This window comes from Chitinophaga dinghuensis (assembly GCF_003259435.1).
Taxonomy (GTDB): Bacteria; Bacteroidota; Bacteroidia; order Chitinophagales; family Chitinophagaceae; genus Chitinophaga; species Chitinophaga dinghuensis.
Genome location: NZ_QLMA01000012.1, coordinates 18,620 through 76,290, shown reverse-complemented (window position 1 = coordinate 76,290; position 57,671 = coordinate 18,620). Strand labels below are relative to the sequence as shown.

Annotated in this window: 47 protein-coding genes; 30 read left to right on the top strand and 17 right to left on the bottom strand. The window is 45.0% G+C overall.

Annotation, left to right across the window (positions count from 1 at the left end; all coding sequences use genetic code 11):
• Positions 1–20 precede the first annotated feature (20 nt).
• From CLV59_RS27700 to CLV59_RS27670, 7 genes are all read right to left on the bottom strand, one after another.
• Positions 21–458: a nuclear transport factor 2 family protein gene (locus CLV59_RS27700; protein WP_111595359.1), complete on the bottom strand. Its 438-nt coding sequence runs from the start codon at positions 456–458 to the stop codon at positions 21–23.
• A gap of 34 nt (positions 459–492) precedes the next feature.
• Positions 493–1,179, bottom strand: coding sequence for an RloB family protein (locus CLV59_RS27695; RefSeq protein ID WP_111595358.1), 687 nt, complete (start codon positions 1,177–1,179; stop codon positions 493–495).
• Positions 1,172–2,467 (bottom strand): AAA family ATPase, encoded by a 1,296-nt coding sequence (locus CLV59_RS27690; RefSeq protein ID WP_111595357.1) that lies wholly within the window; start codon positions 2,465–2,467, stop codon positions 1,172–1,174. The genes CLV59_RS27695 and CLV59_RS27690 overlap by 8 nt, the downstream gene beginning before the upstream one ends.
• A 124-nt stretch (positions 2,468–2,591) precedes the next feature.
• A complete protein-coding gene (locus tag CLV59_RS27685) occupies positions 2,592–3,575 on the bottom strand; it encodes a helix-turn-helix domain-containing protein (RefSeq protein ID WP_111595356.1) in 984 nt (327 codons plus the stop codon).
• A gap of 176 nt (positions 3,576–3,751) precedes the next feature.
• A complete protein-coding gene (locus CLV59_RS27680) occupies positions 3,752–4,204 on the bottom strand; it encodes an SRPBCC family protein (RefSeq protein ID WP_111595355.1) in 453 nt (150 codons plus the stop codon).
• Positions 4,205–4,286: 82 nt separating this feature from the next.
• Positions 4,287–4,706 carry a pyridoxamine 5'-phosphate oxidase family protein gene (locus CLV59_RS27675; protein WP_111595354.1) on the bottom strand — a complete coding sequence of 140 codons (420 nt, stop codon included), beginning with the start codon at positions 4,704–4,706 and terminating at the stop codon, positions 4,287–4,289.
• A 73-nt stretch (positions 4,707–4,779) separates the two neighbouring features.
• The gene (locus CLV59_RS27670) at positions 4,780–6,021 is read right to left on the bottom strand and encodes an MFS transporter (protein WP_245950972.1); all 1,242 of its coding nucleotides are present in this window, start codon (positions 6,019–6,021) and stop codon (positions 4,780–4,782) included.
• A gap of 447 nt (positions 6,022–6,468) precedes the next feature.
• On the opposite strand from CLV59_RS27670, the gene CLV59_RS27665 reads away from it, so the two are divergent.
• Complete coding sequence (locus CLV59_RS27665; RefSeq protein ID WP_111595353.1) at positions 6,469–8,406, top strand: helix-turn-helix transcriptional regulator; 1,938 nt, start codon at positions 6,469–6,471, stop codon at positions 8,404–8,406.
• Between the two features lie 44 nt (positions 8,407–8,450).
• On the opposite strand, the gene CLV59_RS27660 is transcribed toward CLV59_RS27665, so the two are convergent.
• Both CLV59_RS27660 and CLV59_RS27655 read right to left on the bottom strand, forming a co-directional pair.
• The gene (locus CLV59_RS27660; protein ID WP_111595352.1) at positions 8,451–8,786 is read right to left on the bottom strand and encodes a DUF4870 domain-containing protein; all 336 of its coding nucleotides are present in this window, start codon (positions 8,784–8,786) and stop codon (positions 8,451–8,453) included.
• A 201-nt stretch (positions 8,787–8,987) separates the two neighbouring features.
• Positions 8,988–9,656 (bottom strand): ArsR/SmtB family transcription factor, encoded by a 669-nt coding sequence (locus CLV59_RS27655; RefSeq protein ID WP_111595351.1) that lies wholly within the window; start codon positions 9,654–9,656, stop codon positions 8,988–8,990.
• Between the two features lie 178 nt (positions 9,657–9,834).
• Between CLV59_RS27655 and CLV59_RS27650 the strand changes: the two genes are divergently transcribed.
• The 17 genes from CLV59_RS27650 (at position 9,835) to CLV59_RS27570 (ending at position 33,256) form a co-directional block, all read left to right on the top strand.
• Positions 9,835–10,950 carry a transglutaminase-like domain-containing protein gene (locus CLV59_RS27650; RefSeq protein ID WP_111595350.1) on the top strand — a complete coding sequence of 372 codons (1,116 nt, stop codon included), beginning with the start codon at positions 9,835–9,837 and terminating at the stop codon, positions 10,948–10,950.
• Positions 10,951–11,148: 198 nt separating this feature from the next.
• Positions 11,149–12,600, top strand: coding sequence for a hypothetical protein (locus CLV59_RS27645; RefSeq protein ID WP_111595349.1), 1,452 nt, complete (start codon positions 11,149–11,151; stop codon positions 12,598–12,600).
• 195 nt (positions 12,601–12,795) lie between these two features.
• On the top strand, positions 12,796–13,380 hold the full coding sequence (locus CLV59_RS27640; RefSeq protein WP_170137946.1) for an RNA polymerase sigma factor: 585 nt from the start codon (positions 12,796–12,798) through the stop codon (positions 13,378–13,380).
• A 94-nt stretch (positions 13,381–13,474) separates the two neighbouring features.
• Positions 13,475–14,440, top strand: coding sequence for a FecR family protein (locus tag CLV59_RS27635; RefSeq protein WP_111595347.1), 966 nt, complete (start codon positions 13,475–13,477; stop codon positions 14,438–14,440).
• 213 nt (positions 14,441–14,653) lie between these two features.
• Positions 14,654–18,094: a TonB-dependent receptor domain-containing protein gene (locus tag CLV59_RS27630; RefSeq protein WP_111595393.1), complete on the top strand. Its 3,441-nt coding sequence runs from the start codon at positions 14,654–14,656 to the stop codon at positions 18,092–18,094.
• Between the two features lie 25 nt (positions 18,095–18,119).
• Positions 18,120–19,850, top strand: a complete 1,731-nt coding sequence (locus tag CLV59_RS27625) for a DUF4397 domain-containing protein (RefSeq protein ID WP_111595346.1) — start codon at positions 18,120–18,122, stop codon at positions 19,848–19,850.
• Positions 19,851–19,859: 9 nt separating this feature from the next.
• On the top strand, positions 19,860–21,020 hold the full coding sequence (locus tag CLV59_RS27620) for a hypothetical protein (RefSeq protein WP_146616336.1): 1,161 nt from the start codon (positions 19,860–19,862) through the stop codon (positions 21,018–21,020).
• A gap of 7 nt (positions 21,021–21,027) precedes the next feature.
• Positions 21,028–22,053 carry a fasciclin domain-containing protein gene (locus CLV59_RS27615; RefSeq protein ID WP_170137945.1) on the top strand — a complete coding sequence of 342 codons (1,026 nt, stop codon included), beginning with the start codon at positions 21,028–21,030 and terminating at the stop codon, positions 22,051–22,053.
• 9 nt (positions 22,054–22,062) lie between these two features.
• On the top strand, positions 22,063–23,229 hold the full coding sequence (locus CLV59_RS27610; protein ID WP_111595343.1) for a fasciclin domain-containing protein: 1,167 nt from the start codon (positions 22,063–22,065) through the stop codon (positions 23,227–23,229).
• A gap of 24 nt (positions 23,230–23,253) precedes the next feature.
• Positions 23,254–24,231 (top strand): fasciclin domain-containing protein, encoded by a 978-nt coding sequence (locus tag CLV59_RS27605; RefSeq protein WP_111595342.1) that lies wholly within the window; start codon positions 23,254–23,256, stop codon positions 24,229–24,231.
• An 11-nt stretch (positions 24,232–24,242) separates the two neighbouring features.
• Positions 24,243–27,503 carry a TonB-dependent receptor gene (locus CLV59_RS27600; RefSeq protein ID WP_111595341.1) on the top strand — a complete coding sequence of 1,087 codons (3,261 nt, stop codon included), beginning with the start codon at positions 24,243–24,245 and terminating at the stop codon, positions 27,501–27,503.
• A gap of 15 nt (positions 27,504–27,518) precedes the next feature.
• A complete protein-coding gene (locus CLV59_RS27595; protein ID WP_111595340.1) occupies positions 27,519–29,690 on the top strand; it encodes an IPT/TIG domain-containing protein in 2,172 nt (723 codons plus the stop codon).
• Between the two features lie 128 nt (positions 29,691–29,818).
• Positions 29,819–30,337, top strand: a complete 519-nt coding sequence (locus CLV59_RS27590; RefSeq protein ID WP_170137944.1) for an RNA polymerase sigma factor — start codon at positions 29,819–29,821, stop codon at positions 30,335–30,337.
• Complete coding sequence (locus tag CLV59_RS27585) at positions 30,318–30,575, top strand: hypothetical protein (protein ID WP_111595338.1); 258 nt, start codon at positions 30,318–30,320, stop codon at positions 30,573–30,575. Before CLV59_RS27590 ends, CLV59_RS27585 begins: the two co-directional genes overlap by 20 nt.
• A gap of 2 nt (positions 30,576–30,577) precedes the next feature.
• A complete protein-coding gene (locus CLV59_RS27580; RefSeq protein WP_111595337.1) occupies positions 30,578–31,192 on the top strand; it encodes an ATP-dependent Clp protease proteolytic subunit in 615 nt (204 codons plus the stop codon).
• An 87-nt stretch (positions 31,193–31,279) separates the two neighbouring features.
• Complete coding sequence (locus CLV59_RS27575; protein WP_111595336.1) at positions 31,280–31,714, top strand: PepSY-like domain-containing protein; 435 nt, start codon at positions 31,280–31,282, stop codon at positions 31,712–31,714.
• Positions 31,715–31,909: 195 nt separating this feature from the next.
• The gene (locus CLV59_RS27570) at positions 31,910–33,256 is read left to right on the top strand and encodes a S41 family peptidase (protein ID WP_111595335.1); all 1,347 of its coding nucleotides are present in this window, start codon (positions 31,910–31,912) and stop codon (positions 33,254–33,256) included.
• A 153-nt stretch (positions 33,257–33,409) separates the two neighbouring features.
• Here CLV59_RS27570 and CLV59_RS27565 read toward each other — a convergent pair whose 3' ends face one another.
• Positions 33,410–34,321, bottom strand: coding sequence for a DsbA family protein (locus CLV59_RS27565; protein ID WP_211324040.1), 912 nt, complete (start codon positions 34,319–34,321; stop codon positions 33,410–33,412).
• A 90-nt stretch (positions 34,322–34,411) separates the two neighbouring features.
• Between CLV59_RS27565 and CLV59_RS27560 the strand changes: the two genes are divergently transcribed.
• The 5 genes from CLV59_RS27560 to CLV59_RS27540 all read left to right on the top strand — a co-directional run bounded on the left by CLV59_RS27560 (position 34,412) and on the right by CLV59_RS27540 (position 41,668).
• On the top strand, positions 34,412–34,723 hold the full coding sequence (locus tag CLV59_RS27560) for a winged helix-turn-helix transcriptional regulator (protein ID WP_111595333.1): 312 nt from the start codon (positions 34,412–34,414) through the stop codon (positions 34,721–34,723).
• Positions 34,724–34,937: 214 nt separating this feature from the next.
• The gene (locus tag CLV59_RS27555; protein WP_111595392.1) at positions 34,938–37,487 is read left to right on the top strand and encodes a M1 family aminopeptidase; all 2,550 of its coding nucleotides are present in this window, start codon (positions 34,938–34,940) and stop codon (positions 37,485–37,487) included.
• A gap of 117 nt (positions 37,488–37,604) precedes the next feature.
• Positions 37,605–38,369, top strand: coding sequence for a class I SAM-dependent methyltransferase (locus tag CLV59_RS27550; protein ID WP_111595332.1), 765 nt, complete (start codon positions 37,605–37,607; stop codon positions 38,367–38,369).
• A gap of 127 nt (positions 38,370–38,496) precedes the next feature.
• Positions 38,497–41,217 (top strand): GH116 family glycosyl hydrolase, encoded by a 2,721-nt coding sequence (locus CLV59_RS27545; protein ID WP_111595331.1) that lies wholly within the window; start codon positions 38,497–38,499, stop codon positions 41,215–41,217.
• Positions 41,218–41,242: 25 nt separating this feature from the next.
• The gene (locus CLV59_RS27540) at positions 41,243–41,668 is read left to right on the top strand and encodes a hypothetical protein (protein WP_111595330.1); all 426 of its coding nucleotides are present in this window, start codon (positions 41,243–41,245) and stop codon (positions 41,666–41,668) included.
• A 522-nt stretch (positions 41,669–42,190) separates the two neighbouring features.
• On the opposite strand, the gene CLV59_RS27530 is transcribed toward CLV59_RS27540, so the two are convergent.
• The 5 genes from CLV59_RS27530 to CLV59_RS27510 all read right to left on the bottom strand — a co-directional run bounded on the left by CLV59_RS27530 (position 42,191) and on the right by CLV59_RS27510 (position 47,557).
• Entirely contained in the window at positions 42,191–43,048 is an 858-nt protein-coding gene (locus tag CLV59_RS27530) for a hypothetical protein (RefSeq protein ID WP_111595328.1), read from the bottom strand.
• 14 nt (positions 43,049–43,062) lie between these two features.
• Entirely contained in the window at positions 43,063–45,024 is a 1,962-nt protein-coding gene (locus CLV59_RS27525; RefSeq protein ID WP_111595327.1) for a TonB-dependent receptor, read from the bottom strand.
• Between the two features lie 2 nt (positions 45,025–45,026).
• The gene (locus CLV59_RS27520) at positions 45,027–46,256 is read right to left on the bottom strand and encodes a 6-bladed beta-propeller (RefSeq protein WP_111595326.1); all 1,230 of its coding nucleotides are present in this window, start codon (positions 46,254–46,256) and stop codon (positions 45,027–45,029) included.
• 182 nt (positions 46,257–46,438) lie between these two features.
• Positions 46,439–46,963, bottom strand: coding sequence for a GNAT family N-acetyltransferase (locus CLV59_RS27515; protein WP_111595325.1), 525 nt, complete (start codon positions 46,961–46,963; stop codon positions 46,439–46,441).
• A 9-nt stretch (positions 46,964–46,972) separates the two neighbouring features.
• Positions 46,973–47,557 carry a histidine phosphatase family protein gene (locus CLV59_RS27510; protein WP_111595324.1) on the bottom strand — a complete coding sequence of 195 codons (585 nt, stop codon included), beginning with the start codon at positions 47,555–47,557 and terminating at the stop codon, positions 46,973–46,975.
• A 98-nt stretch (positions 47,558–47,655) separates the two neighbouring features.
• On the opposite strand from CLV59_RS27510, the gene CLV59_RS27505 reads away from it, so the two are divergent.
• Both CLV59_RS27505 and CLV59_RS27500 read left to right on the top strand, forming a co-directional pair.
• Positions 47,656–48,729, top strand: coding sequence for a class I fructose-bisphosphate aldolase (locus CLV59_RS27505; RefSeq protein WP_111595323.1), 1,074 nt, complete (start codon positions 47,656–47,658; stop codon positions 48,727–48,729).
• Positions 48,730–49,275: 546 nt separating this feature from the next.
• A complete protein-coding gene (locus tag CLV59_RS27500) occupies positions 49,276–49,503 on the top strand; it encodes a hypothetical protein (protein ID WP_111595322.1) in 228 nt (75 codons plus the stop codon).
• A gap of 896 nt (positions 49,504–50,399) precedes the next feature.
• Here CLV59_RS27500 and CLV59_RS27490 read toward each other — a convergent pair.
• Both CLV59_RS27490 and proB read right to left on the bottom strand, forming a co-directional pair.
• Positions 50,400–51,650 (bottom strand): glutamate-5-semialdehyde dehydrogenase, encoded by a 1,251-nt coding sequence (locus CLV59_RS27490; RefSeq protein ID WP_111595320.1) that lies wholly within the window; start codon positions 51,648–51,650, stop codon positions 50,400–50,402.
• 11 nt (positions 51,651–51,661) lie between these two features.
• Positions 51,662–52,696: a glutamate 5-kinase gene (gene proB, locus CLV59_RS27485; RefSeq protein WP_111595319.1), complete on the bottom strand. Its 1,035-nt coding sequence runs from the start codon at positions 52,694–52,696 to the stop codon at positions 51,662–51,664.
• An 84-nt stretch (positions 52,697–52,780) separates the two neighbouring features.
• On the opposite strand from proB, the gene CLV59_RS27480 reads away from it, so the two are divergent.
• The 5 genes from CLV59_RS27480 to CLV59_RS27460 all read left to right on the top strand — a co-directional run bounded on the left by CLV59_RS27480 (position 52,781) and on the right by CLV59_RS27460 (position 57,206).
• Complete coding sequence (locus CLV59_RS27480) at positions 52,781–53,467, top strand: response regulator transcription factor (protein ID WP_111595318.1); 687 nt, start codon at positions 52,781–52,783, stop codon at positions 53,465–53,467.
• A 1-nt stretch (position 53,468) separates the two neighbouring features.
• Positions 53,469–54,836 (top strand): HAMP domain-containing sensor histidine kinase, encoded by a 1,368-nt coding sequence (locus CLV59_RS27475; RefSeq protein WP_111595317.1) that lies wholly within the window; start codon positions 53,469–53,471, stop codon positions 54,834–54,836.
• 67 nt (positions 54,837–54,903) lie between these two features.
• Positions 54,904–55,173 (top strand): ArsR/SmtB family transcription factor, encoded by a 270-nt coding sequence (locus CLV59_RS27470; RefSeq protein ID WP_111595316.1) that lies wholly within the window; start codon positions 54,904–54,906, stop codon positions 55,171–55,173.
• Between the two features lie 372 nt (positions 55,174–55,545).
• Positions 55,546–56,292 (top strand): SDR family oxidoreductase, encoded by a 747-nt coding sequence (locus CLV59_RS27465; RefSeq protein ID WP_111595315.1) that lies wholly within the window; start codon positions 55,546–55,548, stop codon positions 56,290–56,292.
• Between the two features lie 164 nt (positions 56,293–56,456).
• Positions 56,457–57,206, top strand: coding sequence for an SDR family oxidoreductase (locus CLV59_RS27460; RefSeq protein ID WP_111595314.1), 750 nt, complete (start codon positions 56,457–56,459; stop codon positions 57,204–57,206).
• The last annotated feature ends 465 nt before the right edge of the window (positions 57,207–57,671 follow it).

The window sequence follows — 57,671 nt, the reverse complement described above, 5'->3', positions numbered from 1 at the left end:
AAATCAATATAGGGTAGTACTTACTGGCCTTGCATTTTCCTGGTGGCCAATGCGGGTAACGCTGTATTTCCACTTTGCTGACTGAAATTGAATGTTTGAGCATTAATTAACCAGGAGCCGTTTATCAATAGGAGATGGGTATGATAGGCGCCTTCTACTGTCCAAACTTCCGTGCTGATGAAGTGATCGGCTTTTCCGTAATATTCGGCGGTGGCTTCGTTTCCGTTTATGCTCACTGAAAAATCAGAAAGCTGATGGTGCGTATTGTCGAAGCCCGGCAGGAAAGCAGCCCATGCATAGGTAATATCATCAGGAGATAGGGTAATTGCGGGATTGCCTGTCATAGATGAGTAGTCCAGTAATACCGTGTTATTCATGGTGGACTTCACCTTTTCCCAGTTTCTTTCATCTGCGCCGGCAAAAAGGGTTTTGATTTGTTGGATGATTTGGGTTTCCATTTGTGTATGTAATTATTTGGGAAATGAAGATAGTTTATCTCCGTAAGTTATTATTCAACTCCATCACCAATTCATAAACTAATGTCACTGGATTTCTTTGATGATAAGGGAGATGCTGCTGGATATCGAATAATTTCTTTGCCCTTTGAATTGCTTTTTTCTGGCAGGCGAGGGCGTCTTTCTCCAGGAGAGTATATATTTTCTGGCAAAAATCGTATTTCTTGCCATCTCTGATATAGTTTATATTGAATTTGTTTCCTAATTCTTCATAATAAAATGTACGTAGTTCCTGGGTTTCTGAATGATTATAATGCAAATAAAACCATAGTTCGAAAGCGTCATTGGAATAAGCTACTTTATATCCATTTTGTATTGCCTTATCAATTGCATTATCAAAATCTGCAAACTCATCTTCCCCTCTTTTAACATCCATATCAAAAACGCACCAAACTTCATCATACTTCTCAGGGAAATTACAAAGCAGTTCTGTCGTTGTTTCCACCAATTTTAACTTTGATTGCCCTTGAAGATTGATGACCTTGACCCTGGCGCCCAACACCGGAAAAGATTTTATGTATAGTTCTTCCGTCTGGCCCTCGCAGGTTATCAGAAATGTCTTGTTCTGTGGAATAGTTTCAATTCTATATTTGCTAGGTTGGGCTTTTCTATTCCATGCTTTATCCTTATCTGTAACCTTAATAGCTCTAGTACTCTTAGGCATTATCCTGATTTATTAAGTTAGAGAAGTCGCCCAAAAACGGGATGGCGCCATACTTACCTTGAATGTAATCTTTTTCAAGAGATGCATTGTTTCTTATCCCTTTTAACTCCACCAATGTGTAAAGATGACTAGCGCCATATTTGTCTTTCTCAACAAAATCAATTTGATCTCTTCTCAATAAGTCGGGTGATAATAGATTCGTATCATGTGTAATGAAAATAATCTGAGCATTTGGGTTCTGCGAAGAATTATATAGCTCAACAATTTTTCTAGTTAACAATGGGTGGAATCTGGCATCAAATTCATCGATAATAAGGGGAAAACCTTCCTTTAAGGAAATATAAATATAGGGACTCAATCCAAACATTTTTTTTGTTCCCTCAGATTCCTGTACTTCAAAGGTGAATTTGGTGATTGCTTCAGGCTCAGATTGTGCATTATATCTGGTTCTACTTGAAACAATGATTTTCCCTTCCTTAAGATCTTTTTTCAGATTGTCATCCATGTGGTCAGGTAATTCCTCATCAACGACCTTGAAAATGTCAATATTTTCAATCCCTACATCCGCCTTATTTAAGAAATTAAGAATAAATTGTTTGACCTCTGTATTTTCTAATGACATTCTTGCCAAATTGAACATCCCTTTGTCAGACAGTCCGCTAACAAATAAAATAGAAGAGATGAACTTCACAATTTTCATGGACAATTTACCAAAACCAAAAGATGCTAATGCTGATAGAAATAGGGAGTTGCTTCTGAAAATTTGGCCTTCAGTATTTCCTTCCATCAATGTGATCGCTTTGTGCCCTTCTTCGAAATGTTTTTGATTGATATTGACGATAGTATCATCCTCTCTGATAAATAAAGGTTGTTCCCGTTTATTAGGCGTAGAAAATAGCCATTCACTTTTTATAGAGATGCCATCTGTTTCAAAGCCATATCTATATCGCACATTTTCCATTCTGAATATAATTTGGAAAAATGAAGGCTTTTGAAGGGTTTCAGTAGAAAGCTGAAATGGCAAAAAAATATTAAGAGAGGTGTTGTCTTTAACTGACGAAGAAATAATACTACAAAAAGCCATCAATGCCTTGATAATATTGCTTTTTCCACTAGCATTCGCGCCATAAACAGCTTTAGCTTTCAATAACTTTACTTCTTCGTTTACAGAAACAACGTTATCAACATCCAGGTCAGGGTTGATTGATTTGATCTTGGCGGCAGTCATTTTCAAAGTCTGGATATCCTTGAATGACCATAGGTTACCAAAGCTAAATTCTTCAATCATATATTCTTATTTGGATTGTTGCAGATTTTATGCAAAAATAAGAATAAGGATTTAAATTGTTGATATTTTATAATATAGATTTGTAGCGAATTATAAATTAATATATTTTATATTTATACGCTTCCTATCGCCATCTCCCTGGTGTAACCCCATACCTCTTCTTAAACGCCTTATTGAAATGCTGTACTGAGGAGTACCCTGTCAGCAGTGCAATATCAGCGATGCTTTTCTCTTTGGCTGTCAGTTCTCTTACAGCCATTTCTAAGCGACTTTCCGCCAGATAGCCGAAAACAGTGTTACCAAACATCTCCTTAAATCCGTTTTTTAACTTAAACAGGTTGATTCCTGCGATACGAGACAGTTCCGTTAATGAAGGAGGTGTGTCCATGTGCTCCAGCAGATATTCCCGGGCAAAGACAATCCTTTCTTTATCATAATCTGTTTTGATAATCTTATCGCAATCAGTGCGACTCCTTTGATATGCATCGGCCTGTAGTACCAGTAGTTCCAGGCACTTGGAGTAAAGGTACATCTGACGGATACCGCCATTATATGGGCAACTTCGTATATGCTCAATTGTTTGGGCCATATTGCCATCGATGTAAAGATTCTCAGTGGAGAAGGCACAGGAGTTGCCGGTATTCATCTGAGCGCCGAAGTGTTGCAGCGATTCATTAGAATCCTTTATCAGTTCATGGAACTTGTCTACCCTGTATTGTATCATGAATATTATCAGCCGGGTATCGTGACTTTTAATCAGGCCACTGCTTTGAGGGGCGTAGAATATGTTGTGTTGATAGTTTCCTAGTACAAATTCTTTCCCATACACGTCTACGTCATTGCCTACTTCGCCGCGGAGAATGAAGCATTGTGTTACCAGGTCCAGATCTGCTCTCCACTGAAAATGCATGTCCTTCTTGAAATTCCATTCAGAGTAGCCGATCCGTATACCATCGAACCAACAGTTCTGAGACTGTAACTCCATTTCCGGCGTAACAAAACTGATATTCTTCTCTGTAAAACCTGGAGAGTTGTAGCCATCTTTAACATAGCTGTTGGCAAATAAGGATTCCAGTTTATCCGTGTCCGTGAATACCTTTTCGTTCATAAAAGCATTTGATAGGGATGTGAAAATACTTGTTTGCCGGCTTCCAGAAAGGAATACGGCAAAGTTTATCCCTATGGTATAAAAAGTAATCCCTTACGTATAAAAGAGGCGGACTCCTCTTGCCTGGCTGTGGGAGCGCGGGTAAGCAAGAGGGTTGGCTGTCTCCCTACAATATCCTATAACGGTAAACGCTCCTCAAGTGTGTTCAGCATATTTGTCCATCCCGCTTTGGTACGGTCCGCATATTCTGCCCATTTGATATCCATATCATGGGTGAGTGTCAGCAGGCATCCCGCATCATTGGGTTGTATATCGAGACTCACCATACTGTCATCTCCGGAATCAATATCTACGCCCCAGCTAAATACCAGTCGCGTAGGACGGTCTATCTCCAGGTAGGTGCCCACATGGTCTAATTCCTGATCGCCTCTTTTTACTTTGTAACTAAACTTACCACCGGGATATAGGTCGTTGTTGAGATGGATAATTTCTTCCTCCCGTACAGATGGACCGAACATCCATTTGTCGAGTTTCCAGATATCTGTCCAGGCATCAAATACTTCCTCTGCGGAATGATGGAATTGCTTTTCCACCTGGATGGAACATGTGTTTTCAGCTTCTTCCTGCATATATAGTGATTTAGGGTTTTATCGATATGACGAAGGTAGCGCCGGTAAAAGGGTTCTGCAAATTTTATTAATGTTCTGTCGGCTAGAAATATTCTTCTTTAATCACATGATGGATAAAATCGGAAAACCTTATCCAGTTTGGTTTTATACAGAAATGTACGAGTCCGTCCATTGTTTTTATTCTGTCTCTGCCATCAGGGAATGCAGTAAAATAGGTTTCCAGTAGATGATGATCTTGTTTATCGGATAGTAGTCTGGCGTTGCCTTCCAGCTGCAAGGTCTGCTCGTTTTCCCAGCCAATTACCACCGCTGTGGCAGGATGGAGCAGGAGGTTTTTATATTTCCTGGACGCACGCACGGTATCAAAAATAATTTCCAGTTCCGGTGTCACAGCAATGCCTACCAATGCAGACTCCGGACGATTTTCTTCATTGACAGAGGCTACCACTGCATAAGGATGTCTGGCAATAAAGCTGTATAAGAAATCCGTGTTTATCATCATGATATGCCTATGTGTTTTTAAGAACACGCATCAATTTCTGCACCAATAAGGCTATCTGGTGAGATAGAAACTACTATTTCTTCATGGTTTCTTTCATTCTGATCCATACGAGCATGCCGGAAAGGAAAGTGACAAATCCTGCGATGTGCACAGCCCAGATGAGTCCGAGGTAATGGGCGACTATCCCCGCCATTAATGCGCCTACAGCATAGCCTATATCTCTCCAGAAGCGATAAACGCCGAGCCCGGAGGCTCTCCAGGAAGGGTGGGTGGCATCGCTGACGGCAGCCAGCAGGGCTGGATATACCATGGCGGTACCCACGCCCAGGAATACGGAACCAACCAACCCAGATGTAAGTGGGGAGAAGAATTCCAATCCGATGACGATATGTCCCAGTACCTGGACAAACATTCCCCATACGATTAATGGCTTTCTTCCTACACGGTCGGCCAATGGTCCTGTAATAATCTGGCCAACTCCCCATACCACCGGATAAATGGCTTTGATCCAACCTACGCCTTCCAGTCCTACACCCATGGTAATAAACAGTAATGGGAAAACGCCCCAGGACATCCCATCATTCAGGTTATTGATCAGGCCTGCCTGAGAAATAGAGAAGAGGTCTTTATTCCTGAAAGATGTTTCTTTGAAAACCCATAGCAGATTAGGCCTATGCATTTTCTCTCCGGAGCTGGTGGCTGTCACCAAAGCAGATTCCAATTGTGCATGCCTGCGGGTATCTTGGATGACCAGGACAGATAGTATTAAACCGGCGACGGTATAAAATATCCCGATATAAAATGGCTGTGGTCTCAGTCCATATGCTGCCGCCAGATAGCCTGTCAGTAAAGCGGTAAGTCCTACGGCGCCGTAACCTGCAGCTTCATTGATTCCCATGGCGAAGCCACGCTTCCTGGGACCTACCAGGTCTATTTTCATGTTAACGGTCATCGACCAGGTAAGGCCCTGGCTGACCCCTAACAGCATATTGGCGGCTATTATCCAGTTCCAGCCGGGGCCCCAGGCCAGGAGGAAAGGGACAGGTAACCCAATGATCCAACCTAATATCAGTACGCGTTTACGGGTGTATTTGTCTGCCAGTATGCCGGAAACCAGATTGGTGAAGGCTTTCACCACCCCAAAGGCAATAATGAAAGAGAATATAACGATGTCTGACCCTATCTTGAATTCCTCCGTACCTACCAGCGGCACCACTGTTCTCTCCAATCCGACCATACCGCCTACCAGCATATTGACCAGTACGAGCAAAGAGAATTGCTTCCAGTTTTCTTTCAGTCCTAACTTTATTTCCACGCTTTACCTTTTAAATGAGTGTATGTGCCGGCATAATTCCTGCAAAATTAAAGAATAAAAACTATTCAATAAAATTATTGAATAGATATGAGAGGGGAGTTGGGAGATGAAGGTTGCACTGCTTAGATATAGTACCCACTGTTGGGAGTAGTTGGTTGGGTATCCTCAAAAAAAAAGAGGCCGCTTCCTTTTGAAGCGACCTCTCTAAGGGCATAATAATTATTGGGAATAACGAAACAAGGAACAAAAGGCCGTAGACGATTGGTTAAGTTCAGTCCACGGATGTTCGGTTTTTCAATTGATTACTTTACGATCCTTTCTGTAGATGAACTCTGATGCAAAAATATATGCTCATGGCGGATTTCATCGGTTTTGGGCCTCTACAAGGTGACTACACTACATCAATTTTTGCATCTACAAAACATCTACAAATACTATTTTTGCCGAATGAACCGTATCCAAAAAAGCCTGGTATTATTATTATGTACCATGTCTGGCTTGTTGTATAAAACCGATGTAGTTGCCCAAACAGTAGTGGACTCACTGAAGAAAGTGTTGGCCCAGCCTACACTCACGCCCGAAGAGCAGGTGTTAACCCGGTTAAAATTGAGTCGCGCCCTCTCCAGTACCGACCGGAAAAGCGCATTGACCAATGCGCAGGTGGCCTTATCGATGAGCAGGTCGCTGAAAGACAGTAAGTATGCCGCACAATCGCATTCTTCTCTCGTATCTGTGATGTATGGACAGGAAGATATAAAAGGCGTGGGGCTACAACTGGATAGCGCTTTTCTGTTGGCCGAGCAATCCGGCGACCCACTCACCCTGGAAAACGTCTGGTATCGTAAAGGCTGGATGGAAAGCAGAGTAGGCAAGCCACATGAAGCCGTGAAAAGCTTCCAGCAGGCGCTCAAATATGGGGAGAAGCAGCCGCCGAACAGTTTTACGACCAGCATATATTATAATCTTTCTGCTATCTATGCCGATTGGGATGATCTGGAAAACCAATCGAGATACGCGTTCGCCTGCCTGGCGGCGGCCAAACAATTCCCCGATCCGGATGATATCTGCAATGCTTACCAGGCGGTAGCTACCAGTTACGAACATCGGTTTGGCAAGGATAACAATGCCCGGCAGTTACTGGATTCTTCCCTGTATTATAACCGCCTGGCAATTCAATTTTACCAGCAGAACAAGGACAGAATTAGCTTTTCCAGTGCGCTGGGAGTAATTGCACTCAATACCGCCAACCTATACGCAGAATTTTTCCCACGTAATTTCAGGGATTCCGCCCAGCATTACCTGAGAATCGCCCAGGAAATTGGGATTGCTACCCATCAGCAGGAAGTGATTGCCAGCAGCTACGGCATGCAGAGCAGCTTTGAACTGATGGATGGTCATTACGATGCCGCCGCAGGATTATTACTAACGGGATTGCATATACTACAGGAATCGCCGGCGCCGGACAACAACTTAATGGCGCACTTCATGAGTAACCTCTCCGAAGTGGCAGAGAAGAAAGGCGATCTGGTGAGTGCATTGAATTTTGAAAGAGAACATAGTAAGTATTTTGCCGCCGCTTTTGATGCGGAGAAAATGGCGATTGCGAAAAGACTGGAAGCCCAGTATCAGACGCAACAAAGAGAACAACAAGTACTGACTTTACAGGAAAAAGCGGCTTTCAATAAGAAACTGAACATCGTCTATATTATATTAATCATTGCCTCCGTACTGGCATTGATCTTCCTGTTCCGTTCCTACCACTTCCATTTGAAATCCACCATACAGCAACAGACCTTGCTGGAAAAGGAGAAACAGGACGCCGTTTTACAGATGCGACTGAAAGAGGAAGAGGCGAAAACGCTGGAATTGGAAAGACAGGAAGCCGCCCTCCAGGCTCAGCTCCAGACGGAAGCGGCAGCGCGACTCCTAGCAGAGCAGCAACTAATCCAGGCCCAGAAGGAGCAACTCCAGAAAGACCTGCTGGCAGGTACTTTACAAGTGGAGCAAAAGAATGAGCTGCTGCAAACCCTCCAGGCAAAATTGCAGGAGAAATCCGGCGACCGTAACCTGATAGGACAGATCAATCGTATGATAGACCAGGATCGGCGAATGGATGAAGATTTTGAAAATGCGAAAACAGAGCTGGAAAATATTCACCCGGAATTCTTCTCCAGGCTGCAGTTGAAGGCCAACAACGGACTTACCCGACTCGATCTAAAACATTGTTCTTATATCTCTATGGGATTGTCCACCAAGGAAATATCTTCCAGATTAGGCGTGGCGCCAAAGAGTATTCTGATGTCGAGGTACCGGATCAAACAGAAGCTGGGACTGGGGAAAGAGGAAGGACTGGATGCTTATCTGATGAAAGAAGCGGGGCATTAAGGCAATAAAACGGGGCCGTAGTAATTTGCTACGGCCCCGTTTTATTATGCTTCCTGTAAGAAAGCAAATTTGTTCTGGAAGAATTTACCAATTACCGGAATAGGTTTCTGTACGCTGTTATTGGCGTTGATGATACCAAATACCATAAAGATTATCGGCAGGAATCCTGCAATGGATAGTATGCTGGTCAGGGCAGCTGGTAATACAGCAATCACAATGCTCAAAGCAATACCCCAAACTATACTGGCAATAGCCAATCCGAGTGCCTGCTCCAGGTGGTAGTTCACCAGACTGTTTCTGTTTTCTTTACTTTTCACAAATGCTACCACCCATCCGATAATAGTGATGTAAGCGATCATAGCCCATTGATTTGTTTTCATAGCTGAGGTTTTTTGTTTAAGAATGATTTCCGGCAAAATTAGATCGCCGGCCCTTCAGCTGGAAAAAAGTAGATACTACAAGACATCTACAAATGGAAAAAAAAACGCTACAAAAAAACTACATTGATGATAAATAGTTATTTGTTAATTATTTATAAATAATTAGTTGGTGATATATTAGTGTATGCATGTACGTTGTATCTACATCGTAGTATGTTCAATGGGAAGGCCACGCAGTGCCCAGTCGGGGTAACCTTCATTCATGCGCATCGCATGGAAACCTTTCTTTTTAAGTAGCGCCACCGCCTCATCAGCATATACACAGAAAGGTCCGCGGCAATAAGCAACGATCATTTTATCTTTCGACAAGTGCTTCAATTGTTCCTGTAGTTTCTCTACAGGAGCAGATATGGCCCGGTGAATATGTCCCCGGCGATATTCTTCTTCAGGTCTTACATCCAGCAGGATGACCTCATTTTTCTCCAGCATTCTGGCGAGCGCGCTGGCATCTACTGCCGCTATTTCTCCATGACCTTTTCTGAAATCAGTGACTACTTTTTCTACATCCGTATTGTATTCCATCCCTAATTCCCGAAGGGCCGCCCAGGCATGAAATACGTTTTCACCAGCCAAACTATAATGAATAAAGTTGCCATTCCGGGTAATTCTTACCAATCTCGCCTGTTTCAATGTTTGTAAATGCTGGGAAGCATTGGCGACAGACATGCCCGTATTATTAGCGATTTCCTCTACAGAAAAAGGCCCTTGCGCCAGTAAGTCTATGATCTCCAGGCGATGCGGATTACTCAACGCTTTCGTTACCCTGGATAATGCGCCATACACTTTATCCTTAAAATCTCGTTTATTCATAGCAATTTCTTTGGATTAGACTGACCTGTTACAAAGGTAGAAAACTATTCAATGAGTCTGTTGAATTGTTTTTTGGTGGGGAAATGGCGGTTGGTGAGATACGTGTCTCCATAAAAATATTTAGCATACGCTTGCAACTTTATGTCAACTGATTCGTCTTTAATCAAATATCCACCTTATGCATTTGAAACCTATACTATTATTTACAGGATTGTTGTTTTCTTGTACCCTTTTCGGCCAGAATCGTATTCCCGTTATCAAGGCGAATTCAGAAAAAGTAAAAATTAAAGTGGACGGTAAAATTACCAACGACAATTGGACAGTTGAGCCAAAGGCGAAGCCGGATGTCTATAAAACGGCAGGGAAAGCAGTGACTTTCCTGACCGATATAGATTCCATTACTATTCGGGTTAAACCTGGTACTGCTTCCGATTTTGTCATCCTCTTGAATGGGAAAGATTCTGCCCTGACAAGGATACAGTATCAACCGAGTCGGCTGGAAATGTTGAAGGCTGCCAAGGCTTATGACACAAAAGACCAGCGGGTACAACCTGCATTTACTTATTTGTCTTCCGAAGACCCGACCTTGAAACGTATCCGTCAGGAGATGAACCTGGATTCCATTGCGGGCGAGGGAACGGAGGTATCCAAAATGATTAACCTGTTGCAGTGGGTGCATAATGAGATCCGGCATGATGGAGGCAGTGATAATCCTAAGCTGAGAAATGCTTTAGATATCATTGCGGTTTGCCATAATGAAAAAAGAGGGGTGAACTGCAGGATGATGGCCACCGTTTTAAATGAATGTTATCTGGCGATGGGCTTTAAATCCAGGTTTATTACCTGCATGCCTAAAGAAATCCAGTTCGATGATTGTCATGTAATTAACATGGTATATTCAGAGGATCTGAAAAAATGGCTTTGGATGGACCCTACTTTCGGCGCCTATGTGATGAATGAAAAAGGGGAGTTGTTAAGCGTACAGGAAGTAAGAGAGCGCCTCGTGAATAATAAACCATTGATCCTGAATCCGGATGCTAACTGGAATAGGAAAGTGTCGCAAACAAAGGAAAATTACCTGGAAAAGTATATGGCGAAGAATCTCTATCGCATAGAATGTCTGGTAGGTAGCGGTTATGATATGGAAACAAGAATACCGGGCAAAAAACTAAACTATATTCAGTTGGTACCATTGGATGGATTGAATCAGAAGGGCGATACTTCAGCAAATGGAGGGGTGTCATTTAATACTAACATCACGAATAACCCAGATGTTTTCTGGGCGAAGCCGTAAGATTTTGTGCGCTTGCCCTGTTGCTGGGGCAAGCGCATTTCCCCCAATATCTTTCGTGTATGCATGCCGGTTAGCGGGAGATGCATGCTGCACCTGACCTCATTGTTTCCCTCCATCTTCGCCTCTATTCCGTGATTTTTTTATCGGAATTAATTATCTTCGGCAAATTATCAACCACCCCAAAATATTGTACTGTCGATGAGATTGTCCCTGATTTTTAGTGTGCTGGCATTGTTGGCTGCCGGTACTGTACTCGCACAAAATGTTAAAGAAGAGGTTCCGTATTGTTGCAATCTTAATCCGGCGTTGGATTCCATCAGCGTGATGGAAGATCGGTTGAAATTAGCAGAAGCGGATCAAACGAGAAGGAATTTTGAGAGAAAAAAGAACACGCAACAACCCGTACAATACCTTATGACCCCGGTAGGATTAAATGTTTTGGCTGCCAGAAAATTTAACAGCTATCTTACCGGAACTGCGGATCTTTCTTTGAATAAGACTTATTTTATCTTAGACCCCGTTGATGGACGACTATTCCTTGGTATAAATTGGGGAAAAGATCCATCAAAGAGAAGAGATCGTATCAAATCACTGCTTACTACAGGCATTCAGGCGGATGCGACAGATGGTTTTGCTACCTTGTTTACAAAGGGAGATAAATGGTCGCCTAATATTGGGGTTTCCGGTAAGTTTACCATTTTTGGAAAAGCTAGTATCAAGTATTCTACAGGTAAACGCAGTGTACAATATCTGGCAGATTCTGCTCAACAGCAAGTACTTAAAAAGGATACGGTACCAGCGGCCCTGATTGCCAGATTATTAAGAGAAGAAGTGAAAATGCAGGTACTGGAGCAACTGCGGCAAGATTCTGCCGACTTTGATAAAACTATGTCTGCCTGGGACAAGTTGAGACCATCTCCATTAGAGTTGGCCTGGATGAATAAAAAGAAGGAAACCTTCTACGAAGAAAAATATGCGGATGTCTTGTCGGACTTCTACAAAAAAGAAGCTGATATAATAGAAGAGGAGGAAGTATATAATGTCTTTTCCGGACATTATTTCAGCTTTATTGCCTATATCCCTGTTACAAGCATGAAATATACAGTTACTCAGGAGATTAAAAGTGAATTGAAAGAGGAGAAATTGTGGAACATGCAGCTCTCTATCTTATACTCCTACTATAGGGAAAAGAGGAAGTCGCGTTGGGTATTAAATGGTACTGTGGGTTTAAATAATCAGAATAATATTCTTACATCTGATTTGGATACCTATAATAGAGCAAGCTATAATATTATCAGTATAAATCCTGATACTACAGTAACCTTGTCTAGTAAAGATCCTGACAAGGTTTATGTTGGAAATTATAAACGGTATTTATCACCATATATCAGTACGCAGGGAGTAGCGTTTCTCGTATTCAAGAAGTCACTGGGGCTAAGTTTGCAAATTGACCAATATCTACAGCATGATGGGCCGAGCAATATTAAGGTAGGTATCCCATTCAATTTAAAAGGGAAAGATGAAGATACCAAAGCAAGTTTTGAAGTGAGTGCCAAATGGAATGATATTTTTGGTAAGCTATCCTCCAGTGTAGATAGGTTTGTAGTGGGAATAAGCATTGGTGTTCCGCTCGCTGGAAAATTGTACTAACAAATTTTAAATACCCCATGGATGCATGGGGTATTTTTTTATCCTTTGGGAGATGGCGGCCAAAATGCCCCACCAATTTATCATGTAGTAAAGAGCTGGTTTTGGTTAGATGACTATTCGTCTTCCGATCTATTAACAATTATTTCATCTGCAAATCATCCCGGTGCTGTTTACTTTTGAATGGAAATTGACCGTATGGGAATCGACATGGGATGCCTTCCTGATGAAAAGGAGCTGATATGCCAGCTGAAAACAGGAGACGCAACTGCTTTCCGGGAAATTTATGACCGCTATTGGAAGCAACAGTATGATCTGGCTTTCTATAAGTTGGGATCAAAAGAGGCTGCGGAAGAAATTACCCAGGAAGTATTTGTGACACTCTGGCTGCAAAAAAATGAACTGGACCCTCAGCGGCCGGTAGCAGCATGGTTGTATGGTGTCTCCCGAAATCTGATTCTCAAAACATTCCGCAAACAAGCGATTCATCAACGATATCTGCAACAAGCCGAACTACCAGAAATTACCTATAATACCTCCGAACAACTGGCATTCAATGAACTGCATGCGATCGTACATCAACAAATCAATCAGTTACCTGATAAATGTCGCGAAGTGTTTACCCTCAGTCGCGTAAACGGACTGAATACCCAGCAGATTGCGGAAACCCTGAATATATCTCCTAAAACGGTGAATAATCACCTGGTAAAGGCTATTAGGATCATGCGTGGTAATCTGAAAGATTATATCATGATTATGATCATTCTTTCCGTCAGGCCGTAACATTAATTTAATACAGACTCCAGTAGGTGTTTCTTTCCTGCAAAGGTAAATAGTATGTGAACTGCCGCTATTACAGCAGTTACACCATGAATATATGCAGGAAGATAATATTATTCAACGCATAGACAGTTACTTATCCGGTCAGGCTACGCCGGAAGAAGAAAAGGCGCTTCAGCAATGGTTTGATGAACTTCATATGCCGCCAGTGGATGATTCCATGGAGGATAAAGTCCAGCTGGGAGAACGCATGTACACGGCTATCTCAGATAAATTGGGACTGACGCCGGCAGTGAAAAAACTGTATGTAAAAAGAAGTACCTGGTGGAAGCTGGCAGCCTCTGTACTTTCAGCGGCTATTGTGACGGCCGGCGGATTACTCTATAAAAACAGGATGCCCCAAAGGACGCCTGTAGCAAAATTAATTGATGTCTATACCCGTAAAGGTCAGCTGACCAAAATCATTCTCACAGACAGTTCTATCGTCTGGCTGAATGCGAATAGTCATTTCCGTTATCCGGAGCAGTTTGGAACGGATCGTACCGTTTATCTGCAAGGAGAGGCCTACTTTGATATTCGTCAAGATCCTGCACATCCCTTTACGATTGAAAGTAATGGTTATCGTACACAGGTACTGGGTACCACTTTCAGTATTCGTTCTTATCCTGCGCCCAATGTTTACCGCGTAACAGTGGCCACTGGAAAGGTAATGGTATGCCGTACCCAGGATAGTTCCCGACTGGCGGTGTTAACAGCCAATCAGGAGTTTAGATTTAACGGCAACGATAGTACGGAGTTGGTACGGAGTGTACACGCAGCTTCCCTCTTAGCCTGGAAGGAAGGAAAACTCACTTTTGAAAAAGACCAGCTTAGCGAAGTATTGGTATCGCTGGAAAACAGGTATGGCCAGCGGCTGGTATTACAATCTAAACATAAAGCAACGATGGAGATCTCCGGCACTTTCGATCGGAATCAATCACTCAACGATGTATTGCATATCCTTTCCAAGGTCTATGGCCTTCGTCAGAAGAAGCAAACTGACGGCACTATTTGTATTATCTGACCAAAATATATATGCCATGACTGAGAGATTTACTTAATAAGAAAAAACCGGATAACGCAAGCGTATCCGGCTCGTCGCGATGCTGATGACACCAGGCCTGAGAAACCGCGTCATCCCATCGCTGTCAATTACTCACCCGAAGGATTAACTAATTAACAAGGTAAAAGTATGAATTTTTTCCTGGGGAAACCCTGTGCTTATTTAAAATGGGTTATGCGTATATCTTTTTACGTAATGGTGTTGTCGCTCACAGTCACCAACCTAATGGCCAGCGTCACTTCCAGAGGACAGTCTGCCGAAAAAATAAGAATGTCGCTCGACATTCACGGACAGTCCCTGCGAACGGCATTGGAACAAATTTCCACCAAGTCAGGTGTGCGTATTTACTTCAATGATGAGAAGGTAGACCGGATCAAACAGGTAAGCATACACGCACAGGATGAATTGTTGATGGATATCCTGAAAGATCTCCTTTCCTCATCAGGAATGGCGGCACAAATTTATGCCGACAATAAAATCACCATCATTCCTGCCAGCGATCTGCCACCGCCAGTGAAAGGTACTGTGGTGGATAAATCGACCGGCACGCCGCTACCCGGCGTAGGCGTGCGCATCAAAGGTAAACAAGGCGGTGTTATTACCGATGGCAATGGTCATTATACCATTAACATCCCTGATGGTGGCGCTACTTTACTCATCACTTATATCGGTTATGAGCAGCAGGAATTGCATGTGGCGGCTGGTACCACTACCTTGAACATCTCTCTGAAGCCTTCCCGTACCCAACTGAATGAGGTACAGGTACAGGCGCGCAGGAAAGCGAATACCGAAATGGCGGTACTGGCCGAACGCCGTGCAGCAGCCATTGTACAAGATGGTATCTCTGCTGCCAATATCGAAAAAACAGCGAGTATTACCACCACGCAGGCTTTACAACGCGTTTCCGGCGTAACGATTACAGATGATAAATATGTGGCGATACGCGGACTCGGAGACCGCAGCGTTATCGGTCAGTTGAACGGTGTACGCCTCGCTTCTTCCGATCCCGACAGAAGCGCTATTCCCCTGGATCTTGTGCCTGCAGGTCTCCTGGATAACATCACCGTTTATAAGACTTACACGCCCGATAAACCTGCTGACGCCGCTGCCGGTATTATTGAGCTGAAAACCAGATCAGTACCGGATTCTGCTGCGTTTAATGTGACAGTGCAGACAGGGTTCAATTCTAATATCGGGTTAGGCGGACAAGTAAATAGTTTCTATAACAGTGATCCCGGTTTCTTTGGACAAAAAGTAAAAAACGCCGGACTTTCGAACGATTTCGTGCAGCTGGGAAAACAGTATCCTGGCGGTTTTTCTTCCGTACAATCCATGATTGCCAACAGTGGCAATGATCCTGCCATGAAACAGGAAGTAAACAGAATCAATGGTATCATGCACGGCTTCGATCCTGTGCTGACCACACGTTACACGACCGCAAAATTAAACCAGATCTATTCTGCGACCTATGGTAACAGCTTTACCATTTTTAAGAAACATAAGCTGGGCGTTATTGCTGGCGTAAACTATTACCAGCGTTCTACAGATATCCAGGGCGGCGATCTCACCCAATGGAGCATCTATCAGGGGGTACTTACCGGAAACAACCAGGTAAGCAGTACCCGCGTCATCCCTAACTATATCACTCCGAATAATATCAATCTGGGGAAATATATTTCCTATAAAGAAAATACGGGAACGTCTACACTGAATTATGGATTCCTGGGTGGGCTGACCTATCGTGTGAATGCACGCAACGAAATCAGTATGCAGTATATGGGTAGCCGTGGCGCAGAAGTGCAAGCCAGCAACCTGTATGGCGCATATGAATATACCGGCCTTCCAGGTACGGTGAGTAATGTTGTGTACTCCCTTCGTCGTAGTTATCGTACATTGAATACTTTTAACCTGCAGGGAGAACATCGTCTTACCGCAGGGGAATATGCACCACGACTCAGTTATAATCTTGCATCTTCTACGTCCAGTCAGGATGATCCGGACTATCGTTTTGTAAACCTGGCTGCTTACAGGCCTGTGAATGGCGGCGGCTATTCCGGTAATGGTAGCTTACCCAATACTGGCGGCTCGCCGGAAGGTACGCCGGTGTATTATTCGCTGGTGTCCGGATATGTAAACGGATATGGTCCTTATGGCATCATACAGGCAGATCCTAACGGCCGTCGTTACCGTAAACTGCATGAAACAAATTATAACTATAAAGCAGACCTCTCGTTCCCATTCCGACTCCTGGGACAACGCCAGGAATTTAAAACCGGGGTGAACTATCTGCACCGCGACAGGACCTTCACAGAAAACGTGTTATCACTGCCTGGTTCTAACTTTTCTTCTACCGGTAATCTGGCGCTGTATACGGTTCATGGTAACCTCGACAGATTGGTTGGTTACGATCAGATTGGTATAAAACTGCCTTCCGGCGCTACTGGCGAAGGACAACCTACCATAGGCGGTTTCCTGTACAATGCCCAGAAATCGCCGAATAACTATAAAGGATTTTATGAAACACGCGCCTTCTATGGCATGATGGATCTGCACTTGCTGAAGAACCTGCGTGTAACCGGCGGTACCCGTTTTGAACTGACAGATATCCAGGCAGCCGTAGATACGGCAGGCGTCTTCCTGGATCCGAGTCTGACCACTCCTAACAAAGACGGGCAGACAGTGAAGCTGGTATTTACACAGCCGAATTCCGTGTATAAAACAGATTATACTCCTTACTATTCACTCAACATCACCTATAATCCTCAGCAGGATATGAACTTCCGCCTGGGCTATAGTACTACGCTTGCCAGACCAGAGCTGCGGGAGATCACCAATGTGTTCGAGTTTGATCCGTTTCAATTTGCATTAGTGGTTGGGAATCCTAAACTGGTTAACCAGAAAACCACCAACTACGATTTTCGTTGGGAATGGTTTCCTGCTGCAGGAGAGGTGATTGCAGCTTCTGCTTTCTATAAAGAAATAGATCATCAGCTGACGAAAGTATACAGTGCTAATTCTTCCGGTCTGGATGCGCGTTTCCCGGAATTCCCTTCTATCCGTTTTGAGAACGACCCTAACAAAGGACGCGTATACGGGATAGAGCTGGAAGTGGTGAAAAACCTGGGCAGATGGTGGCATCCGTTGAAACATTTCAATCTGGGTAGCAACTTGTTGCTGGCACAGAGCGATATCAAAAAATCGACCGAACGCCTCAACGATTCCAGGATTGTAGACAGACGTTCCCCTTCCAACAGTCCGCTGTTTGAGCAAGCGCCTTATTCGGTGAATGTTTGGCTCAATTACAGCAATCCTGCCAGCAGAACAGATCTGACGCTTACTTTCAATGAAGTGGGAGAACGTCTTATCCAAATCAATCTGACAGGGGAACCGGATTTGTACAGCAGACCCGCTCCTGTACTGGATTTCGTTTTCAGTCAATACCTCACCAAAAGATTACAGCTGAAAGGATATGCCAAGAACCTGTTGAATCCGGCATGGCAGGAAGTATATGCCAACCCTGGAACAGGAGGTAAGTATTATGGAAAAACGTATATCCGTCGCAGTTATAACCGCGGTACGGAGTTCATGATTGGCCTTAACTACAATATTTTCTAAAGTGACAGTCCGAAAAAATATGATGATGAAAACTGCAAAATATCTTTCGGCCATGCTGCTGTTAGCCAGCATGTGGGCTTGTAAGAAAGATAAAAATAATTTCGTCTATATAGAGCAGACGGTTCCTCCCCTGAATTCTTCCACCGTCAGGCTGATGAACTACGGGAGACCGGCCACAGAATTGATTATCAATGATACGCCACTGACCAGTCTTGTACAGCCCAGCATCGAAGGACTCTATTTGGAAGGGAATACCAAGCCGACGATTTATTTCAGCAATGGCCGCCTGGGCAAAACGTATTCCATTCCACAACGCTTTATTCGCGCGGATGGTACGGCAAACGTTAAAATAGGCGCCATGGCCTATGGCATGACTGGCATACAGTTTTCCAAAGCATTCCAGGTAAAAGAAAATGTAAATGTGCCTACCGATTATTACAATGTTTTGTATGGAGACCACAAGTCTTCTGACGTAATAGGCTCTGACAGCCTGTTTGCCATTCCTCGTTCCATATCGCCTCCGGCAGACCCGAAGAATTTCCGTATTCGTTTACTGAATCTCAGCTCCGCGCCGGATAAAGTGGGACTGGAAGGGAACCTGACATTGGTATATGCGGATGGAACGCCTGTGAATAATACTACCAGTCATATTGCCAGCGGTAACTATTCCGACTATACGGAGTTGCCTTATGGTACTTATCAGTTCAAAGTGGTGACAGAAGATGGTAAAGTATTGCCCGCTGTGCCTGTAAACCCGGATGAACAACTGAAAACCGTGAATGGAACTACTGGCACCATGACCGTAGGGTTTAATCCGCCTACAGACTTATGGTTTACCTATGCCCCTACCCAGACTTATCAGCCTGGAGGAGTATATACCGTGATGGTTTGTGCCAGCGGGGCTTTTGATTACTATCCTGCCGGAAGTAACACCACCAGTCAGACTACCCTGAACGCTTTTCGTATTATCCCGGATAATAAGGAATCCCTGAACATTACATGGGGAAGGGTACAGGCAGTAAATGCGTACCCTGGCAGTAATATCCGTGTAACGGTGGATAATCAGCCGGTACAGGAAGATGCATTGACTTTTGGGAATTCGTCTCCCTATAAAATCTTCATCGCGGGCAATCATACCATACAGGTAACAGATGGCAACGGTAAATCGCTGGGTTCCACGTCCGTGAATATTACCGGCAGTGATAACTATAGCATCTGGTGCTATCCGGATGCCAACGGACAACCAGTAGTGAAAACGGTGGTGAATAATCTCAGTGGCGCCTTTTATTACAATCCCAATAAAACCGGTGATGATGGCGCTACCAACCAATTTAAGGTAACCATGCCTTTATGGATACGTTTCCTGAATCTGAGTACAGATATTCCGGAAGTGACCTTTACCGGCGCAGATGGACAGTTGCTGATCAGCTATCTGACTTATACCGGCGCTGCCAGTCAGCGCTTGCAACAAGGACAGGTGATTACAGAGCAACCCTATGTGATGTTTCAACCGCTGTTGGGAATAAACAAGCTGCAGGCATATGCATCAAGGCCTAATATGTTGCCTGGCGACTGGATACGCGGGATACCGTCACTGAAGGGGACTGATTTCATCGCCCGGCCGGATTTATATAAAACCGTTAACCTGCCGCCTTATGAAACCGGCGTGTATACGGTCGCGTTAGTAGGCTCACTGAATCCTAAGAAGGCAGGAGATGTGCCTGCGAAAATGATCATCATTAAGCATAACAAATAATTCACTGCAATGAAAATAACATATCAATTCCTGTTGCGATGGATGGCCGGTGCAGTACTGTTGCTGACCGCCTGCAGGAAAACAGATTTCCCGGAGGTCAATTCCCCGGCCTATCTGCGGGTATTCAATTGCCTGACTTATAATATCACTATTGGAAATAAAGATGCACCGCAGCCATTTCTGACCATGCTGGTAGATCCACAGCTGGATGCTGCCGGCATACCTACCGGAGCGGCCCTGACATTCGATTTTATGGATGTACGCGGTGAATTGGCTCGTCCTTATCCGGATGCCGGTAATACAGCGCTGTATCAGAAGGAATTCCCCGGTACAGCTAAAATCCCGGTAGGTCCTATTGTAAATGGTTATGACCTGTCTGGTTATGGTATGATTACCAGTGGCAGTCATCGTTTTATGTTTGTGACAAGGCCGCGCAGTTCGCAGCCATTCTATACGCTTCCTGCCGATACGCGTAAGCATATATTGGTAGATACCACCGTGCGCCTGGATCAGGGAGAAGTGTACACCATGAATGTATTGGAACAATCCATCTATACCAGAAAGACAGGCGTATATCTGCGTCAGGAACTGTTTACAAAAATTCCTTTGTCTGATTCGCTGGTATATGTGAATTACTATAATCTCAGCTCAGAAGGGTATGCTGCCACTTATAATTACAGCAACCTGAATAGCACTTACAACCATGTGATACGCGATACCATGAATGCTTATTATTCTTTGTTTGGAACGAACAGAAGAAGTATCAATGGTTACAGGAATGTATTTGCTGCGAAAGTAATTCGTTCACAGGACCCGGTTGTACATCCATACAGCAGTTTCCCTTTATTCCCGGATACGACCGCCAGTCATATCTATGCGGGTACGAGTGGTCAGGTGTTCAATTTCCTGGTGCCTGGTGTGACCCCTGAAACCCCTTTCGGTAATAACCAGGAAACCAATGGTGTGTTTTCCTCGCTGGCCGTTGGTCCGGAAGCGCCTATTGGCGTATTCAATATTATGGGAGATATCAATTCCGGGTTAGTAATCTCTATTCGCTCAGGAATTTATAATCCACGCTCTTTTGCCACCGTCAATACAGTGGAATACGTTAACGGGAATTTCTACATCACTACGCTGCAACGCAGGTATGATCCTCCCATCTACAATTAATCTGATTATGAAACGTAGTACCATACTATATATGCTGTTGATGCTGTTGGTGGCCGCCAGTTGCCGGAAAACCAATCTGACAGTAGAACAGGAACGCAATAATGAAATCAGATCAGCGGGGGATTTTATCCGCAATAACTATGATCTGAGCCTGCTGGCAGCGGCTTTACAGCAAACAGGGTACATGGATTCCCTGAATGCTGCTGATAAATTGTTTACTATCTGGGCGCCAGACAATAAAGCTTTCAATAACATCGGTATTAAGTATGCATCTGATTTTCGGTCTATGAATACAGACAGCTTACGTATAGCGGTAAAAAATCTCATTCTGCCGAATCGCTTGTATATCTCTGATCTGCCCTCGCAGATGGATAATATTTATACTGGACTGGGCGGTGGTCCGCTGTATATTTCTGTAGTGGTGCAAGGGAAGAATGCAGATGCTTTCAGAGTGTCTGTAAGTGGCTGTGATGTGTATGATGCGCCTAAAAGAAATATCGCGTTGCGCAATGGAGTACTGCATGTATTGCAATCTGTTCCGAAATATATAGGCATCAATATACAGGATTTTATAACGGCAGACACGAGTCTCACGCTTTTCGCACAGCTCATGAAAAAATCCGGTCAGTGGGATGCACTAAAAACCGTACAGCCATTGACGGTATATGCTCCGCGGAACGATGTCTTCCTAAATTATAGTCTCACCGCCGATAGTATCAACAGACTGGATGTAAAGAGATACAAGCCCGTAGCCTTCAGTATTTACACATTAGCGCTGGGGCAGCATCACCTTTTCTCCAACGACCTACAATTGGCTGGCGGTGCAAATGACCGGCTGCTCATTGATGGTTACGGCATAGCGCCAGGTAAAACCATTGCTATCTGGGCGCCCAATGGTAGATGGGGATATCATGGACCTAGTGATATCGGTATGGCCGGTGGAGATGCAGGGAAAGATTTTCTGCTCACCAACGGGGTGCTGCACCGTATCAATAATATCATGTTGTATCCAGATTCTTTGCTGATCAAATAACCGGTAATCATGAAATTTAGTAAGATAATATATACGCTGGCGTTAGTAGCCACTTGCTGGACGGCCTGCACCCAAAAGGATGCGCAGGTAGAGCCGATTGGAAAGCCCATTGATTACACAGGTCCGGCTAAAACTATTCGTCAGTTACTGGACAGCACTAACTGTACTATTTACAAGGCTGCCTGGAAGAAAACCAATATGGATTCTATCCTTAACGACAAAGTGCTGGTGGCTTATACCTTGCTGGCGCCTACAGATGCCGCCTTCAACAAGGCGGGTATTACCCTGGATAAGGTGGCAGCGATGTCTGTAGAAGACCTGGATACGCTACTCTTCCTGCATATACTGAATACCTGGGTGCCAGCGGCTACCATTAAAGGTGTCAGTGGCAGTATGCCGGTGAAGAGTTTGCTCAGCAGGGGCGATTTCTCGGATTATAGTTCCTGGACTCCCTATACTTATTTCCAGTATATCGGGCTACATAATAATCAGCTCATGGTGAATGGTAAAGCACATCCATTCCAACCTTTGGAAGGAACAAACGGTACCATTTATCTGATGGATGAGGTGCAGCAAAAAGCAGAAACAGATATGATTGACTATCTGAAAGCGAGTCCGGACTTCACTTTCCTATTGGAAGCCTGTCGCATTAACGATAGTATTTATCAACAGACCTGGGGGCAGCAAGGCTTTCTGAAGCTACTCACTACCAATACCAGGTGTCTTCCTTTTACCTTTTTTGCACCTACCAACAAGGCTTTTCAAAAGGCCGGATTCAATACCATTGATGACCTGCGCCAAAGAGCGCTGCGATATGAAGTAGGATGGCCAAATTATGATGACCAGGGCTACTACCGTTATACTTATACTTCGCTGGATAGCTTGCTGCTGGCGAATCACCTGGATTTTACCGGTGCAGAACCATCTAATTACAACGTGGTGATATTTACCAATGATATGCAGGATAACCCTTCGCTGACCAACTTTCAAATCACACCCGGACGTCAGTATGGAGAGCCGCCTAAGTTCATCCGACTGCGTTTCTCTCAATCGGCGAATGCTATGATGGTGAAAGAACTGGGAAGTTCGTCGGCCCCTTTGCCACTCAGCAAAACGGACCTGGTGTTCAGAAATGGCGTCATGCATATTATAGACGATGGATTATTGCATCAATAATTTCTCCTTAAACTTTTAGACAAGATGAAGAAACATATACTGTCTGCCACTTTGCTGTTGTCGCTGTTCGCCTGTAAGAAAGATAAGGAGGAAGCGGCGCCTGCCAGTGATAGCAATAATCTGTTGTATGTGATAGAAGATAACAAGTTTAACTTCTCTTATTTTAATACAGCCCTCACCGTTACCAATTTTGGTAATACGCTTACTACCCAGGGACCATTGACTGTACTGATTCCGGATAACAGCGCTTTTCAGCGTGCAGGTTATAATTCTATAGACATGGTGTCTCAGGAAAGTGGAATTGTATTACAGAATATGGTGCAATATCATACCCTGAACGGACGCTGGCAACTGGATAAACTGCCTTTTCGGTTTAATCAGCAGATTACTACTGTAGCGGGTACGCAACTATTCGTTACCCATTGGGTGAAAGATAAAGATACCATCATTACTATCAACGGGACAAGGGTTACAGCGCAGAATATGCCTGCCAGTAATGGTTTGATACAGGTCATCAATGCCGTAATGCAACCCTTGACGCAGGATAAAATCAGTGACGCTGTTGCAGCAGATCCGTCGCTGACCTTTTTCAATGCCGCCCTTCAACAGGCGGATATGAAAACGTTACTGCGCGGCGATGGACCATTCACCATTTTTGCTCCTAATAATACTGCCTTTAAAAATGCAGGATTCCCTTCCACAGACAGCATCCGCAATACAGATCCCGCTGTCCTGAAAAGCATCCTGCAGTTTCATATCCTGAATAACCGCCGGTTTGTATATGACTATGTGCTCTCCACCGGACAAAGTAATACCAGCAGTCAGACTATGTTAAACAATAGTACGACTACCGTTAATCTGCTCTATAACGGAGTGGACTATACGGGGATTACTATTCAGGGCGCGGGCAACACTTCGCCATGTCAGCTCTTGAAATCTAATGTGCTGGCCAATAATGGGGTACTGCATGTCATTGACAAGCTATTGATGGAAAACTTCTAAACGTTAAAGGAATGAGAAATCTGTATATACTTTGTTTCCTGCTGTGTACGCTGTTCGCAGTGCAACTGCGTGCCCAGGAGACCAGTGGCCGTATAGATGGTAAGGTAGCGGATGCCAAAGGGCAGCCCGTTCCCGGCGCCACCGTACTGGCTGTTCATACGCCAACGGGTACACGCTATGGTACCATCACGGAGCCGGATGGCCGCTATCACCTCGCCGGTTTACGTATAGGCGGTCCGTTTACCATTACCGTTTCTATGATGGGAATGGGAACCGCTAAGCAGGAAGGGATCATGGTCCGGCTCGGGGAGCCGCTCATCCTTCATCTCGTATTGAAAGATGATCAGCAACAATTATCTGAGGTAGTTGTAAAAGGTAAGAAAGGGCCACAGGCGAGTGCCTATGGAGCAGGACAGAATATCAGCGCGGTACAGTTACGCAATATGCCTACCATCAACCGCAGCATCCAGGATATCACCCGCTTAGTGCCGCAAGGCTCCAAGGATAACAGCTTTGCCGGTACAAACTTCCGCTACAACAACGTTACGCTGGATGGCGCCATCAACAACGACGCTATCGGATTTAGCCCTTCTACAGGCGGTATTACAGGTACTTCCGGTATGCCTGGCGCCAGCACGCATACTAATCCCGTTTCTTTGGATGCGATTGAAGATATGCAGGTATACCTTGCGCCGTTTGATGTGAAGATCGGAAACTTTACAGGTGGAAGTATCAATGCCGTTACTCGCAGTGGTAGTAATACTTTCACGGGTTCCGTATATGCTATGGGCAGAAATGCCGCCATCACAGGGAAAGACAGAGCCGGTAAGCTGGGAAAAATGAACGCGGATTTTTATGATTATCAAACAGGGGTGCGACTGGGATTCCCTATCATAAAGGATAAGTTGTTCTTCTTTACAAACGAAGAAGTAACTGGTCGTCAGGACCCTACTCAGCTCATGACAGGCCAACAGGAAACCGCGCAAATCCTCAGCGTAAAAGATGAGGAGAATATCCGCAATGCCACCCTGCAACGTTATGGTAATGCATTCGATCCAGGTACTGGAGGCATATATAACGCTACCAGCAAATCTGCCAAGTTCTTTAACCGACTGGATTGGAACATCAATTCCAAAAATCAGTTATCTGTTCGCAATAATACCATCCTGTCCGATGCCCTCATCATGGACCGGGATCAACAGGATTTCCGGTTCACCAGTATGGCTTATAAACAGACGAACAACCAAACCTCCACGGTCGCGGAACTGAAAACACGCTTCTCTCCAAAACTGGCCAACAGCTTGATTGTAGGCTATACGGTAGTAAATGATAAAAGAGATCCGCAGTCGAATCCGGCACTGCCACAGGTACAGATTATGGGACGTACGCCTGGTACTACTATTTACCTGGGTACAGACAGAGAAGCGGCTATCTTCAATATGCAACAACGCACCTGGGAAATCACAGATAACTTCACCATGTACAAAGGAAAACATACTTTCCTCTTTGGTACGCATAATGAATTGTATCATGTGAACTATGGCTTCGTGAACAGCTGGAATGGCCGTGTAGACTACCTCAGCATTGATGACTACCTGAATAACAATCCCTGGAGAGTAAGAGGGAATTATAATTATACCGATAACAGCAGAGACTATATACTGTCGCACCCACAGTCGTTCAACGTAGACCTGATGAGCGTGTACGCACAGGATGAAATCCAACTGACGGATAAGCTGCGTTTGACGCCGGGTATACGTGCCGACTATACGTTATTACCACAGGCGCCGATATTGAGCGACAAAACCAGAACAGCAATTCAGGATGGTTTCCTGGGTAACACTTACTACTATACGCCGTTAAATCGTATCACGAACAATTATTTTGATAAAGTACAGATCTCGCCCCGATTGGGTTTCCGCTATGACTGGTTGGGTAACCAGCAATTGATTTTACGCGGAGGGGTGGGTATGTTCACTGGCCGTATTCCATTAGCATGGCTGGCTTACGCCTACTACAATAACGGGGATAGTTATGGCTCTTTCGATCAGAAAGCTGATCAGCAGGTATTTGTAAAAGGAACCGATCCACTGAAACCTGGTAAGAATGGCATTGCAGATTTCATTGAACAGAATGGAGCAGTGATCAATAACAAGAATGGAGGTAAGACACAGGTAGACGTAGTGGATAATGGTTTCGTAATGCCTAAAGTAGTGCGTGCCAGCCTGGCAATGGATTATACTACAGAGAATGGTTACAAGTTCACTGTAGAAGGTATCTATACCAAAAGTCTCAAAGATGTGATGTTCCAGCAGGTGAACATTAAGGACGATCCGAGGTATTATGGATATGATGTCTCTATGAAACAACCTGTATACTCCGGCGCTGTAGATCCTCGTTTCGCTAATGCTTATGAACTGAGTAACACCCGCAAAGGATATCGGTATAGTTTGACTGGTAGCGTATCCCGCAATTATAAAATGGGATTGAATGTGAACGTGGCTTATACTTATGGCGAATCGAAAGATATCTCCAATGGTATCCGTAACTCTATGGAAAGTAACTGGCAATTGAACCAGGCATTAAATCCGAATAATCCTGAACTGGCATATTCCAATTTTGATATTCGTCATCGTATAGTGGTAAGGGCTGATTACCGCAAGGCCTGGAACAGTCGCTGGGTAAGCAACCTGGCGCTGTTTCTCAGTGCCCAGTCGGGTTCTCCGTTTACTTATGGTATTGTGAACAACAGTATCCAGGGATTACCGCAGCAGGTGAGCCTGATTTATATTCCATCAGCGAAAGACGCCATTAGTTACTTCCAGGATTATACCGATGCTTCCGGCAACATAGTAACCGCACAAGCACAGGCAGATGCTTTTAATCGCTATGTAGATGGCAACGCTTATCTGCGTTCTCGTCGTGGCGATTTCACAGAAAGAAATAAAGGACGTACTCCCTGGAATACGCAAGCCGATTTTCATTTTGCACAGGAATATCATCTCTCAGCAAAGCCAGGCAGCAGTTATCTGACATTCACCCTTGATATCATGAATGTGACGAATCTGCTGAGTAAAGACTGGGGCAGGGTTTATTTCTCGCCAAATACCTTCAACTCCACTGCCAGTGTGGGCCTGACGCCGGTGTATCCAAGCCGTCAGTCGAAGGATAATACGCCGGTATATCAGTTTACAGATCCCGGACAGCCTTATGCTATCGACTTTTTCAATTCCCGGTATCAGTTGCAGATGGGGCTGCGCTATTCCTTCTAATTTAAATCAAAACAGATGAAAAAACTGATCTATCTCGGTTTGATGATGTTGGCGGTGATGGCAGGGTGTAAGAAAGAAAATCCCGCTGTATCCGTTCAACTGACTATAAAAGACTTTTTTCCTGTAAGTGGAAATCCCGGAACAGTAGTGACTATCCGGGGAACAGGCTTCGGTAAGAATCTGGATGCCAATGCCGTTGCGTTCAATGGTATAGCCGCCAGTGTATTGAATGTAAATGACACGCTCTTAGTGGTACAAGCGCCCGACAAAGGTACCACCGGTAAAATTACGATTACCGCCCATGAGCAAACGGTTAACGGTAACGTATATACGTACCAGGCATTGAGCGTACATCAGCTTGCTCCTGCCAACGGTCCGGAAGGAACGAATGTATATATCTCTGGCGCTGGACTGGCAGGCACAGATGGTCCTGCTACTGTTACCATCAACGGGAAACCTGCGATTGTATCCAATGCCAACGATACTTTGTTGGTAGTAGTTATACCGCCGGGAGCGGGCAGTGGGCCATTGGAAATTAGTGTAAATGGACAGAAAACCGTCAGTCCTGCTTTTACCTTCCAGGCAATTGGCAGTATCAAACCGCTGAAAGGTGGCGCCGGAACGAATGTGACCATTACAGGTACCGGCTTCAGTACTAATATCCAGGATAATGCCGTAGCATTCAATGGTGTGAGTGCAAAAGTAGTAAGTGCCAGCGCTACTGCGCTGGTGGTAACAGCGCCAACGGGCGTACAAACGGGGCCAGTTTCCGTGATCATCAATAGCCAGAAAACAGCAGGACCGGTATTTACAGTAGTACCAGCGCCTACCATTAAATCAGTAGCGCCGTTAAGCGGCCCGGCAGGTACGTTGGTGACAATCACCGGTAGAGACTTCAGTGAGCTGAAAGAAGAGAACAGTGTTACTGTTAATGGTATGCAGATGAATGTTATGAGTGCTTCCGCTACCCAGCTGACGGCTACGATCCCGGCCACGGCTACTTCCGGACCGCTCGCGTTGAATGTAAATAATCAGACAGTAACAGGTCCTGTATTCACGGTGCAGGCATTAGGCGTATCCAAATTGCTACCGGATAATGGTCTCGCAGGTTCTGTAGTGGTGATGAAAGGGATGGGCTTCAGTACCAATGTAGCGCAGAACATTGTCACCATCAATGGTTTGACGGTACAGGTAACTGCCGCTACGGATACGACCCTCACCGTACAAATGCCAGTAGGCGTCACTACAGGCACACTGAATGTGGAAGTAGGCAGTCTGAGTGCAGTAGGTCCTGTATTCCGCAGAGCAGGGGTGGAAGTGTTTTACAAAGGAACCTGGGCAACTGCGCCTTCTTCGCATATGGTGTTTGACTCCAAAGGGAATATGTTTGTAGGTATCAATGCCAAGATCGGGCGAATTGCACCGGATGGAACGGCTACAGCCTTTGCTGGTAGCGATAATTCCGGTAATCAGGATGGTACTGGAACGGCAGCCATGTTCAGTAATATTGGAGGTTTGGGTATTGATGCGCAGGATAACCTGTATGTAGCGGATGCATGGAATGGTAGTATCCGTAAGATTACGCCGGCAGGGGAAGTATCTACTTACTATCGGGGTATTACTTTCTCGCCAAGATTTGTATATGCGGATGCCACGGGAAATGTGTATTTCGGATCTGAATACAACGGTTATTTCAAATTGAATCCTGGCGCTACCCAAATGACGCAGGTAGGAAGAGTAAATGGAAATGCGCAGTTCGTTGTTAACAACGGTAAAATTTTCTACGCGAATACAGATATGCATACCATTCAGCAGATTGTGATGTCGACCGGTATGATCAGCACTTTCACCGGGGCTTCCTGGCAGGATGGTTACGTAGACGGACCTCCGGGCCAGAGCAGGATGAATAACCCATCCGGTATTGTGTTTGATCCGGTATCAGGTCTGTTCTATTTCAATGATGCCTCTAATTACTCCATACGTGCCTTTGCGCCGGATGGTACCGTTAGCACAATTACCGGAGCGGCTGGCAGCTATCTGCCATGGAAGTCCGGGAATGTGAATGGCCCATTGAAAGACGCTTTATTCGGGATGAACCAGTCGGCCGGAATAGCGGTAGATAAGGCGGGTAGCATTTATATCTACGAGCAGCGTTTTAGTCAAATCAGGAAGATCGTTCTTCAATAAAAGTTGTGATGCTGTACAAGGCCATAAACCATCGTGTTTATGGCCTTTTTTTATGCCATGAAAAAAAATTTCAGGAAATTAGGGTGATATTTCTGCTGTTGAAGTCACTTATATATAAAACAGGACTTATGCAAGTTCAGGACGACAAACAACTGGAAGAATTATATCGGATCACCATGCCTAAAGTGGCCCGGATGGCGCATCGGATGAATGGTAACCTTGATATGGCCAGGGATATCCTGCATGATGCCATCATTATTTATCTGGAAAAACAACAGCAGCATACCCTTCCGGAGTTGCATGCAGCAAGCGCATATATTACCGGGATTGCCAGAATTTTATGTATCAGGCAGTTACGCCAAAAGGGATATGACCTGCCTTTAGAATCCGTGTCTGCCCATATTATTCCTGAAAATTATTTCGATCCTCCGCCTGTAAGGCCGGGCTTACTGCAATATCTGCAGTCTGCGGGGAAACGTTGTATGGAGCTGCTGAAAGCGTTTTATTATGAAGAACAGTCTATCAGCGATATTGCGGCAACCTTTCGCTTTAAATCGCTGCATTCAGCCAGTGTTCAAAAGTATAAATGTCTTGAAAAAGTAAGGGATCATATCAAACAGTCGGATTATGCGGAAACAGTTGACTGAAATAGAGGAAATAGATGCATTTCTGCTACAGACCTTACGAGGCGTGCCATTGCTGGTTTTCAGGGCAAGGCTGGCAGTATCTGCTGAACTGCGTGCAAAAGTACGACAGCAACAACAAGTACATCAGGTAATTAAATACCTGGGCAGGGAAGAGCAACGACAGCAGTTACAGGCAATACATGATCATCTCATGGAAGACGCTTCCTTTCATCATTCCATCACTTCAATATTCCAATAATTATGGCATTTCTTGTTCCAACGGTGATCGACGGCGACAGTCGCGGCGCCTTTGATATATACAGTTTGCTCCTGAAAGAGCGTATCATATTCCTCGGCGCTGCCATCGACGATCAGATCGCGAACCTCATAGTAGCCCAGCTTTTATACCTCGATGCGGAGAATCACCGGCCTATCAATATGTATATTAACAGTCCTGGTGGCGTGATCTATTCCGGCCTCGCTATTTATGATACTATGAAAATGTTGAAATCGCCGGTATCGACTATTGCGGTGGGATTCACCGGCAGTATGGGCACCGTAATACTGACTGCTGGCACAGCGGGGCAGCGTTATGCATTACCTAATGCCACTATTCATATGCATCCTGCAGGCGGCGGCGCCAAGGGTTATACAGAAGACGTGCGGATTGCATTCAGAGAACAGGAGCGTTTACAACATAAGACTTATCAGATAGTAGCCAGCGGCGCTGGCAAAACAGTGGAGGAGATTGCCAAAGCCTTTGGAAACGATCATTTTATGCCGGCTGAAGAAGCGAAGGATTTTGGTTTGGTAGACGCGGTCCTGAATAGTGCCGCCATCATTCCTCCTATCATCAGTCCGATGTTGGTAAACTAAATTTAACATTCGTCTTTCCCTTTCCACAGAATGTAACCAGAATTGTCTCCTAGTTTTGGGTTATTACTAAATCCAACACTTTACTGTATGAAAAAAATAACAATGATTGCCCTGGCATTTTGCCTGGTAGGCGGAGCTGTATCTGCACAAGAAAAAAAATCTGCCTATACGCCTACTGCTGAAGCAGCGGCAGCATTTGCTAAAAAATTTCCTGGAGCAGAGAATGTAAAATGGAAAGCGGAAGGGAAAGATGGAGAAGCTAAATTTATGCTGAATGGCATCAAAACAGAAGCCGTTTTTGATAATAAAGGCAACTGGATCCAGACAGAAACAAAAGTTCCGGTTGCTACGCTGCCAGCGGCAGCAGGGGAGTATATGAAAAAGAACTATCCAAATATTCCGGTGGATAAATTGGCGAAGATTGTAAAAGCAAATGGTACTGTACTGTTTGAAGTAGAAAGCAAAGACAAAGATATTCTGTTTGATACTGCCGGAAAGTTTGTGGAAGAATCAAAAGACTAAGAGAGATCATTATTTAATGGCGGTATCCCATGGGCGAAAGTAATTATACCCTGATGGTGAATAATGCGAATTAAAGAGATATGATATGAATAATGCAAGAGGGCTGCAGAGATGCTGGCCCTCTTTTTATTTTACATATTTTCTAGTTAACTTGTTACAATCTATAATGCTTTATCCATAGCCCAAAGTAAAACTATGAGATCCTTGCCGACCGTTATCTCCATTTTGATTGTTGCCTCTGTGGTATCCGTTTGTTGCAAATCATTTGTAGTAGATGAAAGCCCTGATAAGAAGTTGTCGGCACAAGCGCTGCAGGCAGAGTTTAAACTAATGACCGACCGCCTGGAGAAGGAAGTGCCGGATATGTATTATCTCTGTCCAAAGGCTATTTATGATTCTACTAAACAGTCCATTCTGCATTCGCTCACAGATTCGATGTCCGTGGTTGCCTTTTACAGGCATATCATGCCGCTGTTCGTTGTATTGAAAGATCCGCATTTCCAATGCTTTATTGATAAGACGTTGCTGAGTAAACTGGATGGAGATCTCCCGGGTTTATGCTTCCCCTTTACCGTTATGATCAGTAATAACCGGGTTTACACTGATAAGAATCTGTCAGCCGAAAAAGGAATTCCAAGAGGAACAGAGATTCTTGCCATCAATGGTGTACCTACTGCGGAAATTTTACATAAGATAAAGGCTGGTGTTGCATATGCCCCTAATGAGGAGCATTTCTTTGAACAGTGGCATGAAAGTATTTTTTACAGAGACTTACTACTCCTGCTGGATTTCCGGAATAACTTTAAAGTACAGTTGCCCAATAGTACCATCTTGGTGAAAGGGGTGTCGAAGGAAGAATTGAACAAGGCGGAACCTGTGGTGGCAGATTTTGAGTACAAGTTGCTGCGTTCCGGGGAACATCCAATAGGGTATTTAAGAATTGGCACACTGCTGATAAGTAAGAAAGATAGTCTGCAAGCTATACTGGAAAAGTTCTTCGGGGCAGCGGCCAGGGAGCAGGTGAAGGATATTATTATCGATATCAGGAGTAACCTCGGCGGTAGTACGCAGTTAGGTCGAATGGTATTTGATCACATCACCGATCAGGAGTACAGATTAGGACTCAGTGAGCAGTACCTGGAGAAAGGAGTGAAGACTACCGTGGATGATTCGGCTCAACCGCTTACTCGCCCTATCAAAAGGGATTTCTTCGGAAGAGCCGTCCTGCTTACCGATGTAAAAACCTTCTCCAGTGCGCATATGATGGCGAATGCCTTTCAATTTTATAAATTAGGAAAGGTAGTGGGTCAGGTAAGCGTAGAACCACTTTTTATCACTGGAGAAATACAACTGCAAGTATTGCCTAAAAGTCGCTGTAACATTTATTTCCCTACCTCCAACTTTACTCTGCCAGGATTTGATTCCACGAAAGTAACCTATCTAATGCCTGATCTGGAAGTTTACCCAGGTATTGAAGACAGGCTGCATGATAAGGATCTGGCACTTGAAGCGGCGATGAAGCTGTTGTCGCAGCCACACTGATGCAGCATAGGAGACGAGATGATTTGTTGATCCTCCCTATATATTCCTATGCTGAAATTAGCCATGGAATATGCTCTGCAATCGCTTTATATAATCAGCGGCAAAGATCCATTGTCCAGAAATGGCTTACTGGCAGGCAACTGCATCCCTTTTTTATTCCCTTGTCCAAAGTGCACCGTTCTTGGTATCTAGTCGTTTTAATTCCTGATTTTCTACTAGCTGATTCAGTGTTTTTTCAGCTGTTTCCAGTGATAGGTCCGCTAATTCTGCGAACTCTCTTCTGGTAAGTGACGGATAAGTGCTAAACAGGCTTTTCCAATCTTTGGAATAGGTGGTTTTTATAGCGGAAGGATGAATGATTAATAATGCTTGTTCGTAGGTGGCATATGGTCTTGTGCCATAGACAGTTTCCATATTTCCCTGGTTGTCGGCTATGAAAAGGGTAGGAAATCCTCTGATACCCATGTTCCTCGCGTAGTTTAGGTCTTCCCGGAAGAACAAGATGGCATTTCCTTCATAATCGTCTTTCAGCTGCTGTAGGTCCAGACCTGCTTTCATCGCAGCTTGCGATACATGCTCCCATTTGGTAATATTTTTCTTTTGCAGGAAAACCATTTCCCGCATGATCCTTAAAAAGACTACTGCTTTGTGGGTATCCTGCAATTGAGCGGCTTTAAAAGCCGTAGAAGGAGGGTAGGAGGAGTGCAGCGGATCTTCCAGCCATACGTCCCCATCTATAGGCATTTGATAATACTCGCTCACTTCATCCCAGTGATGGGCCACATCGGATGGTTTACTGATACCACCACTGTTATAGCTCCAGTCGGGCAACAGCCCGCCCATATGATAAATGATTTCGAAGTTACTGCCGTATTCCAGTTTCAGTTTTCGCAGCTGTGGTTCTATGCCCCAGCAGGAGGAACAGATGGGATCTGTAAAATAGATGATCTTCACTGGTTTCTCACTGGCAATGATGTCTTGTTTTTGAATATCTCCTCTTGTAGCGGGCATTTCGCAGATGCCGGTATTGGGGTCACATAAAAGTGGATTATTTTTAGTTTCCATTATTTTTGTATTGAACCTTCCTGTATATTTATATCAACTTTTGTACAAAGGTCATTAACAAAGTGTTGATTGGCAATAAGTCAGAAAAAGATGACTACTAAAAAGAACGATAATAATGAAATTTGCCCTGCGCAGGGACTACTGAAGATGTTAGCTGGTAAATGGAAGCCGGAAATCTTCCGGTTGGCCGTGACAGCCCCTCTTCGTTTTAATACCCTGCTTCGTCAGATAGAGGGAACCAATAAGCAGTCGTTGGCCACTGCCCTGAAAGAGATGGAGGAATCTGGACTACTGGAGAAAACCATCATTCAACAGAAACCCTTGCATATTGAATATACGCTGACCGAAAAGGGGCAATCGCTGGTACAGGTATTCCAGCAGTTGGAGGGAATGAACAGCTAGCATATTCAATGGATAAGAGGTTATTTTTCATTACCAGTGCTAAATTTTTCCTCACATCAGCATATCACTTTGCCGAACCTGGTTTTCTTGTCCGCAAGTACTACAAAGGCAGGCATGTACATTATAAACGGCGGTCGGCAGACCGCTTTTTTTATGCCGAATGCTGCTGGTAATGGCTTATATTTACCGACCTGCTATAAGCCAATTTATGTCGATGAAAATATTTTACAAATCGCTGATCTGCCTGCTGGCAGCCGCTCCGTCGGCTTTTGCTCAGCCGAAACCCGTACCGGTTACAACAGGCGTTTCCCTGGAACTGGCTACCTATCGTTATGCGGTCATAGGTGATATCACTTATACATTGCATTTTCATATTCCCAATGAAAAAGCGACTACTATTCCTGCAAAAGAGCAGCTGGAATTTACCTTAAAAGAAACTACCCAACCACTGCAACTGGATTTCAAACAACCAGTGGGAAATATCACCAAATTGGTAGTGAATAGTGTGGCTACGCAAGCGGTGATGAGCAATGAGCATCTGCTGATTCCTACTACGTTATTAAAATCCGGCAAGAATACAATTGAGCTGGAATTCACTGCCGGAGAAGGTTCTCTCAACCGCAACGCTGAATTCCTCTATGCCCTGTTTGTGCCAGACAGAGCCAGATTCGTATTTCCCTGCTTTGATCAGCCGGATCTGAAAGCTGTATTCCAGTTAAGTCTGGAAGTGCCATCCGATTGGAAAGTGCTGGCCAATGGCTGGATGAAGGATAGTCTCCCTACTTCTTCTTCCTATACTTCCTATCGCTTTGCACCCACGGAAAAGCTGCCTACCTACCTGTTTTCCTTTACCACAGGAAAGTACAGTATGGAGCAACAAGATGTCAATGGTAAACCAGCCACTTTCCTCTACCGGGAAAAAGATCCGGGAACCAATATCGACAGTATCTTCCGCTTGCATCGGGAAGCGGTGAAATTCCTGGAACAATGGACCGGCATCCCTTATCCATTCCAGAAAATGGGCTTTGCGGCAATTCCTGATTTTCAGTTTGGCGGGATGGAACATCCGGGAGAAGTACAGTATAAAGCGTCTGCTCTGTTCCTCCAAAATCCTACGAAAGATCAGCTACTGGCCCGTACCAACCTGATCTCCCATGAAACGGCACATATGTGGTTTGGCGATCTGGTCACCATGAAATGGTTCAATGATGTATGGATGAAAGAGGTATTCGCCAATTTCATGGCAGATAAGGTAGCAGAAGACATCCTTGGTAGCCAGCAATTTAATATGCGCTTCCTCCAGGATCACTATCCTCGCGCGTACAATGTAGACCGCACTGCCGGCGCAAATCCTATCCGTCAGCAACTGGAAAACCTCCAGGATGCAGGCACGATGTACGGCGATATTATCTATCATAAAGCACCTGTGATGATGCGTCAGATAGAACTATTGATGGGTAAAGATAATTTCCGAAAAGGCGTACAGGAATACCTGCATACCTATGCGTACGGCAACGCTTCCTGGAACGATATGATTACCATCCTGGCGAAATATACCAAAGCAGATCTCCACAAATGGAACAGCGTATGGGTGAATCAGCCAGGAAGGCCGGTGTTCGACTATCAAATGACCACTGCCAACGGAAAGATTAAACAACTGACAATCACCCAACATCCGGAATCCGGCGAAAAGCGCCTCTGGCCACAGGTCTTTGATATCGCATTGGTGTATCCAGGTAGTGTGAAGGAGTTACGGGTGAATATGAACGATTATAGCACAGCAATTAAAGCGGCTACTGGTAAGGAACAACCGGATTATATTCTCTTCAATTCCAGTGGTTTGGGATATGGCTTGTTCCCCTCAGATACTGCGGCTACTAAATCATTCTTCAGGCATACCGGATCTGTTTGGAGTTCTTCGGCTTACCTGAACGCCTACGAGAATACCCTCGCCGGCCGCACTTATAAGCCTGCGGAGCTGCTACGTATATTCGTGACCGGGTTAAGTCAGGAAAAGGAAGAAACCAACCTGAAACTGCTGACCAATTATATCAGTACGCTCTACTGGGAGTTTACCACACCAGAAGAACGTTCGCGCTATGCCCCTGAAATGGAGAATCAGATCTGGACGGCAATGCAGCAACAGACATTGACCAATAACAAAAAGTTATTGCTGAAAGCATACCAGGATGTATATACGACACGAGAAGCAGGCAAACGCATATACGACATCTGGGAGCAACAAAAAGCGCCAATGGATATAAAGTTGTCAGAAGAAGACTACATCTCCATGGCTCTGACGATTGCCCTGAAATCGGATACAGCCACCAATGTGCTGGCTGCACAAAGAGATCGGCTGAAAGACAATGATAAGAAAGACAGACTCAATTTCCTCATGCCTGCACTGTCTGCAAAGGAGTCCGACAGAGATCAGTTCTTTGCTGCCCTTCATGATAAGAAAGGCCGCGCAAAAGAGTCATGGGTGGTGACAGGATTATTTTACCTGAATCATCCACTACGTCAGGCTACTGCCATGAAATACCTGCCGGAAAGTTTACAATGGCTGGAAGACATCCAGCGCACCGGCGATATATTCTTCCCGGCCAACTGGCTGAATGCAGTATTCGGGTATTACCAGTCGCCCGCCGCCTGGAAAGTAGTCTCCGGTTTCCTGGATGCCCACCCGGATTACAATCCTAAACTGAAAAATAAGATCCTGCAGGCAACAGATAATCTGCATCGCGCGCAGCGTTTATTGCCGTAAGCATAAAAAAATAATATTATAGGGAGATGGCCAGTTGTCGTGACAGCTGGCCATCTTCATTTGTACCGATTGACCGGTCGATTTGCATATTAGCCGCCAATTTTGTACTATTGATGTATGATGTCCCCCAAGATTACTTATGAATACGAGCGTATTACTGATATTAAACGCTTGAACTTTATCACAGACAGCCTGAAAGATACCATCCCTGCCGAGGCTACCATTCTTGATGTAGGTTGCGGAAATGGCGTAATTTCCCGCCATCTTGGACAGTTTGGATATAAGGTGCTGGGCATAGACGTGAGCGATAAAACCATTGCTGTAGCGCGTAGCAAAAACACGCTTCCTAATGTACAGTTTGAAGTGATCAGCGCAGAAGACCTGATTGCGCAAGGGCAGCAGTATGATGCTGTTATCTGTAGTGAAGTGTTGGAGCATTTACATCAACCTGGCTTATTGCTGCAAACGATCTATCAATCGCTGCGTGATAACGGTACCCTTATTGTTACCGTTCCTAATGGTATGGGCCCCCGCGAGGTGTTTGTTACCAAGCCTATGCTGAAAGTACGTAAAAGTCCGGGATTACAGTCCTTTGTCAATAAAATAAAAAGTCTGCTCGGATACAGCGGTACCACCGTACAATCCCAGGCCGATAACCTGGATCACGTACAGTTTTTCACGAAAAAAGACTTGCAGCTACTGGCAACGGAGAATAAATTTGAAATTATCTGTTTCGCGAAAACGAATTTTGTGGAAGACGTGTTTCCTTTTTCCCTGTTAACCAAAAGGGTAAAACCATTGCAGGCATTCGACTGCCAGGTGGCCGAAATATTGCCACTGGCCTGCACAGGAGGATTCAATACCGTCTGGAAGAAGAAATAAACCTGAAATATTATTGCAATGGCGCGTTACCCGCGCTATTTTTTGTGCCTGTATAGCAGCAGGGCATAAAAAACAGTACCTTTTAACTTGCATTGAGTATATTGTTCCGTATAATTCCATGTGAACAATGAATCATCAACATGCAAGGAGAGTTTTCCTTAAGCAGGTCGGGTTACTGACTGCTGCCTTGGCATTGACGAAACTCCCGGCAATAGGCCGGCCGCTACTGGTGCCACCACTTCCGACACATAATATTCCCTTTGATAAAAACCTGGATCAGCTATGGGTAAAATCCCTCTATGAAAGAGGTATGCCTACCCGTTACCTGAAAAGTCGCAATGAACTGAAATACCTTGGCATGCCGGTCAGCGGATTGCATAGCGGTACCGTCTATGTTGGCGGGGATGGCCGACTATGGCTATGGCAGATCTATAACGCAAGCATGGAAGGCCAACATGAAGGTATTACAGGGCATACTACCCTCTGGAATGATGGCAGTAGCGAAAGGAAAATTCGCCCCCGCGATGGCGCGGCCTATGTAAATCCGCCACTGGCCAATAATTTCCGGGTACTGGACCAGGGTTTTGCCCTACAGGTACGACTGGGAAATAAGACCATGCTGAAAGAGCTGAATGAAGACAGTTGGGATGAAATCCTATTTGAGCCTACTTATCCTACCGCTACTATTACCTTCCGCAGTGAGGACATACCTGTGAGCGTGCAGATGAAAGTCTATTCTCCGTTCATTCCACTGGACCCGGACAATTCCGCTTTGCCCGCAACCATCTTGCGTATTACTGTTATCAATCATGGTACGCACAGTATGGATGCGAGCATCACCGGCTGGATGGAAAATGGTGCTAATAAGTTATCTGCCGCCAGTGGTAAAGGTTTCCGAAGAAATACACTTATCTCTTCCCCTGAGTGTACCAGTATATTCATGGATTTTGATGCCACCGATACCACTTTGAAAACCATGCCGGATGCTGGATCTGTATGTTTGACCCTTCATGGAAAAGCGAATGGGGCCAATACCGCTTTTAATCCCTGGCCAGTAACAGTACAGGGATGCAATACATTTATAGGCTCCGTTGCCAATATGCCTGCGCCGGAGAAATTAGTGGGCAGTATCCAGGCAGCAGCTACCATTTTACCTGGGGCCAGTTGGCAGACAGATTACAGCATTACCTGGCATTTTAACCATCCACATCCTAAGTTGGTGAAGATGGTGAAAGATGCGGCAGATGGCTACTGGTATGGAAAGCGGTTTACTACTGCATTACAGGTAAGCGAATATATACAGGATAAGTTGGGGTACCTGACGCATACCACCGAGCTATGGGCAAAAACCTGGAATGACAGTACATTACCTCATTGGTTCCTGGAGCGAACTTTCATCAATATTGGTACCCTTGCTACGGCCAACACTTATCGTTTTGCCAGTGGCAGGTTTTGGTCATGGGAAGGTATCGGCGCATGCGGAGGCACCTGCACGCATGTATGGCAATATGCACATAGCATGGCGCGTGTCTTCCCAACGCTGGAACGGGATATGCGCCAACGGGTAGACCTGGGTACCGGCTTTATCCCCGATACAGGCGCGATCCTCTTCCGTGGCGAAAATGAAACCAGACCGGCAATAGATGGCCAGGCAGGAACTATCCTCCGTTTTTACAGAGAACATCAAATGAGTCCGGATAATGCTTTCCTGCAACAGAACTGGCAAGGCATTAAGAAAGCGGTGCTGTTTATGCTGGCACAGGATAAGAATAAAGATGGGATGACGGATACCCCAATGGAAAATACCCTCGATGCAGTGTGGGAGGGAGAGATTGCCTGGATTGTGGGACTCTGTATTGCTGCTGCTGCCGCTGCGGAGCAACTTGCGATAGAAATGAATGATAAAACCTTTGCAAAGATTTGCCGCGACTATGTAGCCAATGGTCGCCGTAATATGGAGCAATACCTGTTTAACGGAGAATATTTTATTCATCGCCCGGATGCAGTGCAGGGCCGCAAGCAACTGGGATCTTACAATACTTGTCATATAGATCAGGTATATGGACAAAGCTGGGCTTTCCAGGTGGGGCTGCCCCGCATACTGGATAAGGAAAAAACGGTGTCGGCATTGCAAGCCCTCTGGAAATATAACTTCACGACTGATGTGGGGCCATATATCAAAACACATACTGGTGGGCGTCCTTATGCCCTTTCCGGCGAAGGAGGCATGATTATGAATACTAATCCTCATAATGAAGCAAATCCTTACGGAGAGAGTGTTACCTGGCAGCTGGGATACTTCCATGAGTGCATGAGCGGTTTTGAACACCAGGTGGCGGCTCATATGATGGCGGAAGGTATGACCGATGAAAGCCTTGTCCTTACCCGCGCTATTCACGACCGGCACCATGGCAGAAAGCGTAATCCTTTCAATGAAATAGAATGCAGTGATCATTATGCCCGTGCCATGGCCAGCTACGGTACTTTTATCAGTGCCTGTGGTTTTACTTGCCACGGCCCGCAGGCAAGTATCGGTTTTGCGCCACGCATACAACAGGAGCAGTTCAAGGCCGCATTCACCGCACCGGAAGGGTGGGGCACTTATTCCCAATCCCTTACTACCAACGGCCAGCAGCATAGACTGGAATTGGCTTTTGGAAAACTGACATTACAAACGTTGCATGTGAACATGATAAGATTTGTAATCCCTAAGCGTATAACCGTGACCGTGAATGGAACGAATAAAACCCTTAAGTACAGGTTAAATGGGGACCAGCTGGTTATCGACTTCCTACAGGCGTTCACGTTAGGAGTTGCAGATAAATTACACGTGGAAGTAATTTGCTAACTTTGACTTGAAAAAATATATCCGAATGAAATGGTCTTTCAAGCCCTATATGCTCTTTTATGTACTGGCGCTGATAAGTCTGGTAATGGGCTTAACAGGAAGTAAGCAGTTAACAGATTTTCATATCTACGATACTTATTATCTTATTCCTTTCTCATCAATTTTGGTTGTATTGGCCATTTTTTTGATGATATGCGGTATTGTGTATATGTTGCTGGATAAAGTAATGTACTCCCGTAAGTTAAGCTGGTGGCATATTGTAGGCACCATGCTATTGATTACTGTTAAAATGTTATTGGATGCATATGCCTCCAGCTTTCATCAAAATCATTCTCTCAACGATTCCCTCGGCTACCTCTTGCTAAGGAATATCTTGTTAGTCTGGATGATTTTATTGTGGCAGCTCATTTTTCCTTATAATGTGATACGGGGCTGGTTGAACAAAGCATAATGCCGATGAAGTTATCTATAAAACCATATTACCTGTTTTTCTTGTTGGCGGGTTGCAGTTATTTTGCTGCCCTGGTTAGTTTCCTGGGAAATACATACTGGCACTGGAATGATCGTGGTCTAAATGATTATATACCTATGCTTTTTTGTATCCTCGCCATATTTATTTCCTGTTGTGGCGCTGCATATTTATTGGTAGATAAGGTGGTCTATTCACGGCGGATTAGTTGGTGGCATATTTGGGGTACAATGGCATTAATAGTGTTGGATCTAATGTTCGAACGGAGAAACCGACATTTCCATATTGCCTATACCAATGATTTTGACTATGCTATCGCACTAATGAAGGCATATTATCTTACTTTCCTAGTATTTTTATGGCAATTACTTTTCCCCTATAATGTAATTCGGGGCTGGTGGCAAAGAATCCGACCTCTCTTCAAATAAAAGAAAAGCAGACTATATTAAAAAGACCATGGCATCGCAGATGTCATGGTCTTTTTAATATAGCTTCTGGCGCCTGCTATTTGCCTGTTGGATGTTTGCCAAACATTCGCGGATAGTAAGCGATGGTACACATAAAGAATTGTTGCATCACATTAGTCGTATTGGTGGTAATAAAGTTCTGCGCCGTAGTATTGGTAATGCCCTTGTTTTGATGAAGGATATCATATGCCGCCAATCTGATTTCGGCATTCTTTCCTTTCAGGAAGCGATAGTTCGCACTCATAGACCAATTGGTGAAACGTACGCCCTGTGTGCCGGAATTGGTATTGGTATTGCGGTCTACATCCGAATAAAGCGTAAACGATTTATTGATATACCAGGTAGCTAATAGTCGGAGCGAATTGTTGAGTGCCTCGCTGTTCGTATTGCGGAAGTTCTGTTGGGATTTAGACGCAGTCAGACTTTCCGTTACTCTCAGTATAAATTTGCTTTGCAGCTCATAGCCAATGGACAGCGTTCCTGCATATGATTGTGATTTTAATTCACTGTTCACATTATTCACAAATGCGGGCGTACTGTTCAAATTTACACTGGCAGAAGGTTCGATCGTGTACATCACTTTCCCCAGTTTGACGCCTTTACGCATATTGGCGGTAAAGGTACCGGAACGCACATTGTTGACATTTACAAGGTATCGGCGGACTTTCCCATCATCTGTATAAATGCTACTGTCGCCGATCGCATTGTTAGTACGATTAATGTTGATGTAGAAATTGTAGTTAGATGGGTTGGGAGATTGCAGTTTGTTGGAACTGAAGCTGAGGGATAATTCCTGCGTGCGTCCTTCATTTAACCTTGCATTTCCATACTGCTGGAACAATACATAGCTACTATCGATCAATGGCGCCAATTGCGTAACAGAAGCATATCTCATCCGTTGAACAAAGCTCAGCGTTGCATAGGTAGACTGCGATCAATCAGGTAATTATTATAGGAAATAGATCCGTGTGGAATAAAGTTGTTATACCTTCTGGATATATTCTGGAAAGATTTTTCTGAACTATTTTGCATGTAAAAAAACTCCTCTTTCAGCACAAAGGAGAAATTGAGGGATCTGTAATAGCGGTTCACAAAATTTCTGCTGATACTTTTGCTGAACTCCAGTGCAGGCATTTCCTTTACCTGCAACAGATCCGATTTATTAGTCAGATAACTGTTAGCTGTATACGTTTTATGCGCAGTATCATAGTCCTGTACAGCGGCATTGTTTCTTTCCGTTGAAACAGAGATATAGTTATAGGCATAGACAGAAACTGGCAATAGCTTACCCTTTTTTAGCAGTTGGGATAAATCGCCAAACTTGGAATCCAGATTATGGCTCATCGCATTCTTGTGGGTATCGTAACGGCGATTATAGTAGTTGTCCTGTTTATTGTCCAGGAAAGAATGGAAATTGGTAACGCTGTTGTTGATCGCATCGTTAGAAGAGGATTGGAAGCGATAATCCTGCGTGGTCATTAAAGTACTTTTGCCACCAGGTTTGTAGACCGGTCTCTTCATGAAATGGAGATTCACATCTGCCTGTTTACTATCATTTGTACCAAATGATTCGTTGACGTTCTGACTTACATCTCCCGCGGAAGAGCTGCTGGTATTAGTTTTGCTGGAAGACTGATTCCGCATATTGGAAAAATTAACCGTTGGCGCTAATGAAAATTCATAGCTTTGGGCTCTTCTTTCATATTTGCCATTCCCATCCAGTCTTTTAACCCAGTTGATATTCCTGCTGTTACTATTACTTACTTGTTGCCCTTGTTCCAGCAGCGTTATCTGGTTACGGGTACTATTGACATGTGTGGTGAGGTCATCGTACTTGGCGTTACCTTCTATTGCATGCTTATTATCGTAGTCATTGGCCCCGTCATTGAAATCATGCCGGAGGATGAAGCCGCCCGATTTGGTTTGCTGAACGCCGGATGAATTGAAATTAGGCCGGTAGGAGGCAAGCCCGGAAAATGTTTTGTAAGATCCGTTATCAATCAATGAACTGATACTGCCAGCAGATTTATTGATATTGTTCAGGGCCCCTGCCACAGCGAACTGAGTATGTTTATTAAAGAGGCTAAACATTACGTCCGACTCGTATCTCCCGTCAGTACCGCCTCCGGCGGCTACTTTACCAAATTTCCCCATCTTCCATTCCTTCTTGAGCTTAATATTGATATCCGTGATGGAGTCTCTCACAGGCGAGGAAGGATCTTTCTCATGCTGATAGACCTGGATTTTATCCACCGCCTGTTTAGGGATATTCTGTAATGCCATATTCACACTACCTCCAAAGAACTCTTTCCCATCTATCAGTACTTTATTGACTGGCCGGCCATTTACAGTAATAACGCCATCTCCCCAGATGGTAACGCCTGGGAGTCGCTTGAAAAGATCTTCAATCACCGCATTGGAATCCAGTTTGAATGCATCTGCATTGAATTCCAGGGTGTCTCCATTCAGCTCCACCGGTGGCCGGGTGACTACTACATCTTTCAAAGTATGAGCGCCACGCTCCATATTTATCTTTTTCAGATCCTTGTCTTTGGTATCGGCTGGAATTTTGGTGTAGATGACGGCCGACTTATAACCCATGAAGCTCACTACTACTTTCAGTGGTAGGTTAACAGGGACCTTGGCTATACGAAAATCACCGAATCCGTCTGTCAGCTGAAAGGTGATCAGGCTGGAATCCGCCGCTTTGTAAACCGCGATGGTAGCAGATGGTAGTACATAATCGTATACAGAGTCCATCACATTGCCATGAAGGGTACCGAGCGGAATAGTATCTTTTTGCTGTGCATGCGAGGTCGTTTGCAACAGCAGTATGCCGAGCAGAAAGGGAATAAACAGGATGTACTTCATGGTTAGAATTTATCTTTGAACTTAAACATGACGATGACAGGATTGTCGGAAGATTTACCCTTGGAAAAATATTGTTGTAACGCCGGTGGATATACGACTTTGCGTGCTGCTTTATTCGCTTCATAAGCGTTGAACATCACATTGGATGGATGTGACACATAGCAGTAATCATCCTGTACGCAATGGAAACCACCCCGGCTCCAACCAGTAGAAGTAGCCACAGGCAAGAAATATGTGCTACTGTCGGACGTAATTTTCTCCATACAGAACAGCGTGTTTGATTGGAGATTATATGCAAACGAATTGTTGGTATCGTTCCACATGTCATAGGAGAGCAGTCGGAATAACAGGATGTTTTTTACATCTGTGATGTAGCCTGCGCCATAGATAGTGTTCTTGTTTTTTTGTAAAAACTCAATGCGTTTATTGTCCAGTGTGGTGTCTGTGCCAAATCCGGGCGGAAGCGTCATACTCATGGGATAAACCACCTTGAAGGCTACAGTGGCCGTGTCGCTGGATATCCGATGGATAACGTCGGAATATACCTTGTTGTAATAAACGTATTCCTTGCTATTCGTAGGTGTCAGCTGCACGATGCCTTGAGAGTAAAAGAAATCTGTAGATATTAATGCTTTATGCAAATGTATGGGCAGGAATTGGTTCGTGCGGATGGTGTCTTTGTACACCTCAAATTCATGCATGATGGTATCCTTTTTATCCCGCGATACGAAGTTGTGGGATAGCACCTTTCCATCTTTAAATCGGGTATTGTATGCAATGATATATTTACTGTCCAGTTTTTCCCGCTTTAATTCTTTGCCATCAAAATCGCAGATGATGCGTAGTGATTTATTGAACTGATAGTAAACGATGGTGTTTTTCTCCCGGTCTACAGTCATGCCGCCAATGGAGCCAGGCCAGCCATATTGTGCCATTTTTCCGCCGGCCATTTTTGCATGGAACTTACCATTTTTTTCAAAGATGAGAATGGCATTGGTGGTTTCATCAGAAATGATGAAATACTTTTCTGTAACCTCCATGGTATTGATTTTCCCAAACAGGCTTTCTTTGGTAGTTTCCAGCGGGATGTATTGCACATCTTCATAGACCTTACTACTGGTGCCGCCTCTGGCAGTATTCGGATCTATGCGCAGTACGCGCTCCTGGGCATGCAAGGTCAATGCAGCACAGCATAACAGGACAATCCCTGTGAGGGGAAAAAGGTGACGCATAAGTAGAATATAAGGATGTTTAGCTTGGGTCGACAGCAAGATGTTTATTGTTCACTGTGCAATTGCTCTTATTTTGGCTGATTTGTTATTCTCGCTATCTGTATCCTATTCATTCAAAATTAATACCAGCCGGCTATTTTTGAGCGTATTTTTTTGACTGGATAAGTAGGGGGAGACACGGTTCAGATGAGCCGCAGCTGATAATGCATTTCTTCGTGTATGCCTTCACGTGATATGTCCTTAAAACCATGTTTAAGTAAGGATTGGATGGAGCGTTGGTTTTCTGTAGCTACGGTAGCGAGGATCAGTTGTGCCTTCATCTTGTCAAAAACGAACTGTATCACGGCGTGCATGGCTTCGTGCATGATTCCTTTACCTTGCCAGGAGGGGTGTAGTTCATATCCGATTTCCACGCTGTGATTGTCCAGATCGAAATTATAAAGGCAAATGGTGCCAATTACGTGTAGGTCTTCCCGTGAGGCGATGCCCCAGTAGAGGCCTTCCGCATTGGCTATTCCATTATTGACGGCGGTGATAAACTGTTGTGCCGCTATGAGGTCTTTGGTGGGTTCTCTATCAAGATAGCGGTTCACGGCTTCATTGGAACGAAGTGCGAGAATAGCTTTATCATCCGTGGGTTCTAACTCACGAAGCACCAGTCGCGTGGTGGTTAAAAGGGGAAATGGATAAAAGTCTGTTTTTAACATAAAGAGATATTATTCTTCCAAATGCGTAACGCTGTTGTAAAGATGGCAACTCCAGCTATTATCTGAATGCAGTAGCTCGGTAACGGCCGTATTTTTTAGCATTATCTGATGTGGCGCCTCTGGAACGAGGTGACTGATCAATTTACGAATAAAACCGCCATGACTGACAATTAAAATATTCTTGCCTGCATGTTCGGCCAGCAGGTCATCGAGGAAAGATACTCCGCGGGCGATTATATCTGGTGTGGTTTCCACCCCCAGGTCCATCAGTTTCCAGTCGTTGCCCCATTGTGCAATGCGTTCTGCTTCAGTGGTTCCTTCGATGAGTCCGCCGCCGGCTTCGCGCAGACGGGCATCTTCCATCAGTGTATGCGGATGAGTTATAGCAGCAGCAACAATACTGGCAGTTTCTTTTGCCCGTTGAAGGTGACTGCTGTATACGAGGTCCCAGGGACCTTCTGTCAATCGTTGTCCCAGTTTGCGGGCCTGATCTCTTCCTTCATCATCCAGGGGAATATCTGAATGTCCTTGTAATCTGCCGGCTTTATTCCAGGCAGTAGTTCCATGTCGAATAATGGCTATACGTGTAGTCATATCTGTCTAAAAAATATGTATGCGCTGCAAAGATAAAAAATGATCATGGTAGGTTCGGGTACAAATGGTTAAATTTAGTAAGCCAAAAAAGTTATGTTATGTTATCCTTGGAAAAAATCAGCGAATTACTGGGAAAAGAGAGTGAGTTGCTGTTGCAGCATACTAGCAGTACGATTGATAAATCCCTGTTGCATCTTCCCGGTCCCGAGACGGTAAATGAGATCTATGGTCCTTCCAGTCGTAATCCCCAGGTATTGCGGAGTTTGGGTCAGCTTTTCGGCAGTGGTCGCCTGGCCAATACTGGCTATATGTCTATTCTGCCGGTGGATCAGGGGGTAGAACATAGTGCCGGTGCTTCATTTGCCAAGAATCCTGTTTATTTCGATCCGGAAAACATTGTAAAATTGGCCATAGAAGGCGGCTGTAATGCCGTTGCTTCCACCTTTGGGGTACTGGCGTCCGTATCGCGGAAATATGCCCATAAGATCCCCTTTCTGGTGAAAATAAACCATAATGAGCTGCTCACATATCCTAACCACTTTGACGAAGTATTATTTGGTACGGTAGAAGAGGCCTGGAACCTGGGAGCAATGGCCGTAGGTGCTACCATCTATTTCGGTTCCGAGAATTCTGATCGTCAGCTGGTGGAAATAGCCCATGCTTTTGAAAGGGCTCATGAGTTGGGTATGGCAACTGTACTTTGGTGTTACCTGCGCAATGATGCCTTCAACAAAGATGTAGATTATCATTTAGCAGCAGATCTTACCGGCCAGGCCAATCATCTTGGCGTAACGATCCAGGCAGATATTATCAAACAAAAACTACCTGAAGTAAACGGTGGCTATAAAGCATTGAATACAGGTACATCCAGTTATGGTAAACTGGATGAGCGTATCTATACGCAACTCACCTCCGATAATCCGATTGATCTCTGTCGCTACCAGGTGGCCAATTGTTATATGGGCAGAATGGGATTAATCAATTCTGGCGGCGCCTCCAAAGGAGCCGAAGACCTGGCAGACGCAGTACGTTCCGCAGTAGTGAATAAACGCGCCGGCGGGGCAGGACTCATCTCCGGCCGCAAAGCCTTCCAGCGCCCCATGGCAGACGGGGTTGCGCTCCTAAACGCTATCCAGGACGTGTACTTAAATAAAGAAATTACTGTCGCGTAGGTTTTTTTCACGCAAAGGCGCAAAGAAATGCGCAAAGAGGCAAAGGCGCCTGCGGCGCAGAGCGGATGTTTTTTTCTCGCAGAGCAGCAAAGCAGCAATGCAGCAAAGGATTATGTAGTATTTTTTTGATTGTTGTTTGGCAAGAATTATTAATTAAATGCAATAAAATTTACAGCAAAACATAATCAACTGCTGCTTTGCTGGTTCACGCAAAGGCGCAAAGAAATGCGCAAGGTCGCAAAGGTGCCTGCGGCGCAGAGCGGATGTTTTTTTCTCGCAGAGCAGCAATGCAGCAAAGGATTATGTAGTATTTTTTTTGATTGTTGTTTGACCAGAATTATTAATTAAATGCAATAAATTTTACAGCAAAACATGATCAACTGCTGCTTTGCTGGTTCACGCAAAGGCGCAAAGAAATGCGCAAAGAGGCAAAGGCGCCTGCGGCGCAGAGCGGATGTTTTTTTCTCGCAGAGCAGCAAAGCAGCAATGCAGCAAAGGATTATGTAGTATTTTTTTGATTGTTGTTTGGCAAGAATAATTAATTAAATGCAATTAATTTTTACAGCAAGACATGATCAACTGCTGCTTTGCTGGTTCACGCAAAGGCGCAAAGAAATGCGCAAAGAGGCAAAGGTGCCTGCGGCGCAGAGCGGATGTTTTTTTCTCGCAAAGCAGCAATGCAGCAATGCAGCAAAGGATTATGTAGTATTTTTTTTGATTGTTGTTTGGCCAGAATTATTAATTAAATGCAATAAAATTTACAGCAAAACATAATCAACTGCTGCTTTGCTGGTTCACGCAAAGGCGCAAAGAAATGCGCAAAGAGGCAAAGGTGCCTGCGGCGCAGAGCGGATGTTTTTTTCTCGCAGAGCAGCAAAGCAGCAAAGGATTATGTAGTATTTTTTTTGATTGTTGTTTGACCAGAATTATTAATTAAATGCAATAAATTTTACAGCAAAACATAAACGACTGTTGCTTTGCTGCCTTGCTGCTCTGCGAGCAAAAACTTAGAGCAAGTACCCCAGAGGGTTGTTGCGGGCTTAAACAAACAACAAAACACAATCCTTTGCCCCTTAGCGCCTTTGCGAGAAACCGAACCGCACCAATCCCCAACAAAACATAATCAACTGCTGCTTTGCTGCCTTGCTGCTCTGCGAGCAAAAACCTAGAGCAAGTACCCCAGAGGGTTGTTGCGGGCTTAAACAAATAACAAAACACAATCCTTTGGCCCTTAGCGCCTTTGCGAGAAACCGAACCGCTCTAATCCCCAACAAAACATAATCAACTGCTGCTTTGCTGCCTTGCTGCTCTGCGAGCAAAAACCTAGAGCAAGTACCCCAGAGGGTTGTTGCGGGCTTAAACAAACAACAAAACACAATCCTTTGCCCCTTAGCGCCTTTGCGAGAAACAGCGCCGCACCAATCCCCAACAAAACACAATCACTGCTGCTTTGCTGCCTTGCTGCTCTGCGAGCAAAAACCTAGAGCAAGTACCCCAGAGGGTTGTTGCGGGCTTAAACAAACAACAAAACACAATCCTTTGCCTCTTAGCGCCTTTGCGAGAAACAGCGCCGCTCCAATCTCCCAACAAAACACAATCACTGCTGCTTTGCTGCCTTGCTGCTCTGCGAGCAAAAACCTAGAGCAAGTACCCCAGAGAGCAGAAGGAACTTATTCGCGTATCTGCCCATCGCCATGAACAAACCATTTCTCTGTGACCAGTTTCTCTAATGCAAATGGTCCGCGTGCATGCAGCTTCTGTGTGGAGATGCCTATTTCGGCGCCAAGGCCGAACACGCCACCGTCAGTGAATCGCGTAGAGGCGTTCACGTAAACAGCGGCTGCGTCTACTGTATTCAGAAATAATTCGCCTACAGCCACATCTTTGGTGATAATGGCTTCAGAGTGTTTGGAGGAATATGTTTGTATGTGATTTAATGCAGCTGCAATATTGTCTACTACTTTTACGGAGCATTTCAGTGAAAGGAATTCTCTGCCAAAATCCTCTTCAGTGGCGGGATGGAGTTGTGGGTATCCTGCTTCCTTTAATAAAGTAAATGCTAACGGTTCTGCATATACGTCGACGTGATAAGCGGCAAGTTGTGGAGTGAGGATGCGTAGGAAATCCGCTGCCACGGCTTTGTCTACCAGTACGGTATCTAATGCATTACATACGGAAGGACGGGAAACCTTTGCATTGGTAACGATCTTTGCGGCCTGTTCCAGATCAGCGGTTTGTTCTATGTAGGTATGACATACGCCTGCGCCGGTTTCTATAACCGGTACTTTAGAATTAGCTCTTACAAAGTCGATCAGCTGCTGCGAGCCGCGAGGGATAATGATATCGATGTATTTAACGGCGGTCAGCATGGCTGTGACCAGACTCCTGTCTGTTGGTAATAACTGTACGGCATGAATGGAGGTGTGGAATGCGGCCAGTTGTTCCTGGATGATATTCACCAGAATGGTATTGGTATGCAGGGCATCAGAACCTCCTCTCAGTACGCAAACGTTTCCAGAGCGGATGCAGAGTGCTGCCACATCTACGGTTACATTGGGGCGGGATTCATAAATAACGCCTACTACTCCCAGTGGCACCGTTTTCTTCTGAACCAGCAAACCGTTGTCCAGTTTTCTTTCCAGGAGTAATACATTCGCGGGGTCGGGGAGTTTTGCAATATCGTGTAAGCTATCTGCCAGCGCTTTTATTCGTGCGCTGTTGAGCATGAGTCGGTCTTTTTTGGGGTCCTCGTCCGGCATTTTGTCGAGGTCCAGTTGATTGGCGGCCATGATGTCTGCGGTACGTGACAGCAAAGCATCTGCGAGGGCGTTTAGTAACGCCTGGCGTTTATCATCCGACAGTTGCCGGAGTGCTGGAGCTGCCTGCCTAGCCTGTTCCAGTAAAGGTTGAATCGTTTGCATAACAGCGTTATTTACAGCAGCACGATATCGTCTGCATGTGCCACTTCTGTATTTTGTTGCTTACCGTGTTTTTCCAGCGTATCGGAAGATAGTCTGGCTCTCCCCACGGCAACGGCTATATTATTTTCGTTGACCATCTCTATCACTTCTCCGCCTTCAAATTTTTCCAGTATTTCTTTTACACCTACCGCGAGCAGGCTATGACGTTTTAGGATAGCCTCCTGAGCGCCGGAGTCTATCAATACTCTGCCGGTTACCAAACTGCCGCTGGCCAGCCATTTACGACGGGCAGGCATGCTGCATGGTTGGGGCAAACAGAGGGTGCCAGTTTTTTCCGCAATGGCATTCAGGATACCATCCTGGGTACGGATGCCGAATATCACTACCTTTATGCCCATTCGGGTAGCCAGTCGGGCGAAGGTAAGTTTGGATACCATTCCTCCTAATCCCAGTGCTGATTTTTCTTTATCGGCCAATCCTAATGCAGCCTGGTCGATAATATCTATCTTCGGGACCACTTTTCCATCGCGGTCCAGTACGCCCGCAACGGAAGTGCTGAACAGCAGGAGGGAAGCGCCGAAGCCCACTGCTATGAGGGTGGCCAGTTCATCGTTATCGGAGAATTTCAGCTCCGTGTCGCTGACAACATCGTTTTCATTTGCGATGGGAATAATATTGCTGGCCCATAGTTCTTCGTAAGTACGTTTAAGTTGCAGAAACCGTTCCCTGTCTGAGAAGTGGTTGCGTTCACAAAGACTTTGTGCCACCGCGATATTATACGGGGCGAAATAGCGGCTGTATTTATTAAGTAGCAGCGGGTTGCCGATGGCGGCAGCTGCTTTTCGTTCACTGATGGTACCGGAGTATTGTAGCAGGAACTGTTTTCCTGCTGCTACCGCACCGGAAGATACCAGTACGATATGGTATTGGGCATGCAATTCCGCTACCTGACGGGCGATGCCGGCAAGCACCGTTTCATCCAGATCTCCGTTTTCCCGGGTGATGGATGCTGTTCCAAATTTGATGACAAGTATTGGTTTGCTCACTTTGTTAGAAATTTGACAACAAAAGTAGTTCAATGGTGTGAGAAATTACAACATTATTGGATATTGGTTGAAATATAACTATATATGGTTAGGATATTGGTAATTGAAGACGAAGAAAGGGTTGGAACGCTGATCCGCAGAGGATTAGAAGAGCAGGAATATGAAGTGACGCTGGCGCGAGACGGCAATGCCGGCTTGAAACTGGCGCTCACAGGGGAGTTTGAACTGGTGATCACAGATATTATCCTGCCGGGAGTAGACGGATTGTCTATCAGTCGGCAAATCCGGGATGCCTTGCCCGAGATGCCCATTCTGATGCTTACAGCCCTGGGTACTACAGACGATAAGGTGGAAGGCTTTGATGCCGGCGCAGACGATTACCTCGTAAAACCCTTTGATCTGCGGGAGTTGCTGGTGCGTATCCGCGCGCTCCTCAAGCGGCATACCGTAACGCAGCCGCCAGTAGCAGCAACACAGTTCCAATATGCAGATCTGCAGCTGGATCTGCGCACCAAAACCGTTACCAGAGGGGGCAAAGAGATCAGTCTGACTCCTAAGGAATTCCGACTATTGGAATACCTAATGCAAAACAAAGAGCGTGTCATCTCCCGGGCAGAAATAGCCGAAAACGTATGGGATACCCATTATGACACAGGAACTAACTTTATTGACGTTTATATCAATTATCTTAGAAAGAAAATTGACAAGGAATATTCCTTAAAACTGATTCATACCAAAACTGGTATGGGTTTCATTTTTAAAGCAGGATAAAATGAAAATCCGAACGCGGCTGACATTCCTGTTCTCCGGCATCACGGCAGCAATACTGCTGTTGCTGGTCACAGCCATCTACATTTCGTATGCCCGGGACCGTGAGGATGACTATTACAAGAACCTTCGGCAACAGGCTGTCACCAAAGCCAATCTGTTGTTTGATGCCGGCATCGACCCGCATGTATTACAGCTGATCTACCGAAACAGCTCCAGCACCCTCTCCCAGGAAGAAGTGGCTATTTACGACACTGATCTACACTTGTTGTATCATGATGCCGTGGATATTGATAAAGTGAAGGAGACGCCAGGTATGCTGGAAAAAATTAAACAGCAGAAAGAAATTGTATTCAAGCAGGATCAGTTACAGGTAGTGGGATTTACCTATTCCCATCAAAATAAAACCTACCTGATTACAGCAGTGGCAGAGGATGAATATGGATTAGCCAGACTCCGAAACCTTGGGTATATCCTTGCTTTCTCCTATCTGATTGCTGTGTTGTGTATTATCATAGCGGCTCGTTTCTTCGCGCGTAAGGCGCTGAAACCTGTGTCAGATATGGTAGACAGGGTAGAGGAGATTACAGCCACCAACCTGGATTTGCGGGTGCCTGAGGGAAATGGTACCGATGAAATGGCAGAGTTGGCTATTACCTTCAACCAAATGCTCGATCGCCTGGAGCAGTCGTTCGATGCGCAGAAACAATTCGTTTCCAATATTTCCCATGAGTTACGTACCCCGCTAACGGCCATGATGGCGGAGTTAGAGATCTCCGCTTCCCGGGAAAGGCCGGCAGCAGAGTATTTGCAAAGCATGCATCATGCTATATCAGATGCGAGGCAGCTGGTAAAGCTCTCCAATAGCCTGTTAGACCTGGCTAAGGCCAGCTATGATCCTGCAGAGATCAACTTCAAGCCGATGCGACTGGACGAGCTGTTGATGGAAGCCCGGGATGAAGTCCTGAAAGCCTTTCCGTTTTACAGGATCAATGTCAATTTCGAAGAACCACAGGAAGAAGAAGATTATTTGTCTGTAGAAGGGAATGCTTATTTATTGAAGGTGGCTTTCGTTAACCTGATGGAGAATGGTTGTAAGTTCTCCGCTTCTCATGAAATGGGGGTGGTGGTGACCTGGTTCAAGGAATACACTATTCTGCGGTTTATCGATGATGGGGTAGGGATTTCCAAACAGGACCTGCCGAATATATTTACGCCGTTTTATCGGGGCGGGAATGGCCAGTATGCCGATGGTAATGGGATAGGGCTCTCGCTGGCAGCGAGAATTGTGAAGCTACACAAGGGAACGATCAGCGTGGTGTCTAAGGTGGGGCAGGGAACAACTTTTACGGTGGAGTTTACCCATGTCTGACCGTAGGTCTAAAAAAAAAATTCATTGAAAAATTTCGATATTTCGAAAAAGGATCTATATTTGCATCATGGATTTGGGATTAATTGAAAAAGCAGCCAATGCCATTGCGGACAAGCACCGGTTATCCATCCTGATGGAGATCGCTAAGAAGGGAAGCATGGCTTGTGGCGACATGTGTGGACTGTGTTGTTTATCTCAGCCTACGATATCTCACCATGTGAAGATATTGACGGATAGTGGCGTTCTGAACGCTACGAAGAACGGACGTGTGCTGGAATTGACCGTGAATAAGGAGATGATGAAGCAACTGTCTATGTTCTTTCTGAAATTGAGCTGATATGTGCGCTCCTGGCGGCATCCGGCTTTTTTTATCCGCTAAAATATTGATTGTTTTAAATGTATAGATATGGGGAGATGTAAATCCCTTTTTTTAAATGTTTAAACATCGAAACTTTTAAATAAATCAAAGAGACAACAGCAATCTTACTTTCAGCACGGGCGCTGAGGATAAAGATTTTGGGATAACGGTTAGTACAATAAATAATGAAGGCGCTTTCCCGGCACGGGCGCGGGGAAAGCGCAACCTTCAGGACTTTCCTTAAATAAAAACTGTCAGTAACGCGTACTGCGGGTATTATTTAAGTCTTAATAACAACATGTAACGCTTAAAAGGATTTCGGCCTGTAGCCAAAGCAGTAACTGGTATCATATGACAAAGAAACAACAGACAGTAGTTATCACAGGAGGAAACAGTGGGATAGGATATGCCACAGCAGAAGAATTTTTAGGTAGAGGATATCGGGTATTGATAACAGGCAGAAATCCTGCAGCGATACAGGAAGCTGTGCACCAGCTGGGATTTCCGGCGGAAGGTTTTATGGCGGATCAGCGTTCACTGGAAGATACACAAAGACTGGCAGAGTACATCCGGTCCCGCTATGGCAAGATAGACGTGCTCATTATCAATGCCGGCGTTGGGAAATTCGGACCATTCGAAGCAACAACAGAAGAACTATTTGACGAAGTAATGGACATTAATTTCAAAGGGGCGTTTTTCACTACGCAGCAATTGCTGCCACTGATGAACGAAGGCGCCAGTATTGTGTTTCTTTCTTCCAGTAATGCCGAAGGTGGAATGCCAGGAGCGGCAGTACATTCGGCGAGCAAGGCAGCCATTAACTCTCTTGCCCGCACCTTGTCCCGGGAGCTTGCCCCTAAAGGAATAAGAGTGAATGCTATTGTTCCAGGTCCGGTAGACACGCCTATTCTCCAGAAAGCAGGTTTGGGGGAGGATGCCCTCGCGCATATGGCTGGCCGCATCCCACTCGGTAGAGTGGCCGTGCCCGCGGAAATAGCCAAACTCGCAGGTTTCATCACTTCACAGGATGCTGCTTTCATCACAGGGGCAGCAATTAATATAGACGGTGGATTCGCTGTACACCCACTGGCCGGTTAAAAATAATAACCCTGTACAGTCATTCATTATTTTCTGCCCCAACAGACTGACTTCATTCATTAACCCTGAAAACTGACTTCATCCATTGGCTTGCTCCTCCCATCTTACAGCGCAGTTGCGCTTTTATTTATCATCCATATATTGAAACTTTTAAATAAATCGAAATGAGTAATTATCAAGATAAAACGGTGGTAGTCACCGGCGGCAACAGCGGAATAGGATTTGCAACAGCAGAAGAATTTTTGAAGAAAGGGTATGGCGTACTCATTACAGGCAGAAACCCTGACGCGGTGAAGAAAGCCGTACAACAGCTGGGAGAGCCAGCAGCTGGATTTACAGCAGACCAGCAAAGCCTGGACGACTCCCAGCAACTGGCGGAGTATATCCGTAACCGTTACGGTAAAATTGATGTGTTATTCATTAATGCGGGCGTAGGCAAATTTGCCAGCTTCCAGGATACAGATGAAGACAACTTCGATACCACGATGGATATCAACTTCAAAGGGGCATTCTTCACTGCGCAATATCTGCTGCCGTTGATTAAAGAAGGTGGATCTATCATATTCCTGTCCTCCATCAATGCATACGTAGGTATGCCTGGAGCATCGGTATACAGCGCCAGTAAGGCCGCGCTGAACTCTCTTGCCAGAACCCTTTCCAGAGAACTGGCGCCAAGGAATATTCGTGTAAATGCAGTCAATCCGGGTCCTATTCAGACCCCTATATTCGATAAAGCCGGCGTCCCTGCAGAAGCGGTGGAACAATTCAGTAGCTTGGTACCATTGAAACGCGTAGGCCAACCTGCTGAAGTAGCCAAACTCGTCACCTTCCTGGCTTCAGATGATGCTAGCTTCATCACTGGATCAGAAGTGAATGTAGATGGCGGTTTCGCCGTGCACCCGCTGGCTGGTTGATTTTTTCACGCAAAGGCGCAAAGAAATGCGCAAAGAGGCAAAGGCGCCTTCGGCGCAGAGCGGATTGTTTTGGCTCGCAAAGCAGCAAGGCAGCAAAGCAGCAAAAGCGCCTGCGGCGCAGAGCGGATTGTTTTAGCTCGCAGAGCAGCAAGGCAGCAAAGCAGCAAAAAGCGCCTGCGGCGCAGAGTGGATTGTTTTAGCTCGCAAAGCAGCAAAGGATTATGTAGTATTTTTTTTGATTGATGTTTGGCCCGAATTATTAATTAGATGCGATTAGTTTCAACAACAAAACATAATCAACTGCTGCATTGCTCCCTTGCAGCTCTGCGAGCCCAAATCGAAAGCAAGTACCCCAGAGGGTTGTTGCGGGCTTAAACAAACAACAAAACACAATCCTTTGCCTCTTTGCGCCTTTGCGAGAAACAGCACCGCTTAGATCCTCAACAAAACATAATCAACTGCTGC

Excerpts from the sequence above, each read along its gene's own strand:
- CLV59_RS27655 (WP_111595351.1), bottom strand. The coding sequence starts at position 9,656 with ATGAATAAACGAGATTTTAAGGATAAAGTGTATGGCGCATTATCCAGG.
- CLV59_RS27675 (WP_111595354.1), bottom strand. The coding sequence starts at position 4,706 with ATGATGATAAACACGGATTTCTTATACAGCTTTATTGCCAGACATCCT.
- CLV59_RS27550 (WP_111595332.1), top strand. The coding sequence starts at position 37,605 with ATGATGTCCCCCAAGATTACTTATGAATACGAGCGTATTACTGATATT.
- CLV59_RS27685 (WP_111595356.1), bottom strand. The coding sequence starts at position 3,575 with ATGAACGAAAAGGTATTCACGGACACGGATAAACTGGAATCCTTATTT.
- CLV59_RS27570 (WP_111595335.1), top strand. The coding sequence starts at position 31,910 with ATGAGATCCTTGCCGACCGTTATCTCCATTTTGATTGTTGCCTCTGTG.
- CLV59_RS27645 (WP_111595349.1), top strand. The coding sequence starts at position 11,149 with ATGAGATTGTCCCTGATTTTTAGTGTGCTGGCATTGTTGGCTGCCGGT.
- CLV59_RS27525 (WP_111595327.1), bottom strand. The coding sequence starts at position 45,024 with ATGAAGTACATCCTGTTTATTCCCTTTCTGCTCGGCATACTGCTGTTG.
- CLV59_RS27690 (WP_111595357.1), bottom strand. The coding sequence starts at position 2,467 with ATGATTGAAGAATTTAGCTTTGGTAACCTATGGTCATTCAAGGATATC.
- CLV59_RS27515 (WP_111595325.1), bottom strand. The coding sequence starts at position 46,963 with ATGTTAAAAACAGACTTTTATCCATTTCCCCTTTTAACCACCACGCGA.
- CLV59_RS27595 (WP_111595340.1), top strand. The coding sequence starts at position 27,519 with ATGAAAAAACTGATCTATCTCGGTTTGATGATGTTGGCGGTGATGGCA.
- CLV59_RS27575 (WP_111595336.1), top strand. The coding sequence starts at position 31,280 with ATGAAAAAAATAACAATGATTGCCCTGGCATTTTGCCTGGTAGGCGGA.
- CLV59_RS27700 (WP_111595359.1), bottom strand. The coding sequence starts at position 458 with ATGGAAACCCAAATCATCCAACAAATCAAAACCCTTTTTGCCGGCGCA.
- CLV59_RS27470 (WP_111595316.1), top strand. The coding sequence starts at position 54,904 with ATGGATTTGGGATTAATTGAAAAAGCAGCCAATGCCATTGCGGACAAG.
- CLV59_RS27665 (WP_111595353.1), top strand. The coding sequence starts at position 6,469 with ATGAACCGTATCCAAAAAAGCCTGGTATTATTATTATGTACCATGTCT.
- CLV59_RS27650 (WP_111595350.1), top strand. The coding sequence starts at position 9,835 with ATGCATTTGAAACCTATACTATTATTTACAGGATTGTTGTTTTCTTGT.
- CLV59_RS27630 (WP_111595393.1), top strand. The coding sequence starts at position 14,654 with ATGCGTATATCTTTTTACGTAATGGTGTTGTCGCTCACAGTCACCAAC.
- CLV59_RS27460 (WP_111595314.1), top strand. The coding sequence starts at position 56,457 with ATGAGTAATTATCAAGATAAAACGGTGGTAGTCACCGGCGGCAACAGC.
- CLV59_RS27505 (WP_111595323.1), top strand. The coding sequence starts at position 47,656 with ATGTTATCCTTGGAAAAAATCAGCGAATTACTGGGAAAAGAGAGTGAG.
- CLV59_RS27560 (WP_111595333.1), top strand. The coding sequence starts at position 34,412 with ATGACTACTAAAAAGAACGATAATAATGAAATTTGCCCTGCGCAGGGA.
- CLV59_RS27620 (WP_146616336.1), top strand. The coding sequence starts at position 19,860 with ATGAAAATAACATATCAATTCCTGTTGCGATGGATGGCCGGTGCAGTA.
- CLV59_RS27605 (WP_111595342.1), top strand. The coding sequence starts at position 23,254 with ATGAAGAAACATATACTGTCTGCCACTTTGCTGTTGTCGCTGTTCGCC.
- CLV59_RS27610 (WP_111595343.1), top strand. The coding sequence starts at position 22,063 with ATGAAATTTAGTAAGATAATATATACGCTGGCGTTAGTAGCCACTTGC.
- CLV59_RS27660 (WP_111595352.1), bottom strand. The coding sequence starts at position 8,786 with ATGAAAACAAATCAATGGGCTATGATCGCTTACATCACTATTATCGGA.
- CLV59_RS27465 (WP_111595315.1), top strand. The coding sequence starts at position 55,546 with ATGACAAAGAAACAACAGACAGTAGTTATCACAGGAGGAAACAGTGGG.
- CLV59_RS27510 (WP_111595324.1), bottom strand. The coding sequence starts at position 47,557 with ATGACTACACGTATAGCCATTATTCGACATGGAACTACTGCCTGGAAT.
- CLV59_RS27540 (WP_111595330.1), top strand. The coding sequence starts at position 41,243 with ATGAAATGGTCTTTCAAGCCCTATATGCTCTTTTATGTACTGGCGCTG.
- CLV59_RS27475 (WP_111595317.1), top strand. The coding sequence starts at position 53,469 with ATGAAAATCCGAACGCGGCTGACATTCCTGTTCTCCGGCATCACGGCA.
- CLV59_RS27500 (WP_111595322.1), top strand. The coding sequence starts at position 49,276 with ATGCAATTAATTTTTACAGCAAGACATGATCAACTGCTGCTTTGCTGG.
- CLV59_RS27480 (WP_111595318.1), top strand. The coding sequence starts at position 52,781 with ATGGTTAGGATATTGGTAATTGAAGACGAAGAAAGGGTTGGAACGCTG.
- CLV59_RS27580 (WP_111595337.1), top strand. The coding sequence starts at position 30,578 with ATGGCATTTCTTGTTCCAACGGTGATCGACGGCGACAGTCGCGGCGCC.
- CLV59_RS27530 (WP_111595328.1), bottom strand. The coding sequence starts at position 43,048 with ATGAGATATGCTTCTGTTACGCAATTGGCGCCATTGATCGATAGTAGC.
- CLV59_RS27615 (WP_170137945.1), top strand. The coding sequence starts at position 21,028 with ATGAAACGTAGTACCATACTATATATGCTGTTGATGCTGTTGGTGGCC.
- CLV59_RS27635 (WP_111595347.1), top strand. The coding sequence starts at position 13,475 with ATGCAGGAAGATAATATTATTCAACGCATAGACAGTTACTTATCCGGT.
- CLV59_RS27545 (WP_111595331.1), top strand. The coding sequence starts at position 38,497 with ATGAATCATCAACATGCAAGGAGAGTTTTCCTTAAGCAGGTCGGGTTA.
- CLV59_RS27600 (WP_111595341.1), top strand. The coding sequence starts at position 24,243 with ATGAGAAATCTGTATATACTTTGTTTCCTGCTGTGTACGCTGTTCGCA.
- CLV59_RS27695 (WP_111595358.1), bottom strand. The coding sequence starts at position 1,179 with ATGCCTAAGAGTACTAGAGCTATTAAGGTTACAGATAAGGATAAAGCA.
- CLV59_RS27565 (WP_211324040.1), bottom strand. The coding sequence starts at position 34,321 with ATGGAAACTAAAAATAATCCACTTTTATGTGACCCCAATACCGGCATC.
- CLV59_RS27625 (WP_111595346.1), top strand. The coding sequence starts at position 18,120 with ATGAAAACTGCAAAATATCTTTCGGCCATGCTGCTGTTAGCCAGCATG.
- CLV59_RS27585 (WP_111595338.1), top strand. The coding sequence starts at position 30,318 with ATGCGGAAACAGTTGACTGAAATAGAGGAAATAGATGCATTTCTGCTA.
- CLV59_RS27555 (WP_111595392.1), top strand. The coding sequence starts at position 34,938 with ATGAAAATATTTTACAAATCGCTGATCTGCCTGCTGGCAGCCGCTCCG.
- CLV59_RS27680 (WP_111595355.1), bottom strand. The coding sequence starts at position 4,204 with ATGCAGGAAGAAGCTGAAAACACATGTTCCATCCAGGTGGAAAAGCAA.
- CLV59_RS27590 (WP_170137944.1), top strand. The coding sequence starts at position 29,819 with ATGCAAGTTCAGGACGACAAACAACTGGAAGAATTATATCGGATCACC.
- CLV59_RS27640 (WP_170137946.1), top strand. The coding sequence starts at position 12,796 with ATGGGAATCGACATGGGATGCCTTCCTGATGAAAAGGAGCTGATATGC.
- CLV59_RS27490 (WP_111595320.1), bottom strand. The coding sequence starts at position 51,650 with ATGCAAACGATTCAACCTTTACTGGAACAGGCTAGGCAGGCAGCTCCA.
- CLV59_RS27520 (WP_111595326.1), bottom strand. The coding sequence starts at position 46,256 with ATGCGTCACCTTTTTCCCCTCACAGGGATTGTCCTGTTATGCTGTGCT.